Origin of the sequence: Streptacidiphilus sp. MAP12-20, from assembly GCF_041262525.1 — a bacterium.
Classification (GTDB): domain Bacteria; phylum Actinomycetota; class Actinomycetes; order Streptomycetales; family Streptomycetaceae; genus Streptacidiphilus.
Genome location: NZ_JBGCCK010000024.1, coordinates 1 through 55692 on the forward strand (window position 1 = coordinate 1; position 55692 = coordinate 55692).

The following is a 55692-nucleotide window of genomic DNA, read 5'->3' on the forward strand; positions in this document are numbered from 1 at the left end:
CCGGGTCAGGGTCTCGATGGCTCCCTTGGTGGAGCTGTAGAGGGCGCCGATCGGAATGCCGAGGCGCGCGATCCAGGAGCCCAGGTTGATGATCGCTCCGCTGCCGGCCTCCGCCATGGCGGGTGCGACGGCTGCGGTGAGGAAGAACGGGGCTTTCACGTTGACCGCGTAAACCTGGTCGAAGGTCGTCTCATCGGTGGCCGCCGTGGCGTCTCCGGGGAAGATGCCAGCGTTGTTGACCAAGACGTCGATGCGGCCGCCGAGGACCCGCGTCGCCTCCCGGGCCAGTGCCTGCGAGGCGGCGGCGCTGCCGTCCAGGTCGGCCTGCACGAAGTCGGCGCGGCCGCCTCGGGTGCGGATGCCGTCGACGACCTCCTTCCCGCGTCCGGCGCTGCGGCCCGAGACGACGACGTGCGCCCCCTCGGCGGCGAACGCCTCCGCGATCGCCCGTCCGATGTTGCTGGTTGCTCCGGTCACCAGGGCGCTCTTGCCCTCAAGGCGCATCGACATGGTCCACTCCGCTGCTTCGGTCTCCGCTACGAACCGCACGGCCGAACCACACGGCGTTCGACCGGCCGGGGCCCTGGAAAGGCAGGGCCGAGCGCCATCCTGTGACGAACAAATTGGACCTGCAAGTCCAAAAAGTGCTCCCCCTCTTGCAGCCGAGCTACCCGTAGGTGATCACGCGGATCGGGCCGCCACGAGGGCCATCGCCGCCGCGCGGTCGGCGGTGCGCTCGTCGACCGGTTCGCCGGTGATCAGGACACGGAAGTACACGGGCGCGGCGAGGTCCTTGATGAGCTCGGCGGCGTCTGTGCCCGGTGGCAGCTCGCCGCGCTCGACGGCGCGGGTGACGACCGGCCGCGCCCGTTCGATGCGGTCGTGGAAGATGCGACGCCGCCCTTCGGCGAGCTCCGGGATCCGACCCCCGGCGTCGGAGAGCATGACCGCGAGCACGGCGCGACCGCTCGGGCTGTTGATCCAGGCGACCAGGCCGCGTGCGAGTAGGCGCAGGTCCTCGGCGATGTCGCCGGTGTCGGGGATGGGGATGTCCGGGGCGATGTGGCCGGTCAACGCGTCGACGACGAGGGTGTCGAGGTCGCTCCAGCGCCGGTAGACGGTGGTCTTGTGCACGCCTGCCCGCTGCGCGATCTGGTCGATCGTCAAGGTGGCGTAGCCGCGCTCGAGGAGTTCGTCCACGGTCGCAGCGAGCACGGCCGCGCGCACCTTGGCCCCACGTCCGATCGTGGGGCGGCGCGTCGGGTCGTGCTGCATCGCAACTCCTAGTTGCATTAGAGGCAGGGGCGTGGCACGCTCAAGCTATCGCAACTCAGAGTCGCAATGCGGCTTCCGGCCCCAGGAAACGGGGACTTTCATGCCGACGCCCTATCGCTTCGCACCCGCCGTCCGCAAGGATGCCGCCACCGGCCTGGTCGCCGACGTCTACCGCCGGATGCGCGCCGAGTTCCTGCTCGCCGACGGCCCGCTGATGAGCCTGTCGCCCGCGCCCGAACTACTCGCCGCCACCTGGGCGTTGCTGCGCGAGGCCGAACTGGCGGGCAGCACCCCGCGCGCAGCGAAGGAGGCGGCGGCGGGCGCCGTCGCCTACGCCAACCGCTGCCCCTTCTGCGCGGAGGCGCACGCCCTTCTCATCCACGGGACCGGCGCCCATGACCTCGCCGAGGCGGCCCGGCGTGGCGCGGTCCCGGCGGACACCGGAGGCGCCGCGGTTCTCGCCTGGGCCGGAGCCACCCGCACCCCCGGTGACACGGCCCTCGCCGAGCCGCCCTACCCGGCCGAGCAGGCCGCCGAGTTCCTCGGCACCGTCCTGGTCAGCCATTTCATCAACCGCATGGTCACCTCGTTGCTCGACGAGGAGGCCCTCGTCCCACAACCGCTGCGCCGCTCGGCGCTGCTGCGCCGCGTCGCCGGCCTGGCCGTACGGCGCACCGCACGCCGCGCCCTGCGGCCGGGGCCGGGACTGGAGGTACTGACCGGACTCCCCACCTCGACGCCGCCCGCCTGGGCCGGCGACTCCCCCATCGGCGTCGCCTACGCCACGCTGCGCTCGATCGCCGGGGCGGGCAGCGAACTGCTCTCGCCGGAGGCCCTGGCCCGCGTCTCGGCGACGATCGGCGCGTGGGACGGCGCCCACGCGCCGCTCGCGGCCACAGCCTGGCTGGACGCACCACTGTCCGATCTGCCGACGGCGGAGCGTCCCGCCGCGCGGCTGGCGCTCCTGGCCGCGCTCGCGCCCTACCGCCTGACCGACGCGGACGTCGCGTCCTGGCGCGCGGCGGATCCGACGGCCCCCGGCTCGGACGCGGACCTGCTCCGGCTGCTCGCCTACGGTGCGATGGCCGCCGTCGAACAGATCGAGGGCTGGATCGCCCCGGCCCCGACCGCCACGACCGCCGGGAATCACGCATGAACGCGACGCCCGCCGAGGATCTCGCCGGCTACCTGCGCGACTACCCCACCGAGGCTGTCTTCGGCGAGGAACCCGCCGAACTCGCCTTCGACCGCTACCACGTGCCGGCGTTCGAGCAGCTCAACGACGGGATCCTGCTCGACCGGGAGAGGCTGATCGCGCACACCGGCCCCGCGCGAAAGAACGTCACCGCATTGACCCTGGACATCCACGACACCCTCGTCCAGGGAAACCACGTCGCCGCCCGGTACACGCTGCGCACGACAATGCGGAAGGGCCCGGTCCTGGTCTCCACGATCTGGATGTTCGGCGAGCTCGCACCCGACGGCCGACTGCGCCGGATCGTGTCGACCAGCCGGACGGAACCGGTCCAGGAGCCGGCAACCGCCCAGGCGGCTGCCGACCGAATCACTCCTTCCACCGCCGGCTGACCGCCGTCGCCGAGATCCGCGCGCACACGAGCCCAGAGGAGCACCCTGACCCACTGGGACGAGCAACCCGCTTCTTCTACCTCGTCCGGCGCGGCGATGCTCCATCTCGACGACTGACTGCACGGCCGATCCGCGCACCTCGGGCGGGGGTGGGCGGGCCCGCCCGATCCCTTCAGAGCGCGGAGGTCGCCGCCCATGCGGCGGCCAGCCGCGCGACGCCTTCGGCCAGCTGACTGCTGCTCACCGCCGCCACATGACTCAGCCGCAGGTGCGGTTCCGGCGGCTCGGCCGCGAAGTAGGGCGCGCCGGGGGTGACGCCCACGCCGGCGCGCAGAGCCGCCGAGACCAGGGCGCTCTCGTCCGATCCGTGCGGGAGGCGGAGCCAGGCCAGATATCCGCCGGCGGCGAGAGGCGCGGGTGGCAGTGCGGGGAGGTGCTGAGCCAGGGCCGTGGCGAGCGTCTGGCGGCGGTCACGGAGGCCGACGCCGAGTGTGCGCAGGTGACGGGACCAGGCCGGGGAGGAGACGAGTTCGAGGGTCGCCTCCTGCAGGGGTCTGGAGACGAAGAAGCTGTCGACCGCCTGGGTCGCACGCAGCCGCTCGTAGGCCGGTCCACGCGCGATCACGGCGGCGATACGCAGGCTCGGCGAGGCGGCCTTGGTGAGCGAGCGGACGTGCACGACCACGCCGTCCGGATCGTCGGCGGCGAGCGGGCGCGGCAGGGCGGGTGCGTCGGCGTGGGCGAGCAGCCGGGCGTAGTCGTCCTCCACGACGAACGCGCCTGCCGCGCGGGCGAGTTCGAGCACCTCGGCGCGGCGGCGGTCGGAGAGCGTGACCCCGGTCGGGTTCTGGAAGAGCGGTTGGCAGACGAGCAGCCGCGCGCCGGTCGTGGTGAACGCGTGGGCGAGCAAGTCGGTGCGGAGCCCCTCCCCGTCGACCGGTACCGGCACCGGGCGCAGGCCCGCCGCCCGCGCCACGGCGAGAATGCCGGGGTACGTCGGCGACTCCACCAGCACGGGCGCTCCGGGCGGGGCCAGCGAGCGCAGTGCGACGGTGAGCGCGCTCTGGCCTCCTGCCGCGATCAGCACGTCGGAGGCGGCCAGACCACCCTCGGGGCCGCCGATCTCGCGGGCGAACCAGGCCCGCAGCTCGGCCAGTCCCTCGACCGGCGGCCTGCTCCACGCGCCAGGACGGCGTCCGGCTCGTGCGAGCGCGTCGGCGAGCCCGCGCTCGGGCAGCAGTGAGGCGTGCGGGTAGCCGCTGTTGAGGTCGATCACATCGACCGGCGGCACGGTCAGTGTGGCGAGGACGCCGGTAGCTTCGGCGAGCGGCGCTCCACTCGCGCCGTGGGCGCTGAGTGTCACCTCCTGCCAGGACACGTCCCCCGCCGCCGCGCGTGTGCGCGGCCGCTCCGCCCGGAAAACGCCGGCACCCGGGCGGGCGATCACCAGCCCCTCGGCGGCGAGGAGCGCGATCGCGCGGGAGACGGTCACCGGGCTGACGCGGTGCTGTTCCATCAGCAGTCGGCTCGACGGCAGCTTCTCACCACTCGGGTAGCGATCCCACTGAAGCCGCAGGGTTTCGGCGAGCTCAGCCACACTGCTACCGTTGTTCATGAAGGCACACGATAGCGCTATTGCTAGCAGGCCGATAGCGGTCAACACAGCCGGCACCCTCCAGGCATTCGGCGCGGTCGCCCTGTTCTCCCTCTCCTTCCCGGCCACGAACTGGGCCCTGCGCGGTTTCGGCCCGTGGAGCACGGTCGGCCTGCGCGGCGTGCTGGCCGCGCTGCTCGCGGGCGTCTGCCTGGCTCTGAGTGGCGCCCGGCTGCCTGCGCGGCGGCTCTGGCCCGGACTGCTTGTCGTGGGCGCGGGCTGCGTGGTGGGCTTCCCCGTGCTGACGACGCTGGCGCTGCAGACCTCCACCACCGCCCACTCCGCCGTCGTCATCGGCCTGTTGCCGCTGGCCACCGCCGCGTGCGCGGCGCTGCGGGGCCGCAACGGGCAGCCACGACGCTTCTGGGCGGCGGCGGGCGCGGGCGCAAGCGTCGTGGTCGCCTTCGCCCTCCTCCAACACGGCGGCGCGCCGAGCAGGGCCGACCTCTACCTCTTCGGTGCGCTGCTGCTCTGCGCGGCGGGCTACGCGGAGGGAGGCCGCCTGGCCCGCGAACTCCCCGGCTGGCAGGTCATCGCCTGGGCCGTCCTCGCCGCGCTCCCGGCGACCGCGCTCACCACCGCGCTCACCCTCCCCCGCGAGCCTGTGCACGTCACCGGCCACGCGGTGGTCGGCGTCCTGTACCTGGCGGGCATCTCGCAGTTCGGCGGCTTCGTGCTCTGGTACCGGGGCATGGCCGCGATCGGCGTCCCGCGCGCCAGCCAACTCCAGCTGGCACAGCCCTTGCTGACCCTCGTCTGGGCAGCCCTCCTGCTCGACGAACCGATCCCTGCAGCGGCCCCTGTGGCGGCCCTCCTGGTCCTCGCCTCCATCGCGGCCACCCAACGCACCGCTCGCCGCGCGCCGACGGCCGCGCCGGAGACCGCCCTCGAGCGCAGCTCCCTCGGGGTTGGCCGGCCGGGCGATCAGCGGGTGCTGCGCTGATCGGGCGTCTCCTCGCAACGTGTGGCCGGCGCCCGAGCATGATGCGGCCGGCGTCCGGGGCGCGGGTGGCGGCGACGGTCCGTGACCCACCCGAACGGACGCGACGACGCGCATCTGCCGTCCACCGCTGCTGAGCTGGGCGCGCACCCAATCCCCGATCCGCGAGACAAGGGAGCGCATCATGCCGCAGAACGGCATCACCCCGCAAAACCCCGACGCCGAGGACGACCTCGACCTCTTCGAGGAGCACGACGATCAGGGCGGCACTCAGTCTCTCTCCGATGACGAGTTCGACGATCTCGTCGACGCGCTGGCGGATGAGTGGCCGTAGGCAGGCGACGCAGAGGCGACGATGCCCCCGATGCCGATGGGGCGGATTCTTGGGGTCCTCGCACCACCTGATGACCTACGTGGTCGTCAGTAGATCACGCAGGCGCTCGGCTGGAGTTCTCCAGCCGAGCTCCTGCCGGTTCAGCCAGCGATCAGGATGAGAAAGACGATCACCGCGACCACGATCAGGAACAGGCCAGCGCCGGAACCCCCGCCACTGGACCCCGAGGAGCGCGACACCGCCCGGTCAATCTCTCCAGCGCACCTGCCGCAGCACCCCTGGTGGTGGAAGATCTCCACCTCTGGAACCGTGCGCTTGCAGCGCCAGCACTGCTTCCACTCATCCACCCGGCCACTATCGCACCGGCTCCCGATCGAGCGGGAGACCGCGTCGGCCAGAACGGCCGGGAAGTCGAACGCCTCATCACAGTCCGGGCATTGCTGCACGATCACCGTCTTGCCGCTGGCACAGTCCGGGCATGCGTCGAACCGTCACCTTCACCACGGCCGCTACGCTGCTCGCCGTCGCAGGCTGCGCCAACTTGCCCGATCCGACGCCTACGGACCGATCGCGGGCAGGCTGCTCGCCGCAACCAATTCCCGCAGCTCCCGCACGGCCCGGGCTGCGCGTGGTGGAACAGCGGCGACTGGATGATCGATTCCAAGGGGTTCAGAGGTAGAGGGCCAGCATGGCGATGTGCCGCATGGCTGGGAAATGGGTCGCGGCGGCGTTGATGGGTCCGTACCGTCACCCGCCATGAAGCTGCTCTCCGTCAATGTTGGCAGGCCCCGGCCGAACCCGTGGAAGGGCCTGAGCGCGACGGGCATCGACAAGCAGCCTGTCGACGGCCCAGTCGCCGTCAGCGCGCCTGGCCCCAAGGGCACCGGTGAGGTCGGTCTCCTTGGCGATCGGGTGTACGACGTGAAGCACCACGGCGGCGTCGACCAGGCCGTCTACGCCTACGCGCGCGAGGACCTCGACGGCTGGGAGGGCGAGTTGGGCAGGCCGCTTCACAACGGCGTCTTCGGGGAGAACCTCACGACTGTGGGCGTGGACGTCAACGGCGCCCTGATCGGGGAGCGTTGGCGGATCGGGTCGGATGTCGTCCTGGAGGTGTCGTGCGCGCGGATCCCGTGTGCCACCTTCCAGGGCTGGCTGGAGCGCGACGGCTGGATCAGGCGGTTCACGCAGGCCGCACGGCCCGGCGCATATCTGCGCGTGATCGAGCCCGGCGATATCCGCGCAGCTGACCCGATCGAGATCGTGCACCGGCCCGACCACGACGTGACCGTCGCGCTCGTCTTCCGCGCGATGACCCTGGAACCAGACCTGCTGCCGCGACCGCTGGTCGCCGAGGCACTGCCCCTGGAGGGGAAGGAACTGGCCCGCAAGCGCTCCGCATAGACATGAGCTACGGGGGGATCGCCTGCGCGAGCGAGGCGAGGGAGCCCAACGTCGGTGCGCAGCTCCAGGAGCCGAGCCCCGAAGGCGGTCCTCGCCCGCTGGAAGTCGGTGGTCACGCCTCCGGCGGTAGTGTCGCCGCGAACTCACGCGCTGGAACGGTGAAATGCTGGGCGGCGTCCCGGATCTGGCAGATACGGATCACTTCTGCGGGATCCGCGGCGACCTCCACGCTGAGCGTGTGGTCCTGGTCGTCGAAGACCATGCGGGCGATGGTCTTAGAGTCGAGGAGCCACACGTCCTCGTCCAGCGGCTTCAGCTCCCTTGGCCTTGCCTCTGGGCAGGACGCGGATGTCCTCCGCGCTCTCCAGTACACCGGCGAGCAGGAACCGCTGGCTGTGGGTCAGCGGCTGGTCCACGATCCGCACCCGGCCGAAGGTCTTACCTAAGGCGAGCTGTCGCCGGACGTTCTCAACCCAGGCGTGACCGGGACGCTCAGGCAGTCGGTCGGTCTCCTGGAAGGCCACGAAGCAGGGAGGACCGGTTACGTTCGCCGGGTTGTGTCGTACCTGGGTTTTATGGTGTCGGAGTGTCTCGTTGTCGTGATCTGACCGATGTTCGGGTGATGCATCGCACCGCCAGGATCGGTCTGTGTCTGACCCAAGCGCAGGTCCAGCGAGGTTCGGGGCGCAGCGAGTCCTCCGCAGTAGGCAACTCGGGAAGGTAGGCACATGAGAGCACTCCTCACGTCGTCCGGGATCAAGAACGGCAGCATCCACGACGCGCTGGTCGACCTGCTGGGCAAACCCATCGCCGAGTCCAACGCCCTGTTCATCCCCACCGCCATCTACCCCTTCCCCGGCGGGCCCGGCATGGCGTGGCGGGCGATCTCCGGTGAGGGTCCATCGCCGTTGTGCGGGCTGGGTTGGAAATCGTTGGGGATCCTGGAGCTGACGGCGCTGCCGAGCATCGAGGAGGCTGCTTGGGTGCCGACGGTCCAGGCCGCCGACGCACTGCTGGTATGGGGCGGCGACCCCCTGTTTCTCGCCAACTGGATGCGGCGCTCCGGTTTGACCGGCCTGCTGCCGACGCTGCGCTCCGAGGCGGTCTACGTGGGAGTGAGCGCCGGGAGCATGGCTGTTGCCTCCACCTTTGTCGAGACCTACCCCGAACCGCCCCGCGGGACCGATGGACCGTTGAGGTCGGAGGACATCGTCTTCGCCACGCCTCAGGGTGACATCGACAGAATCCTGGTCACGGGACAGGGAGCAGGACTCGTCGACTTCGCGGTGATCCCCCACCTGGAGAATCCGAACCACCCCGACGCCTCCTTGGCCAACGCGGAGAGGTGGGCGGCACGGATTCCCGCGCCGACGTATGCGATCGACGACGAGACCGCCATCAAGGTGGTCGACGGCGCCGCCCAGGTCGTCTCCGAGGGGCAGTGGAAACTGTTCCAGCCCTAGCAGCACCGGGCAGTTCCTGAAGGGAACGTCGGTCGGGTCGTTCCCTCGTTGACCTGTCCGCCAAGTCACGCCGCAGTCGAGAGGGGCCGTCCGCCCCAGCGGATGCCTTTCTCGCTGCGGATACGGGCGCGCTCGCGGCGCTGGGCGGCCAGGACGTCGCGGTGGCGGGCGTTGGCGTTGCGCCGGCGGAGGCAGGCGTGCAGCGCGCGGGCCCGGACCGTGTGGTTGGGGGCGTGGTGGGTCACTCCACCCGCCTGCCATAGAGGGTTGTGCTTTCAGACTCACTACCGCTAGCGTTCCGCAACGTGGAGATAGTTGGAATATCAAACCCAGTGTCCGTGTCCGATCCTGCCGACCAGGCCCGGCCGCGCCGTCGGGCCGCGCTCCTCGTGGTAGCCGCCGCGGTGTTCGTCTCGAACCTCGACCTGTTCATCGTCAACGTCGCCCTTCCGGCGATGCAGCGGCACTTCCATGGCAGCAGCCTGGCCACCCTCTCCTGGGTGCTGAACGGCTACGCCATCGTCTTCGCCGCCCTGCTGGTGGCCGCCGGACGGCTGGCGGACCGGATCGGACACCGGCGGGTGTTCCTCGCCGGGCTGGCCGTCTTCACCCTTGCCTCCGCACTCTGCGCGCTCGCCCCGGCCGTCGGCTGGCTCGACGCCGCCCGGGTGGTCCAGGCGGCGGGCGCCGCCGCACTGATGCCGACCTCCCTCGCGCTGCTGCTGGACGCCACTCCCCCGGCCGAGCGCCCCGGCGCCATTCGGGCCTGGGCCTCGATCGGCGGAATCGCCGCCGGGCTCGGACCGGTCCTCGGCGGACTGCTGGTCCAGGCCGACTGGCGGTGGGTGTTCATCACGAACGTCCCGGTCGGCGCAGCCGCCATCGCCGTCGGCGCCCGCGTGCTGCCCATGCTGCGCGGCAAGGAGGACGGACCGCTGCCGGACCTGTTCGGCGCGGGACTCCTCACCGCCGCGATCGCCGCTCTCGCCGTGGCCCTGGTCAAGGGCGACGACTGGGGCTGGGGCTCAGCCCGGGTCCTGGGTGGCCTGCTCGCGGCCGTCCTGCTGACCGGCTGGTTCCTGCGCCGCTCGGCACGCCACCCCGCTCCCATCGTCGAACTGCCGCTGCTGCGGGTGCCCAGCTTCGCTGCGGCCAACACCGCCGCCCTGCTGTTCACCGTCGCCTTCGCCGGGATGCTGCTGACCTCGGTCCTGTGGTGCCAGCAGGCATGGGGGTACTCGGCGCTGCGCACCGGGCTGGCCATCGCCCCGGGCCCGCTGCTGGTGCCGCCGGTCGCGCTGGGCAGCGCCGCGCTGGTGCGCAGGCTCGGCCCCGGGCGGCTGGCCGCGCTCGGTACCCTGCTGTTCGCTGCGGGCATCGGCTGGTGGGCGGTCACCATCGACGTCCGGCCCGGCTACGCCACCGAACTGCTGCCCGGGATGCTGCTCACCGGCCTGGGCGTGGGACTGACGCTGCCCACGCTGATCGGGTCCGCCGCAGCGGCGCTGCCGCCCACCCGCTTCGCCACGGGCTCGGCGGTCACCACGATGGCCCGGCAGATCGGCGCGGTGGTGGGAGTGGCGCTGACGATCAGTCTGATCGGCGCCCCGCACGGACCGCAGGCCGCACTGGACGCCTTCCGACGCGGCTGGACGGCGGTGATCGTGGCGGCGCTGCTGGCCTCCGCGGCCTCCCTGGTGCTCGCCGCCGCCCAGCGCCGGGCAGCGGCGAGGCCGGCACTCAACTGACGGGGCGCTCGAGTGCCCGACGGGTCCGACTCCGCTGATCCCTACTGAATCTCTGTCATGAGTATTTACCCTTCGCGCGGTTCGGAGTAACACCGTTACAGACGCACGGACGCAGCCCTGCAGCATCCGTCGAACGGACCACACCCCGCACCGAGCGAAGGGACGGCACCGCCATGGCACGCGTACGCTACGGACCCCGCACCGAGGCCGAGATCCAGGCAGCGAGGGACGCCCGATCGGTCCTGCCCGACATCTGGTCCACCGGCGTGGTGGCCGTCTGGGAGAGTGACCCGGACGCGGTCGCGCAGGTGCTGCCCGCGCCGCTGAAGCCGGCCGAGCGGCCGCTGGTGCGGGTGAACATCAGTCAGGTCGACATCTTCGGCACGCCGCTCGGCGCCGGGTCGTTCGCGGTCGCCGCCCAGCACGGGGCGCAGAGCGGGTGGTATCCGCTGGTGATGCCGATGACCACCGAGCGGGCGCTGATCGGCGGGCGCGAGGTGTTCGGCGAGCCGAAGAAGCTCGGCGAGGTCTCCGTCACGCGCGAGGGTGAGGATGTCGTGGCGCGGCTGGGGCGGCACGGGGTCGACTTCGTCGAGGTGCGCGGGCGCGTCAGCGGTGAGCTGGCGATCCCGGAGCCGGTCGAGAAGGTGGACTTCTACTTCAAGTTCCTGCCGGCCGTCGACGGCGAGGGCTTCGATCTGGACCCGGTGCTGGTCTACTGCACCCGCAACGAGCGCATGCGCAAACTGGAGGCCATCGCCGGTGAAGTGATCCTGCGCGAGTCCGCGTTCGACCCGGTCGCGGACCTGCCGGTCAGGAAGCTGTTGGAGATCACCATCGGGGAGAAGACCTCCGACCAGCGCGGCCGCGTCGTCGAGCGGGTCAGTGCCCAGGCGCTGCTCCCCTACATCCACCAGCGCTACGACGACCCGGCCCAGGTGCTGGACTCCGTCCCCGCACCCGCACCCGCACCCGTCCCCGCACCTGCGGGCGCCGCGCAGCAGTCGGAGGCCTGAGTGGAGCTCGCACCGGGACAGGTCGCCGTCGTCACCGGCGCGGCCGGCGGCATCGGGCTCGCGATGGCCCAGCGCTTCGCCGCCGAGGGCCTGCGCGTCGTCCTCGCCGACGTCGAGCAGGGGGCGCTGGACAAGGCTGTGGCCGGCCTGCGTGAGCAGGGCGCGGAGGCGATCGGGCAGCTCACGGACGTCTCCGAGCGCGACAGCGTGGACGCGCTCGCCGACGCGGCCTACCGCGCTTTCGGCGCCGTGCACGTGCTCTGCAACAACGCGGGCGTCGGCTCCGGCGCCGAGGGCCGGATGTGGGAGCACGAGCCCAACGACTGGAAATGGGCCTTCGCGGTCAACATCTGGGGCGTCTTCCACGGCATCCAGGCCTTCGTGCCGCGCATGCTCGCGGGCGGCGAGCCCGGACACATCGTCAACACCTCCTCCGGGGACGGCGGCATCGCGCCGCTGCCGACGGCGTCCGTCTACGCGGTGACGAAGTCGGCGGTGGTCACCATGACCGAGTCGCTCTACGCGCACCTGCGTGCCGAGGGCGTGCCGATCGGCGCGTCCGTGCTCTTCCCCGGCCCGCACATGCTCCGCACCGGCCTGTGGGAGTCGCACCGCAACCGCCCCGAGCGCTTCGCCAAGCAACGGCCCCGCAAGACCCCCTACCGCAGCCTCGCCCAGTGGGAGGCGGCGATGGAGCAGGCCGGGCAGAAGATCGACTTCACCCCGGTCGAGGACGTGGCCGGCGTCGTCGTGGACGGCATCCGCGCGGACCAGTTCTGGATGCTGCCGCCCAGCGAGCACAGCGACCGTCAGATCCGGGCCCGTTCGCAGTCGATGCTCGACCGAAGCAACCCGGCGTACCTGGAGAAGTTCATCCTCGGAGACGACTGATCCCCTCCCCGCTCGGCCGCCTGCCGCCGCCCGTCCTCGCGGACGACGAGCGGGCGGGCGGCCGGGACTCCTCCCGAGAAAGGAGTACCCGCAGATGTCCTACGAAGACCCGTATCTGGTCATCTCGTCCGACTGCCACGCCGGGCTGCCGACCGAGCAGTACCGCCCCTACCTCGAACAGGCCCACCACCGCGCCTTCGACGAGTTCCTGGCCCAGGCCGAGGCCCGCCGCGAGGAGTCGACGCGCCTCGGCGTCCGCAACGAGGCCTTCGCCCAGAAGTGGTTCCACGACCACGAGGAGGGTCTGCGCGGCGGCTGGGACGCGGCGCAGCGCGACAAGGAGCTGGACGGCGACGGCGTCGCCGGCGAGGTCGTCTTTCCCGACGCCGACGCCGTCGACTCGACCACCGCCGCGCCCTTCGGCGTCGGCCTCGGGCTCAGCGGCGACCAGGACCCGGTGCTCGGCATGGCCGGGGCCCGCGCACACAACCGCTGGCTCGCGGAGTTCATCCGCGACGGCGGCAGCCCCGAACGCCGCTGCGGCGTCGCGCTGCTGCCGGTCACCGGCGACACCGACATCGTCGTCGCCGAGGTGCGCCGCGCGCACGCGGACGGGCTGCGCGCGGTGATGATCCCGTCGATGTGGGTGGACAAGGAGCCCTACCACGACCGTCGTTACGACCCGGTCTGGGCCGTGCTCGAGGAGCTGCGGATGCCCGTGGTCACCCACTCCGGCGCCGCGCCGCGTCACGAGTACGGCGACCACCTGGGCATCTACGTCACCGAGGTGACGTTCTGGCCCTCCCGGCCGCTCTGGTTCCTGCTCTGGTCCGGGGTGTTCGAGCGCTTTCCCGGGCTGCGCTTCGGGGTCGCGGAGTCGGGCTGCTGGTGGCTGCCGAACCTGCTCTGGTTCATGGACCGGCTCTACCTCGGCGCGCACGGCGGCAAGAAGCTCTCGCCCTTCTCGGAACTGACGATGGCGCCGAGCAGCTACGTCGACCGCAACTGCTTCATCGCGGCGACCAACACCAAGCGCCGCGAGCTGGCCCACCGGTACGAGATCGGTGTCGGCAACATCTGCTGGGGCAGCGACTTCCCGCACCCCGAGGGCACCTGGCCGAACACCCGGCAGTGGATGAAGACCACGTTCCACGACATCCCCATTGCCGAGGCCCGGCAGATGCTGGGACTCTCCTGCGCGGAGGTCTTCGGTTTCGACACCGCCGCGCTGGCCCCGATCGCGCAGCGGATCGGCCCGAAGCCGGCCGACCTCGGCCAGCCCGAGGACCAGTCGGCCGTCGAGGCGGCCTGGGCCCCGGCGCGGGAGGTCGGCCGCCACTGGCTGACGGGCCATGACTTCCCGTTCCTTGGCACCGCCGCACCGACGGAGGGAAGAACGTTGTGAGCAAGCACCAAAGCGAGCAAGAGGAGCCGAGACACCATCCCGAGCGCTACACCGTCGTCTCCGCCGACTGCCACGCCGGCGCGGACCTGCTCGACTACCGCCCCTACCTGTCGGCCGCCCACCACGAGGCCTTCGACGCCTGGGCCGCCGACTACGTCAACCCCTTCACCGATCTGATGGCCCCCGAGGCCACCCGCAACTGGGACTCCGACCGGCGACTCGCCGAGCTGGAGCAGGACGGCATCGTCGCCGAGGTCGTCTTCCCCAACACCGTTCCGCCGTTCTTCCCCAGCGCCTCGCTGACAGCCGTGCAGCCGACCGCCGACGAGTTCGAGCTGCGCTGGGCCGGGCTGCAGGCCCACAACCGCTGGATGGCGGACTTCTGCGCGCAGGCGCCGGGCCGCCGGGCCGGGACGTTCCAGATCCTGCTGAACGACATGGACGTGGCCGTGGCCGAGGTGCGTCGCTGCCACGCGGCCGGGCTGACCGGCGGTCTTGTGCTGCCGGGCGTGCCGCCGGGGTCGCCGGTGCCGCAGCTGTGGTCGCAGGTCTACGACCCGCTCTGGGCGGTCTGCGCCGAGCTGGGCGTTCCGGTCAACCACCATGCGGGCTCGGGCAGCCCGACGCTTGGTGAGGAGCCGGCTGCGCGCGCGGTCTTCATGGTGGAGACGACCTGGTTCTCCCACCGGGCGCTGTGGCATCTCATCTTCGGCGGCGCGTTCCGTCGCCACCCGGACCTGCGGCTGGTCCTCACGGAGCAGGGCTCGGGCTGGATCCCGGGCGTGCTGGACATGCTGGACTACTACCACCGGCGGCTGGTCGGCGCGGCGACGCGCGCGGCGACGGCGGAGTCCAAGTTCGGCGCGGGGCTGGCGGACCTGATGGGCGACGGCCCGCGTGCCGCCTGGGAGCGCAACTGCTTCGTGGGCGCGAGCTTCATGCGCGCGCACGAGGTGCCGCTGCGCGACCGGATCGGCCTGGACAAGATCATGTGGGGCAGCGACTTCCCGCACGACGAGGGAACCTTCCCGTTCACCACGGAGGCGCTGCGCACCGCGTTCGCGGGCGTGCCGTACCCGGAGGTCGCGGCGATGATCGGCGGCAACGCGGCCAAGGTCTACGACTTCGACCTCGACGCGCTGGACGCGATCGCGGCGAAGGTCGGGCCGCTCGTGGAGGAGGTCGCGCAGCCGCTGACCGAGGTGCCTGCGGGCGCCACCAGCCCGGCGTTCGCCAAGGGGTCTTCCGTGCGGGTCTGGTGAAGGTCCCTCACGGGTCCTTCCTAAGTGGACCTTAACGCCATCACAAGGCCGGACGGACAGACTCGGACAAGTCCGATCTGGCCGTTGCCGGACCGCTTCGCCCCCGGAAAGCATGGAGTCCTTCCCGTTCATGCCTTCCGGGGTGGGTCCAACGGCGGCACGACCGGCGGCGGGCTGGCGCACACCGGTGGCGGCGACGACACCTCACTGCTGCTCGGCGCGGGCGCCGGAGTGCTCGCCCTCGGCGCGGGCCTCGTCGCACTGACGCGTCGCAAGCGACAGCCCTCTACCAACCGGTAACGAACTCTAGCCAGCGCGGACCCCCACCCCTACGCTGCCGCTATGCCGAACCTGCCCGACCCCGTGCTCTGGTCCATACCCGCGTTCGTCCTGCTCACGGTGGTGGAGCTGATCTCCTTTCTCGTCCGTCCCGACGAGGACGAGGTCGGCTACGCCACCAAGGACACCGCGACCAGCCTGAGCATGGGGCTGGGCAGTCTGCTCACCAATCTGGGCTGGAAGATCCCCGCCTTCGCCCTCTACAACCTCGCCTACGCGCTCACCCCGCTGCGGATCGGCGTCCACTGGGCGACGGTGCCGCTGATGCTGCTGGCCCAGGACTTCTGTTACTACTGGTCGCACCGGAGCAACCACCGGGTCCGCCTGCTGTGGGCGCAACACGTCGTGCACCACTCAAGCCGGCACTACAACCTCTCCACAGCCCTGCGGCAGCCGTGGACCGACCTCAGCTTCGGCGTCTTCTACCTGCCGCTCGTGCTGCTCGGCGTCTCCCCCGCGGCGGTGGCCTTCTGTTCCGCCGTGAGCCTGGTCTACCAGTTCTGGATCCACACGGAGCGGATCGGCCGACTACCTCACCCGATCGAGCTAGTCTTCAACACGCCCTCGCACCACCGCGTGCACCACGCCTCGCAGGGCGGCTACCTGGACCGCAACTTCGGCGGCATTCTGATCGTCTGGGACCGGCTGTTCCGCAGCTTCACCCCGGAGACCGGCAAGCCCGTCTACGGGCTCACCAAGAACATCTCCACCTACAACCCGCTGCGCGTGGCCACCCACGAGTACGTCTCGATCGGGCACGACCTGGCGTCGGCGCGCGGCTGGCGCGACCGCCTGGGCTACCTCTTCCGCGGTCCCGGCTGGCTCCCGGCCGAGGCGGAATCAGCGCCAGCCGCCCCCGCGCTCACGACCGAGGCCGCCGCGTGAACGACCCCCGGATCAGGCGCGGCCTGCTCGGCTACCTGCTCCTCTGCTCGCTCTACCTCGGCTCCACCCTGCTCGGCCTCGGCCTGGCCAAGGATCTGACCAAGCCGCTGCTGATGCCCGCGCTCGCCCTCGCCGTCGCTCCGCGCGCGCCCCGGCTGCTGATCGGTGCGGTGCTCGCCTCCTGCCTGGGCGACACGATGCTGCTGTTCGGCGGCGCCTGGTTCCTGGTCGGCATGGGCGGCTTCGCCGCGGCGCACGTCTGCTACATCACCCTCTTCGTGCGCGGGGGCGCCGTCCGAACGGGCGGGCTGCGCGGGAAGCTCGCGCTCGGTGGGTACGCCATCGTCTGGGCCGTGCTGATCACGCTGCTCTGGCCGGACCTGGACGCCGGCCTGCGCATTCCCGTGGCGGGCTACAGCCTGCTGCTGGCCGGGACGGCCGCGACCTCGATGGCGGCGGGCCTGCGGACCGGGCTCGGCGGCGGGCTCTTCCTGCTCTCGGACTCGCTCATCGCCACCGGCCTGGCCCACTGGCCGCAGCTGCCCGCCGCCGACTTCTGCATCATGGTGACCTACCTGGCCGGCCAGTACCTGCTGGTGACCGGCGCACTGACGCGGCCCGCGCCGCCCAGCGGCACCCCGGCCACCGGCCCGCACCGCCAGCCGCAGTCGTCTGCGACTGCGGCTGCGACATAGCGGCACGCCTCCGCAGGGCGGGACGGAGCGTCAGAGGTCGAGGTCGACCACGACCGGCGCGTGGTCGGAGGTGCCCTTGCCCTTGCGGGCCTCGCGGTCGACGTACGCGTCGCTGACGGCCGCGAAGAAGGGCTTGTTCCCGTAGGCGAGGTCGATCCGCATGCCCTGGTTCTTGGGGAAGCCGAGCGCCCGGTAGTCCCAGAAGGTGAACGGCACGTCGTACTTGAGCGCGCGCGGGTAGACGTCGCTCAGGCCCGTCTCGCGCAGGTCCGCCAGCGCGGCGCGCTCCGCGTCCGTGACGTGCGTGGCGCCCTGGAACTTGTTGATGTCCCAGACGTCCGCGTCCACCGGAGCCACGTTGAAGTCGCCGAGCACCGCGAACGGGCGCGGGCCCGCCGCGTCCGCGACGACCGCGTCGCGCAGCGTGGAGAGCCAGCGCAGCTTGTAGGCGTAGTGCGGGTGGTCGACCTCGCGGCCGTTGGGGACGTAGACCGACCAGACGCGGACCGGTCCGCAGGTCGCCGCGATGGCGCGCGCCTCGATCTCGGGCTCGGCCGGGAGCAGCGAATCCTCGGCGGCCGTGGCCGGGTCGAGGTATCCCGGCTGGCCGGGGAGGTCGCGGACGACGTCGTCGATGCCGATCTTGGAGAGGATCGCCACGCCGTTCCACCGGCCGTTGCCGTGGGCGGCGGCCTCGTAGCCGAGCTCGCGTACGGCGTCGTAGGGGAAGGCGTCGGTGGCGCACTTCAGCTCCTGGAGGCAGACCACGTCCGGCTGCGCCGAACCGAGCCATTCCAGCAGCTTGTCCAGCCGGGCGTTCACCGAGTTGATGTTCCAGGTGGCGATGCGAACGGTCATACGCCCAACCTACCGTCGGCCACCGACAAGCATCCCGACCAGCACGCCGAACGGCGTCCGAACGCGGGCCGCGTCGGGGGGTCGGTGCGTCCGGTTCGTCCGGCGTCCGCCATGATGGACCCCGCCGACAGCACGTGCGGCAAGACATGCGGCAGGACAGAGCAGTGGCGGGAAGCAGGCGAGGACGATGACCGGAACGACGCTCGCGTCGGGCTACAGCGGCCCGCCCGCCTGGCAGTGGTCGGACCTGGTGGCCAGCTGGCAGCTCGAGCCCGTCGTCCTCATCGCCTCCCTGCTGCTCGGAGCGCTCTACGCGCTGGGCCTCACCCGCGTGCGGCGGACCGGCGGCAGCTGGCCGCTGGGGCGCACCGCCGCCTGGTACGGCGGGCTGGCGCTCTGGGTCTGGTCGACGATGTCGGGCGTCGGGGTCTACGAACGGATCCTGTTCACCGACCGAGCGGCCCAGGTCATCGTGCTGCTGATGCTGGTCCCGCTGCTGCTGGGCATGGGCGGTCCGGTTTCACTGCTCGCCGAGTCGGTGAACGAGCGCAGCCGCGAGCGGTTGATGCGGGTGCTGCGCAGTTGGCCGTCGAAGGTGCTGATGTTCCCTGCCGTGTCGACGGCGCTGCTGATGCTGCCGCCGTGGCTGCTCTACTACACGTCCTGGTACGAGCACACGATGACCAGTCAGTCCTGGAACATCGGGCTGCACGTCATCCTGGTGGTCCTGGGTCTGGCGTACTTCTGGCCGCGCCTGCAGATCGACCCGGTCGCGCACGAATACCCGCAGCTGGTGGGCCTCTTCATCACCATGGCGGAGGTGGTCTTCGACGCCGGCCTCGGCATGCTGCTGGTCTACGGTCACACCACGATCGCCGAGCACTACTACACGGCGCTGGGGCGTCCGTGGGGCCCGTCGATCCACCAGGACCAGATCTGGGGCGGCTCCACGCTGTGGGCACTGGGCGACATGGCCGGTCTCCCCTTCCTTGCCGCGCTGGTGCGCCGCTGGATGGTGAAGGGCCGTGCCGAGACGGCGGCCGTCGACGCGGCGATCGACGCCCAGATCGCCCGCCAGCGCGAGGCCCAGCGCGAGGCAGCGGGCTCGACCCCCGCACCCGCCGGCTCCGTGGCGGCGCCCGCCGAAGACCCCGAGATGATGCGCCCCTGGTGGCTCGACGACCCGAACCTGGCCCACCGCTACGGCAAGGATCAGACCTAGAAACCCACCCTGACGCGGTCTCAGCCCCGCCCGTACTGGTCCTCCGCGCGCCAGAAGTAGACGTAGCCGAACGCACCGGCCACGGCCGTCCACACCACCGCCGTCGCCCACACGTGCGGGACGAGGCTGCTCGCCTGGACGGTGTCCATCAGCGAGTAACGCATCAGGTCGTTGAAGACCAGGGCGGGGTTGAGGTAGAGCAGCGTCTGGACCGGCTTGGGGACGTGCGCGGCGAGGGTCTGGACGCTCCAGAAGACCCCCGACATGTACATCCAGGTGCGGATGACGAAGGGCATCAGCTGCGACAGGTCGGTCGTCCTCGCGCCCCAGCGCGCGAGCAGCAGGGCCAGGCCGGTGTTGAAGACCGTCTGCAGCAGCAACGTCGGCACGACCAGCAGCCATTTGGCCGTCAACGGCTCGCCGGTGACCAGGATGATCACCCCGAGCACGCCCATCGAGATCATGAGCTGCTGCAGCTGCATGATCGTCAGCGAGATCGGCAGGCAGGCGCGCGGGAAGTGCAGGGCCCGGATCAGGCCCAGGTTGCCCGAGATGGCCCGGGTCCCGGACAGCACCGCCGACTGGGTGAACTGGAAAGTGAAGATGCCGGTGCACAGATAGGCGATGTAGTTGGGGATGCCACGGTCGGTGCCGAGCAGCAGGCCGAAGACGAGGTAGTAGACGGCCGCGTTGAGCAGCGGCGTCACTACCTGCCAGAGCTGGCCGAGCTTGGCCGACGTGTAGGAGGCGGTCGTCCGCGCGGTGGCGAAGGCCACGATGAAGTGGCGGCGCGCCCACAGCTCGCGCGTGTACGTCGTCAGTGAGGGGCGGCGCCCGCTCACGTCGAGCCCGTACTTCGCCGCGAGTTCGGCCGGCGTCAGACCGTCGACTCCCGCCGTCGCGACGGCGACTCCTTCGCTCACCCCCCGACGTTCTCACGCGACCGCAACGGACGCGCGTCGTCAGAGCCTGACGGCGGCCAGGTCGAACGAGGCCACCGAGGGCTCGCTCAGCGAGCCGAGGTAGAGCCGGCCGCCGTGTTCGGCCACCCCGGTGACCGCGCGGAACGCGGCGCTCGGGCCCTGGAGGTCGTGCACGACGCGGCCCGCGGTGTCGACAGCGATCACCCAGACGGTGGCCTTCGGACCCGGCATGATCGCGTCCGGGATCCGCCAGACGAGTTGCCGCGCGGCGGGGTGCACGCGGTGCAGCGCGTCGAGGAGGGGGTCGCGCGGCGCGACCATGGCGATCCAGAGCAGGCCGTGCGTGCCGGCGCCGAGATTGTCGGGGAAACCGGGCAGGTCAACGAAGGGCTCGTACTCGCCGGCCTGCTCGCCGGTCAGCCGGTAGCGGGTGACGCGGTAGTCGCCGGTCTCGGCGATGGCGAGGTAGGACTCGTCCGGCCCGAAGGCGAGTCCGTTGGCGAACTGCAGCCCGTCCAGCAGCACCTCCGGCTCGCCGCCTTCGGGCCCGACGCGGAGCAGCCGGCCGGTGCCGGAGTGCTCCAGGATGTCGGCGCGCCAGTCGTCGATGCCGAAGCGGCGGCTGGACTCGGTGAAGTAGATCGTCCCGTCGGTGGCGGCCACGACGTTGCTGACGAGCCGCAGCGGCTCCCCGCCCTGGCGGTCCGCGAGCGTCTCGGCGCTCCCCTTGTCCGGGTCGACCCGGAGCAGCCGCCCGCGGCGGGCGTCGCAGACCAGCACCCGGCCGTCGGGCAGCGCCTCCAGCCCGGCGGGGCGGCCGGGCGCGATGTCGGCGAGGGTGATCGCCTCGCGCCCGTCGGCGCTGAGCCGCAGGACCCTGCCGTCGGCGACTCCGCACAGGATCCGCCCGAGCGCGTCGACGACGACGTCCTCCGGCCCCAGTCCGGAGAGCGGGACGAGGTCGAGCGGCGGCAGCGAGCGATGCTTGCGCCAGGCCCGCGCGCGGCCGCTGCGCGGCGGCGGGGTCCAGACCTGCGGACGGATGGGCGGGCGGGCCATAGCGGTGTACCCCCTGCTGGGGAGGCGGGAATCCTGCTGAATCCCCATCATGCCGCCTGTTCGCCCGCTGTGGAACCGTCCTCGCGGGGGGTGCCGATGACCTGCGACGGCAGCGACGGCGAGGCGGAAGCGCACGGCGCAGCCGCCCACCGCAGACGCGCGCCGAGGATGTCCGGGTGGAACCGCCCAGTGGAGTTCCACCCGTCCGCGGGCGCGATGGGTCGAGTCGGGTCGGGTCGGGTCGGGTCGGGTCGCGTCCGCTCAGCCGACCGCAGACGCGCGCCCAGGAAGGCCCGGCGGAGGCGCACCCGCCCGCGGGTCTGCCGCCAGGTCCGCGCGGCGGGACGGGTCGGCCCCCGCGGTGGGTCGGGTCGGAGCGCGCGGTTGGTCGGGTCGGAGCGCGCGGTGGGTCGGGTCGGCCCACGGGTCTGCCGCCCGGCCCGCGCGGCGCGGCGGGTCGGGTCGGGTCGGGTCAGCCGAGGTGCTCGCGGACGCGGGCGCGGGCGGTCGCGGCGTCCGGCGCGTCCAGGGCGAGGGCGGCGAGTTCGCGGCAGTGTGCCATCGGCAGCGCGGCGAGCGCGGCGCGGACCTCGGGTAGGCAGGCCGGGGCGGCCGAGAGGCTGGTCATGCCGAGTCCGGCCAGGATGACGGCCAGCTCCGGGTCGGCGGCAGCCTCGCCGCAGACGCCGACCGGTTTGCCGAGCGCGGCGCCGGCCCGGGCCGTGGCGGCGACGAGCTGGAGCAGCGCGGGCTGCCAGGGGTCGAGCAGCTCGGCGAGGGCGCCGAGGGCACGGTCGGCCGCGAAGGTGTACTGGGCCAGGTCGTTGGTGCCGATGCTGAGGAAGTCGCAGGCGGCCGCAAACCGCTCGGCGCGGAGCGCGGCGGCGGGGACCTCGACCATCGCGCCGGCCAACGGGAGCCCGTGGGCCCGGGCGCGCTCGGCGAACCAGGCGGCCTCCCCCGGCAACGAGACCATCGGCGCCATCACCCGCACCTGCGCCCCGCTGCCTGCGGCGGCCGCGGCGATGGCGGCGAGCTGGGTCTCCAGCAGCTCCGGCGCGCGGGCCGCGGTGCGGAGCCCGCGCACGCCGAGGGCCGGGTTCTCCTCCGGGCCTGAGGTGACGAAGGGCAGCGGCTTGTCCGCGCCCGCGTCCAGGGTGCGGACGATGACCCGGCGGCCCGCGAAAGCGGTGAACACCCGTCGGTAGGAATCCTGTTGCTCGTCCAGGGCGGGCGCCTCGGTCCGGTCGAGGAAGAGGCACTCGGTGCGGAAGAGGCCGACACCCTCGGAGTCGGCGGCGGCCGCGGACTCCAGCTCGGCCAGGCCGCCGAGGTTGACGAGCAGGGCGACCGGGTGACCGTCCGAGGTGCGGCCGGGGCCCGCGCCCTGGGCGCGGGCCCGGCGACGGCGTTCCCGGTCGCGGGCGCGCTGCACTGCGGCGGGGTCCGGGTCGATCTCGACGGCGGCCTCGGCGGCGTCGACCAGCACGGTCTGACCGTCCGTCAGCGTCGCGGCCGCCGTGCAGCCGACCACGGCGGGCAGGCCGAGCGCTTTGGCCAGGATCGCGGTGTGGCCGGTCGGGCCGCCGCGCTCGGTGACCAGGGCGAGGACCTGGGCGGGGTCGAGCCGGGCCGTGTCGGCCGGGGCGAGTTCCTCGGCGACCAGGACATAGGGGTGGCCGGGGTCGGGCAGGCCCGGACGGGGTCGGCCGAGCAGCCGGCACAGCGCGCGGTCACGGACGTCGTCCAGGTCGGCGGCGCGTTCGGCGAAGTAGCCGCCGGCCGCCAGTAGACCGCTGCGGAAGTCGGCCAGGGCCCGGTCGACGGCGTGCGGGGCGTCGAGGGCGTTATCGCTGATCAGTGCCGCCGCCATATCGGCGAGCGCGGGGTCGGCGGCCATCATCGCCTGCGCCGAGAGCACGTCGGCGGCGGTGCCGTCGGCGGCTGCGGCGTGTTCGCTGAGCTCAGCCGCGACGGCGGCGAGAGCCTCGCGCAGTGCCCTGGCCTCGGCCGGGGCGTCGGCCACCGCGCGGGCGGCCGGGAGCGTGGGCGGGGGCGCCATCCGAGCCACCGGCCCGCAGGCCGTGCCGGAGCCGACCCCGATGCCCGAGAGAGCTCGGCTCATCGACCGGCCTGCACGACCGCGTCGAGGTCGGTGGCGAGCAGAGCGGCAAGCTCGTCGAGCACGGTCCGCGCCACCTGCCGGTCCTGGGCGCCCTGGGCGTCCTCGCTGTCCGTCTCCGTCCCGATGACCGAGAGCTCCAGGGTCTCGCCGTGGCCCGCCCCCAGCGACATCACGGAGAGCAGGCTGCGCGCGTCCACTGACGCCTGGCCGGGACGGGCGACGCGGACGGGCAGCGGCTGCCGCGCGGCAGCCTGGACGAAGAGCGAAGCCGGGCGGGCGTGCAGCCCGGAGGCGGCACCGACGGTCGTCGTCACGGTCAGGGGCAGGCTCACGGGGGACTCCTTGATCGTCCTCGGGCGCGCCCGGGCAGCGAATCGGTGCACCGGGGTGGAGACCCGGACCCTGTGCCCGGGGGCGTGCACAGAGTCCGGGAGCTTGTTGTTTCGCGCCCGTTTCGCAGTGGGTTGGCTTGGTTCTACGCCCGTTCACTCGGAGCTGTCAACATATTCGGGCACTTGGACCCCTTGATTCCTGGCCTGGAGGGCGTACTCTCGGACGAAACCAGGCGTAAACAAACGTGAAACGGAAGCGTTCCCACATGTATGCCCCAGAGCGCCAGCAGCAGATCCTGGCCCTTGCCCAGGAGCAGGGTCGGGTCGACGTCCCGACCCTCGCCGAGGAGTTCGGCGTCACGCAGGAGACCATCCGGCGCGACCTGAGCTCCCTCGACCGGGCCGGCCTGCTGCGCAGAGTCCACGGCGGGGCGCTGCCCGCCGGGAGTCTGCACCTGGAGCCGGGGCTGGCCGAGCGCGACTCCACCGCCGCGGCCGAGAAGGAGCGGATCGCCCGCGCCGCCCTCGACCTGCTGCCCCGTCTGCTGCCCGCCGAGGGGAGCCTGCTGCTCGACGCGGGGACCACCGTCTCCCGGCTGGCCGGGCTGCTGCCGCAGGACAGCAGCTACACCGTGGCTACCAACGCGCTGCCGGTCGCGGCGCGGCTGGCCGACCATCCTGCGCTCACGCTGCACCTGATCGGCGGTCGGCTGCGCCACCGTACCCACGCGGCCGTCGACGCCTGGGCCCTGCGCGATCTGGCGGACATGCACGCCGACCTCGCCGTGGTCGCCACCAACGGCTTCTCCCCCGAGGGCGGACTGAGCACTCCCGACCTGGCCGAGGCCGCCGTCAAGCGGGCGATGGTCTCCGGCGCCCGCCGGGTGCTGCTGCTGGCCGACTCCGGCAAGTACGGCGCCCGCCACTTCGCCCGCTTCGCCGACCTGCGCCAGGTGGACATCCTGGTCACGGACACCGGACTGACCGACGCCCAGACCACCGAGATCGAGAACCTGGGACCTGAGGTGATCCGCGCATGATCGTCACGATCACGCCCAACCCGAGCCTGGACCGCACCTACGAGCTGTCCGAGCTGCAGCACGGCGAGGTCAACCGCGCGCTCACCGACCGCGTCGACCCGGGTGGCAAGGGCGTCAACGTCTCCCGCGCGCTGACCGCCGCGGGGCACAGGACCACGGCCGTGCTGCCACTCGGCGGGCTCTCCGGTGAGTTGCTCGCCCGGCTGCTGCGGAACCAGGGCATCGATGTGGCAACCGTCCCGGTCGGTGGCGAGACCCGGATCAATGTGAGCGTGGTGACCGGCGACGGCGCGCTCACCAAGATCAACGCACCCGGGCCCGAGCTGAGCGCCGAGGAGTCGGCCGCCCTACTGGCCACCGTCCGCCGCGACTTCACCGGCCCCGGCGTCGACTGGCTGGCCTGCTGCGGCAGTCTGCCGCGCGGGCTGACGCCTCAGTGGTACGCCGAACTGGTCGGCCAGGTGCACTCGGGTGGGGCGATGATCGCGCTGGACACCTCTGGCCCGGCGCTGCTGGCCGCCCTCGCCGCCCGGCCGGACGTGGTCAAGCCCAACGTGGACGAGCTCGCGGAGGCGACCGGTCGCAGACTGGTCACCGTCGGCGACGCGCTCGACGCCGCCGGAGAGCTGCGCAAGCGCGGGGCCCGCCAGGTGCTGGCCAGCCTCGGCGCGGACGGCATGCTGCTCGCCGCCGAGGAGGGCAACTGGTTCGGCACCGCGCCGGTCGCCGTCGTCCGCAGCGACGTCGGCGCGGGCGACGCCTCGCTCGCCGGCTTCCTCGGCGCGGGCGGAGCGGGCCCGAAAGCCCTGGCCGCGGCGCTCGCCCATGGCGCGGCGGCGGTGCAGCTGCCTGGCAGCGTCATGCCCTCCCCGTCGGACCTGCGGCCGTCGGCCGTGCAGGTCACCGCCGACCTCCCCGTGGAGCGGCCACTGGGACGGTGACGCCTGAGGACCGACGCAGAACGGGCGCGCGGGACGCGCGCCAAGGAACCCGGGGGCAAAGGGATCCGAACGAGCCACAACGAAGTGAGTGAAGGACACATCGAGCCATGAGTGACAACCAGCGCCTGACCACGCCACCTCTGGTGGATCTCTACCTTGCCCCCAGCGACAAGTCCGACGCCCTGCGCGCGATGGCCCAGCGGCTGGTCGCCGAGGCACGGGTGACCGACCTCGACGGTTTCCTCGCCGACATCGCCGCCCGCGAGGCCCAGGCCCCGACCGGTCTCGGCGACGGCATCGGCATTCCGCACTGCCGCTCCGCGCACGTCACCGCGCCCAGCGTGGTCTTCGGCCGCAGCGCCCACGGGATCGACTTCGACGCGCCGGACGGCCGCCCGGCCGACCTGGTCTTCATGATCGCCGCTCCGGACGGTGCGGACGACGCGCATCTGACCATCCTCGCCTCGCTGGCCCGTCGGCTGATGGACCCTCAGTTCACCGAGGCGTTGCGCTCGGCCACCGACCCGACCGCGGTCGCCGCACTCGTCAACGGCGAGGAGGCTCCCCCCGCGGCCGCGCCGACGACCGCGCCCGTGGTGCAGGACGCACTCCGGCTGGTCGCGGTGACCTCCTGTCCGACGGGTATCGCGCACACCTACATGGCCGCCAAGGCGCTCGAGCTCGCCGCCGAGCGGGCCGGGGCACAGATCCAGGTCGAGACGCAGGGCTCGGCCGGCTTCGAGCCGCTGCCGCCCGAGGTGATCGCCGCGGCCGACGCGGTGATCTTCGCCCACGACGTGGAGGTCCGCGACCGCGACCGGTTCGCCGGCAAGCCGCTGGTCGAGACGGGCGTGAAGGCGGGCGTCAACAAGGCCGACGAGCTCGTGGCCCGCGCGGCCGCGGCCGCCGCCGCCTCCGGAAGCGAGCGCTCGTCCGCCGCGCCGGTCGCGGCGAGCCCCGCGAAGCGGGACGACGAGCACTGGGCCAAGCGGCTGCGCACCTACCTGATGTCAGGTGTCAGCTACATGATCCCGTTCGTCGCGGCCGGCGGTCTCCTCATCGCGCTCGGCTTCGCGATCGGCGGCTACGAGATCAAGTCCGCCCCGTCCGTCGTCGGCCACTTCGACTGGACGTCCACGCAGAGCTGGGCCGCGCTGCTGTTCCAGACCGGTGCCGCCTCCTTCGGCTTCCTGGTGCCGATCCTGGCCGGGTTCATCGCCTACGCCATCGCCGACCGCGCGGCGCTCGCCGCGGGCATCGTCGGCGGCGCGGTGTCGGTCACGGTCGGGGCGGGCTTCCTCGGCGGCATCGCCGCCGGTCTGCTGGCCGGCCTGCTGGTGCGCTGGATGGGACGCTGGAAGGTTCCCAGCGCGATCGCCGGCATCATGCCGGTGGTGGTGATCCCGCTGCTCTCGGTGACGGCGATCGGCCTGCTGATGTTCGTGGTGCTGGGCTCCCCCATCGCTTCGCTGATGCACGCGCTGACCACCTGGTTGAACAGCCTCAGCGGCACCAACGCGATCCTGCTCGGCCTGCTGGTCGGCGGCATGATGGCGGTCGACATGGGCGGCCCGGTCAACAAGGTCGCCTACACCTTCGCGGCGGGCGCGCTGACGACGGCCGGCACGGTCCCGGACGCGGGCAGCCTGAAGGTCATGGCGGCGGTCATGGCGGGCGGCATGACGCCGCCGCTCGGCCTGGCCCTGGCCACGACGCTGCGCGGCAAGCTCTTCACTCGCGAGGAGCGGGAGAACGGCAAGGCCGCCTGGGTGCTTGGGCGCGTCCTTCATCACCGAGGGCGCGATCCCCTTCGCCGCAGCCGACCCGCTGCGCGTCATCCCGGCGGGCATCCTCGGCAGCATGACCGCCGGTGGCCTCTCCATGGCCTTCGGCTCCACGCTCCGCGCCCCCCATGGCGGCATCTGGGTCCTCCCGCTGATCGGTTCGCCGTTCCTCTACCTGATCTCCATCGCCGCGGGAACCGCGGTCACGGCGGTGACCGTCGTCGGCCTCAAGTCCCGCCGCCGTCTCCCGGCTGAGGCGCAGACCCCGGCCCCGACCGCCGCTCCCGCCCTTCAGGAACCCGCCACCCTGGCAGCCTGACACCACAACAGCACCGGTGCCCCGGCGTGCGACAGGCGCCGGTCGACGAGGCCGTGCAGACCCAGCGGGTCACCTGCCCGCGCCGCATCGACGGTCGCGATGATCGCGGGGCGCGCCGCGGAAGATATGGCATCAGAGTTCGTGACCGGGTCACCTGCAGTCTTGGACGAAGCCACGCCCCCCAGCGGCCGCTGGGGGCGTGGCTTCGGTGTGCGCGCCCCTCGTGGTCGAGACGCACCCCGGCCGGATCCCGTCTATCGGCCGGTCGCGCCCCGCATTCGCAGCGAAGCAGAGGGAAGCGGCTGTGCACAACCGTGCGAAGGCGAGAGGAATTCACCGGCGCGGGTGAGTTTCCGGAGGAAAGTGGGGTGGGGCGAGCGGCGGTGACGCGCCGCCCCGCTGGCGATCACTAGCGTCCGGTATGCCCCAATGCCTGGATTCGCCAGGGCTGGTTCGTCGGCGCACGACGAAGGAATGGCGGCGAACCGTCTCCACAGAAGGTATGTGCATGTCGCTCCTCGACACACGGCCCCTCACGGCCGGCTCACTGCCGTTGCCGCCCGCGGTGCAGTCCCACACCTGGAACGGCTTTCCCTGCGAGTCCCGGCTGGTGCGCACGACCGCCCCGGAGCTCCCTCCCCTGCTCATGATCGGAGGCGCGTTCCAGAGCAAGGAGAGCTGGGGACGGTTCGAGCGCCTGTTCCTGCGGCGTATGGACGTGGTCACGGTCGATCCGCCGGGCTGGGGCGCCGGGGGCGTGCTGCCGGAGCAGCACGGGGCGGATCTGCTCGCGGACGCGATCTGTCACATGCTCAGCAGGATCGGGCTGGACCGGGTCAACATCATGAGCGGGTCCTACGGCACCGCGCTCGCCTACCGGATCGCGCAGCTCCACCCTCACCGTGTCGGGCGGATGGTGCTCGTCGGGACGATGACCTCGATCCCCGAACACGCCCGGGTGGCCATGCGCCGCACCCTCGATCATCTGCGCCAGGGGCGGATGGAGGAGTTCGCCGACGAGTCGCTCGGCATCCTGATGAACGCGGAACGCCAGGACCAGGTAGTGGCGAGCACGCGCGTGCGCCGGTTCCTCCGGCGGCGGATGATCAACCTCTCCGGGACGGAACGCGCGCAGAGTCTGGCCAACACCGAGCGCCTGCTCACCCACGACATGCTGGACCCCACGCTGCCCCCGGCCGCACCGGTGCTGGCCGTGACCGGCGAGCACGACACGTTCACCACGCCCGACCGCTGCCGTCAGCTGGCGGAGACCTGCCTGGACAGCCACTTCGCCGTCGTTTCCGAGGCCGACCACATGCTGTTCCTCGAACGCATGGAGGAGACAGCGGACTTGACGACCCGCTTCCTGATGGGCAAGCCGCTGGACGGACTCGGTTACACCAAGCACGTCGAGCGGGTCCGCACTCCGCTCCGCGCACCGCTCCGCCCACCGGGCGAAGGCAGCTGAGGGCATGCGTTCAGTCCTCGACAGGAGCGCTGACGAATCCGGCGGCCTCCAGCCTGCGCCGGACTCACCGGATCGAAAGGTCCGGCCCTGGTGTGCGGCCCTCGCCGTCTGCCTCGGACTGTTCCTCCTCGGAATGGACCTCACCGTCCTCAACGTCGCCATCCCGAGCCTGCAGGCAGACCTGCGGCCCAGCATGACCCAGGTCCAGTGGATCGTCGACGCCTACGCCCTCGCCCTGGGCTCGACGGTGCTGGCCACCGGCCCGCTCGGCGACCGGTACGGCAACCGGAGGTTCTTCGTCACCGGCGTGGCCGTCTGTGCTGCGGGCTCGCTGGCCGGCGCCCTGGGGACCACTCCGGACCAGGTGATCGCGGCACGGTGTCTCATGGGTGTGGGCGCCGCGTTGCTGATGCCCGCCACCCTCTCCGTCGTCACCCAGGTCTTCACCGACCCGCTGGAACGGCGCAAGGGCATCTCCCTGTGGGCCGCGGCAGCGGGCCTTGGCGGGCTCACGGGTCCGGTGATCGGCGGCTGGCTGGTCGAGCACCACTCCTGGCGGGCCGGATTCTGGGTCAACCTTCCGATCGCCGCCGCCGCAGTGATCCTGGCCCTGCTGCTGGTGCCCCCGTCGCGGCGCGTTCCCGCAAAGGAGCCGTTCGACTTTCCCGGCATGGCGCTATCGGCAGCCGGACTGTTCGCGCTGGTATGGGCAGTCGTCGAAGCCCCCGGGCGTGGGTGGACCAGCGTGCCCGTCCTCGCGGCGACCGGCCTCTCGACGCTGCTGCTGGCCGCGTTCGTGCTGCGGGAGCGCAGCGCCCGATCCCCCATGGTGCCGCTGCGGTTCGTCGCGGATCGGGCTGTCGCCACGGCGTCGGCGTCGCTGGCGCTCACCTCGTTCGGGCTCTTCGGTTCCCTGTTCGTCCTCGCCCTCTACTTGCAGGGCAGCCTCGGCATGTCCCCGTGGGCGGCGGGAGTTCACCTGCTCCCGCTGGCGGGTGCGCTCACCGTCGGGGCCGTGCTGGCCACGCGCCTGGTCGACTGGACGAGCACCAGGGTCACGGTGACCGCCGGGCTGCTGGCGGTCACCGCCGCGTTCGTCATCGCCTCCCGCACCGGCGTGGCTTCGGGCTACCCGCGGGTCCTGGCCTTCGAGTGCGTCGTCGGAGTCGGCGCCGGCCTGGTCGCCACGGCGGCGACAGAGACGGTCATGACCGCGATCCCGGCCACCCACGCCGGACTGGCCTCGTCCCTCAACGACGCCACCCGGCAGGTCGGTTCGGCCCTCGGGGTCGCCGTCCAGGGGTCCGTCCTCGCGTCGGTCTTCACCGATCACCTCAACCGGGACCTGGCCGATCTGCCCTCCGTGATCGGCGCGGCCGTCCGCTCCGGCTCCCCCATCGCGCGCACCCTCGGCCGGGGCGCCGAGGCAGTGCCCGAAGCGCTCCGGCACCGCATCGCTGACGCAGTCCACGCCGCCTTCGTCTCGGGCTTGACCGCGGCAGCGACGCTCGCGGCGGCGACCACGGCCCTGGCCGCGGCCGTCGCCTGGTGGGGCCTCACCCGGAGCGGTGGTGTCGGCGTCCAGCCGGAGGCCGGACGCCGACACGGGTCAGGTCAGGTCACTGGCGTGACTACGTCCGGTACCGGAAAAGGATCCGGCCGCGGGTGAGGTCGTACGGGCTGATCTCCACAAGCACCCGGTCGAACGGAAGGATCTTGATGTAGTTCTTCCGGATCTTCCCGCTGATGTGCGCGAGCACCTTGTGCCCGTTCTGGAGCTCCACCTTGAAGGTGGCGTTCCGCAGGCACTCGACGACCGTGCCCTCGACTTCGATGCCTCCTGCTGTCTTTGTCATGTTCTCTCACTGCCCCGGTCGGCGACTGTGACGTCGGAGCACCAGCTCCAGGTTGCTGCTCACACGCCGGGCGCCGACGCCCTCGAACAACGCGGTCGCCGACTTGTTGGATTCGTCCACTTCGGCCGCTGCCGCTTCGACGCCGGAGTGATGCAGCGAACCCAGCACCTGGGCCAGCAGCGCCCGGGCGATGCCGCCGCGCTGCTCGTCAGCCCGGACCGCGATCAGTCCGATCCGTGGCAGCCGCGTCACCGGCGCCACCCTGACCAGGCCCACGTAGCGACCGGACCGTGCTGCCACCGCGTACTTCGACGCGTCCACCACGGTGGTCCCGTGCGGGCGGGGCAACACCTCGGCAGGCATCGTCTGCCACCCGACGGCGGCCTCGATCTCCTCGCGGATGACGCGATCCAGCGCGCGCAGAGGACCTTCCTCCGCCTCGCCGACGGGCACGATCGTCACGCCCGACGGCGGTAGCCCGGCGTCGAGCCCCGTGACCCGCGGGTCGGTGGGCACGAGGTACACCCACTCGCGGCGCCCGACCGTGAAGCCGACGCGCTCCCACCCGGCCGTCACGTCGCGGTCGGTCTCGTCGACCAGCGTGTAGAGCGGCGTCGGGAGGTCGGCCAGCATCGCCTCGGCGAGTCGGTCGAAGACCGCGCCGTGCCAGGAGTCGATGCTGAGGAAGGTCCGCCCGTCGGGCCTGCGCGAAACGTCGCCGCGGCCGACCACCTCGTCGTCGGCCAGCGCGTGCCACTGCTGTTCCGCGACCCGCGTGACCACGACCGGTTGGTCGCCCGTGCCTTCAGTGAATTTCTCAGTATTCATAGGTGTCTGCCTCTCAGGAGAGCCTTGTACTCAGGCGCTCCCGGCGACACCTACGTCAATCGCCCGACCATGAAGGGCAGGGGGGAGCACCCATGGGACACAGCGTTCACGGGTCTCACCTCCTGAAGACAGCTTCACGGTCGCCCGCGACGCTAGCAGCCGGAAGCCGTCCCGCCCAACCGCTTTTCCCACGTGCGGGTAGGGTGACCGATCGTGCTCCACGATTGGCAGAGGGACAGGATCGGCAGCGCGTTGGCGGGCAGGAACCCCACGGTGCTCCGGAGGCTCGACGCCGGCTTCGCGGTGATCGGCGACGTCCAGTTCCTGCCGGGATACTCGGTTCTCCTGGTGGACGAGCCCCATGTCGAGCGGCTGTCGGAGCTCCCTCAGGCGAAGCGGACGGCTTTCCTGGCGGACATGGATAGGCTGGGTGAGGCCGTGGAACGGGCCTGTCGCGCGCTGGATCCAGAGTTCCGGCGGGTGAATCTCGAGATTCTCGGCAACACCGACGGCTTCCTCCACGCCCATGTGTGGCCGCGATTCGAATGGGAGCATCCGGATCTGGTCGGTCGCCCGGTATGGCTCTATCCACCCGCCAACTGGCGCGATCCCGCCTGCGCGCTGGGGCAGGAGCACGACGGGTTGCGCGAGACGATCGGCCGCGAGCTCGATCTGCTGTCCGCGCGGAACGCACGTCGTCACGGCGAGACCTGACACGCGGCAGGGCCCGGCGACGATCGGTCGCCGGGCCCTGCTGTTCGGCGAGGGTCAGGCCGGTGATCCCCCACGGTTCACGCGGACGCCCACGGCCTGTCTCAGCTGACGGCGTCGATCAGGAGTTTGGCGGCCACGGACGCCCCGTCGGCGCGGAACGTGCCCGCCACGGCGGTTGCTCGGGCGCGGGTCTCGGGGCTCAGCGCCGTCCTGAGCGCGGCCGAGAGGGACTCGACGGTCGGAATGGGACCGTCATGCGCCGCGCCGATGCCCAAGTCGGCCACCCGCCCGGCGAAGTAGGGCTGATCCCCGCCCTGGGGCACCACCACCTGAGGCGCGCCCGCCCAGGTGGCCGCCGTCGTCGTGCCCGCCCCGCCGTGGTGCACGACGGCGGCCGCCCGGCGGAACAGCGCCTGATGGTTGACCTCTCCGACGACGAAGCAGTCGTCCTGATCGTCGATCAGGGCCAGATCGGCCCAGCCGCGCGAGACGACTGCGCGGCAGCCCTGCGCCCGGATCGCCTCGATGGCGACCCGGGCGACGTCCTCCGGATCGCGCATGGGAATGCTGCCGAAGCCCACGTACACCGGCGCCGTGCCCGCGTCCAGGAACGCCACCAACTCGGCGGGGAGCGGGCGTTCGTCCGGCAGGACCCAGGCGCCGGTCTGCACCACGTCGAGCTCGGCCGGCTGCTGCCACGGGGCCAGGACCGGGTCCGAGGCCAGCCACGGACGGTCGGTGAAGACGTGGTCGCGGACGTTGTCCACCGGCGGCAGGCCGATCGACTCCCGATGGGAGTTGATCGCCTCGCCGAACACCGCCTGCGCGTCCTTGGCGTCCTGCTCCCACAGCGCCCGATTGTCGGTCACGTCCGGAGGGAGCGGCTTGCCAGGCCGCGCGATCGGCGGGTGGTGCGGCGACGGCAGGGTGACCGGCTGGTAGCTCGCGTACACGTAGCGGATGCCCAGCTTCTCGGCCACCGCCTTGACACCGGCCACGGCCGGCACGACGCCGGTCGCCACCAGCACATCGGCCCCCTCGGCCGCCACGGAAACCTTGTCGTAGAACGCGGCGACCAATTCCGCCGCGCGCCGAGGCACGCCACCCGGCGTCGCCGGCGTCTTCCCGGTCACCAATTCACGCACCGACTTGCCGGTCGGCACCATTTGCACGCCGACCACGGCCAGCCGCTTCTCGAACTCCTCATCCGGAGGCGCGCACACCCGCACCTCCGCGCCAAGTTCCCGCAACCGCACAGCGAGTCCCACCAGCGGCTCGACGCCCCCGCGCGAATCATAGGCCGACAACAACACGCGCAATTCGGGCTCTCCTGTCGCTTCCGTGGGTGGGGTTATGCGGGGTGACGGCCTGGTAGGTGGGGTCGGTGGCCGCCGAGGCTGAGCATGGCGAGGGCGATCAGGGCGGTGGGGTCCTTGAAGCCGAAGGCCGTGCGGGTGATCAGGCGGATCTTGGTGTTCATGCTCTCGACGAGCCCGTTGCTCAGCCTGTGGTCGGCGGCCGCGGTGATGGCGTCCCAGTGCTTGACGATCGAGCGTTGCAGCTTGACGAAGGGCTCCAGGCGGCAGCGGCGGGCCCACGACACCCAGTTCTGGAGGGCCTCGGCGGTGCCGGGGCCAGACTTCAATGCCAGGCGGAGGGCTTCCTTGAGCAGGTAGGCGCGGTGTAGGACCGGGTGGGCCTTCGCGATGAACTCCAGTTGTGCGCGCTGGCGTTCGGTCAGGTCCTCGGGGTTCTTCCACAGCGCCCAGCGGGCCTTCTTCAGCGATTTCGAGCCCGGGGTGGTACGCCCCTTGCCGCCGCGCTCGGCGTTCCAGACCTCGCGGCGCACGCTGTCGAGGGCGTCGGTGGCCCACTGGACGACGTGGAACGGATCCATGACGCGCACCGCCTGGGGGCAGCGCTCGGCCACTACCGCCGCGATCCAGTCGGCCGCATCCGCGCTGACGTGCGTGATCCGTGCCGAACGTTCCTCGCCGAGCAGGTCGAAGAAGCCGCGCAGGGTCTGCTTGTCGCGTCCGGCCGCCGCCCACACGAGCCGGCCGCTGTCGTGATCGACGACCACGGTCAGGTACTTGTGGTGCCGCTTGTAGGAGATCTCGTCGATACCGATCCGGGCAAGGCCGGCCAGCAGATCCACACGCTGCTCGACGTCGGCCCAGACGCGGGCGCAGATGCCGCCGACCGTGCGCCAGCCGATCCTCATGAGCTGGACGACGGTGGTCTTGGAGCAGTGGGTGGCGAGCCAGGCCACGGTGTCGTCGAAGGCGAGGGTGTGGCCGGCGCCGTGGCGGGCCCAGGGCACGTGGGCGACGACGACGCCGTGCTCGGGGCAGGACACCCGTGGCGCGTCGGCCTCGATCACCGCACGTATCGTGCCCAGGTCGAGTGCCCGCCAGCGGCGGCGGCCCTCGCCGTTGTCGAACCGGGCGCACCGGCGTCGGCAGATCCCGCACCGCCGGCGGCGGCCCTTCGCCGGGCGGGCGATCACCACGATCACCACACCGGCGCCGTCGCCCCCGTCCGGGCCGGCCTCCTCGGCCTCGACCGACTCGACCACGGTCTTTTCGACTCCGAGCAGTCGAGTCCATATGCTTGCAGATCGCACGCCGTATCCAGGTTCTTCCGTTTCGTACTGTCGCAGGTCGAAACGTAGCCGGGATACGGCGTGTTCTGTGTATCAGCCCTGGTCAGCGACCCACGGAAGCGACAGGAGAGCCGCAATTCGTACTCCCCTGTTCCGCGGATATCTGACCTCAGCCGGAGATTCTGCCGCATAACCGGGGCCTTGCCGCAAGCCCGTTGGTGCGCTATATGTTGGGAGTGGAAAGGGTGATGACGCCCCGTTTTCCTTCCGCGGTGGCTTCGGTGGTGGTGTCGGCCGAGGTTGATCTGCGCGAGCTGATGCCTTGTCAGGGCTCAGTCGCAGTGGTCGAGCTGGGCGCTGGGCGGTGCCGGCGACTCTGGCCCGGCTCAGTCCCCTGGGTCGGTGAGACCGGCCTCCCAGCCCGGCACGTTCCACCGGTCGCAGGCGATCCTGTCCGCCGAGGTGTCGCAGCGGCAACTCTCCCCCGCTCGCCCGAGCAGGCAGACGGGACGAAGGCCGCGCCCCGACGGGGGCGCGGCCTTCGCGTTTCAGTTCGCTCAGATGACCGGCGGGCGGCCGAGCTTGGTCATCCGCCAGACCGTGGACCAGCGGATCGGGCGGCGCGGGCCGGCCGGTTCGCGCCAGCCGGCGGCAAAGCCGTCGAACCAGGCGCGGAGCGCCTCGCCGGAGGGGCGGCGGGCGATGGTCAGCAGCATCCAGACGCCGAGGTAGACCGGAACCAGCACGGCGGGCAGGTTGCGCCGGGCCAGCCAGACGCGGTTGCGCGCGATGTTGTGGTTGTACGTCGCGTGCCGGGACGGAAGCGTGCGCGGGTGGCGCAGCACCACGTCCGGGCGGTAGGCGATGTCCCAGCCCGCGTCGAGCGCGCGCCAGGCCAGGTCGGTCTCCTCGTGTCCGTAGAAGAACTCGCCCGGCAGCTGACCCGCCGTCGAGAACACCGCGGAGCGCACCGCGCTCGCGCCGCCCAGGAAGGTGGTCACCTTGCCGCCCCGCATCGGGTCCGAGGCGCGCAGCCGCGGCACGTGGCGACGCTGCGTCAGGCCCTCCTCGTCGGCGATGCGGAAGCTGACGATGCCGAGCTTCGGGTCCGCCGCGAACGCCTCGCGCAGCAGCAGCGCCGAGTCGTCCAGCGGCAGCAGCCCGTCGTCGTCGAGGAAGAGCACCACGTCCACGTCGCGCCCGTCCTGGCCGAAGGCGTCGATGCCGACGTTGCGGCCCCCCGGAATGCCCAGGTTCTCCGGCACCGCGACACCGCGCACGCCCTCCGGCAGCTCGGGCAGCGGCGCGCCGTTGGCGACGACGACGACCTCGACCGCCGGGCCTCGCTGCGCGGCCACCGAGTCCAGCAGCGCCTTCAGTTCGACCGGCCGGGTGCCCTGGGTGATGACGACCGCGCCGAGCTTGAGCTCGGCCGCCTCGCTCATCGCAGCCTGCTGGAGAGCACGATGCTGAGCAGGTGCAGCACCGTCTGCAGCAGCGCGATCGCGGCCAGGACGACCACCGCGAGGCGGCTGAAGAAGAGCCCGCCATGGACCGCGTCCGCGATGCCCGCCGCCAGGATGAACAGCGAGGCCTCGACGCCGCCGATCAGCCGGTGGAAATTGAGCGTCGAGGCGAGCTTGCGCGCCTTCGCGACGCCCGCCGCACGCGGCACCGACGCCGCGTCGTCCACGGCGGTGAGGCCGCGGCGGATCCGGGCGACGTCGACCAGGTCGGTCTCGGCCTTGATCAGGATCGCGCCGAGCGCGGCCAGCGTGCCGAGGAAGGCCCACAGCCAGGCGCGCGAACCGACCTGCTGGAAGACGTCGGTGGCACGCAGGCCGAAGCCGGTCAGCAGCGCCGCCTCGGAGAGGTAGTGGCCGACCCGGTCCAGGTAGACGCCGGTCGTGGAGGTCTGCTTGCGCCAGCGCGCGAGCTCGCCGTCGACGCAGTCGAGGCCGAGGTAGACCTGGATCAGCAGGGCGCCGAGCACCGCGCCCCAGATGCCGGGGATCAGCAGCGCCGCGCCGCCGAGGATGCCGGTCAGCATCATCAGCCAGGTGAGCTGGTTCGGCGTCACCGGCGCGTAGACGAGGTGTCGGGTGACCCGCGAGGAGATCCTGCGCATGTAGATGCGGCCGGCCCAGTGCTCACCGGAGCGGCGGTCCAGCAGGCCCTCCGGGTGCGCGACGGCGCGGAACTCGGCGAGCGTGGGCAGGGGGCCCTTGGCAGTCTTCACAGCGGAACCTGTCGGACGATCAGGAGCAGACGTCTTTGACATAGGAGATGTACGCGTCCCGGATGGCGGAGGGGTCGAGATCGAGGTGTTCCAGGATGGTGTAGCGGCCTGGACGGGTCTGCGGAGCATAGTGCACAGCGGCCACGAACTCGTCCTCGGTGAAGCCGATCTGTCCGGCCGTCACCGGCAGCCCGTGGTGGCGCAGCGCCTGCACCATCTGCCCCGCGACCGGGAGGTCGCCGCGCAGGTAGGTGGCGAAGGCCGCACCCAGGCCGCACTGCTCGCCGTGCTGGGCCTTGCGGGTGGGGTAGAGGATGTCGAGCGCGTGGTTGATCTCGTGGCAGGCCCCGCTGGCGGGGCGGCTGCTGCCGGCCACGCTCATCGAGATGCCGCACATGACCAGCGTCTCCGCCAGCGTGACGAGGAAGTCGTTGTCGGCGATCGTGCCCGGGTGTCGCAGCAGCGTCTCCCCCGAGGTCCGCGCCATCGCGGCGGCCAGGCCGTCCACCGACTCGCCGTTCACGCGCTGGGACAGCTCCCAGTCGGCGATCGCCGAGATCTTCGACAGCACGTCCCCGATGCCCGCGGCGACGTAGCGGGCAGGGGCCTGCCGGATGACGTCGAGATCGACGATCATGCCGATCGGGCTGGGCACGCCGTAGGAGCCGCGCCCGGCGTCGTTGTCCAGGGTGGAGACCGGCGAGCAGAGGCCGTCGTGGGCGAGGTTGGTCGCGACCGCGACGACCGGCAGGCCGACCCGGGCCGCGGAGTACTTCGCCACGTCGATGATCTTGCCGCCGCCCAGGCCCACCAGCGCGTCGTAGTGACCGCCGCCCACCTGATCGGCCAGGGTCACCGCCGCGTCGAGCGTGCCGTCCGCGACCGAGAACCAGGACGCGTCCGGCAGCTGCGGCGCGAGGCGCTGCTGCATGGCGGCCCCGGAGCCGTTGCTGACGGCGACCGCGATGCGGCCGGACGCGGCGATGCCGGGGTTGGCCAGGACCTCGCCGAGGTGGTCGAGCGCTCCGGAGCGGATGTCGACCACCAACGGCGTGGGGACCAGTCGGGTCAGTACCGGCACGCGATCTCCCTGCCCTTGGCGAGGTCCTCGTGGTTGTCGACCTCGACCCAGGACACCTCGCCGATCGGCTGGACGTCGATCCGCAGGCCGCGGTCGATCATCTCCTGGTAGCCGTCCTCGTAGTAGAGCTGCGGATCGCGCTCGTAGGTGGCCTGGAGCGCGGAGGCCAGGTCGTCGGCGGCGGAGGGGTTGATCAGCGTGACGCCGATGTACTCGCCGGTCGCGTCGGCCGGGTCCATCAGCTTGGTGATGCGGCGGGCGCCCTTGTCGGGGTCGACCGTGACCTTCATCTCCTCGTCGGCCAGCTTCTTGACCGTGTCCAGCGCGAGCAGCACGCCCGGCTGCTGACCGGCGGCGGTCATCCGCGCGTTGGCGTCGAGCAGGGTGCGCTCGACGGACGAGGGGTGGATGGTGTCGCTGTTGGCGAGGATCACGCCCTCGCGGAAGAGCTCGCGCGCGCACCAGACGGTGTAGGCGTTGTTCCAGCGCTCGGCCTTGGGGTTCTCGATCAGGTGCAGCTTGACGCCGTGGCGCTGCTCGAGCGCGGTCTTGCGCTCGCGGATCGCGTCGGCGCAGTAGCCCACGATGATCGCCACGTCGCGCATCTCGACCTCGGCGAAGTTGCGCAGGGTGATGTCGAGGATGGTGCGGTCGTCGTCCAGCGGCACCAGTGCCTTGGGCAGGGTGTCGGTGTAGGGACGAAGGCGGCTGCCCGCGCCTGCGGCCGGAACAAGGCCGATCATGTGAAATCTCCAGTGCTTGCCAGTGCTCGGTGTCCTGCGCGTTCACGGGGTCCGCCCCACCCCGCATGCAGATCATCATTGCGGACCGTGACGCCACGGGACAAGCCGCAGCCTGTTCGGGGGCCTTTTGGGGCAGACTGTACCGGGCCAGACATGGCGCGACTTACGCGAAAGGTGATTCATGACCACCACCACCGTGACGACGACGACCGAGATCCTGCTCGAACTGGTGGACGAGCAGGGCCGGACGATCGGCACGGCCGAGAAGCTCTCCGCGCACCAGGCCCCGGGCCGACTGCACCGGGCCTTCTCCGTGTTCCTCTTCGACGCGCAGGGGCGGATGCTGCTGCAGCAGCGTGCGCTCGGCAAGTACCACTCCCCCGGCGTGTGGTCGAACACCTGCTGCGGCCACCCCTACCCGGACGAGCCCCCCTTCGTCGCGGCCGCGCGCCGCACCGCGGAGGAGCTGGGCGCGGCCCCGGCCCGCCTGGAGCAGGCCGGTACGGTGACCTACGACCTGCCGGACGAGGCCTCGGGCCTGGTGGAGAAGGAGTACAACCACCTCTTCGTCGGCGTGGCCGCGTCCGAGTTCACCCCGGACCCCGACGAGGTAGCGGCGACGGCGTTCGTCACCCCGCAGGAGCTGGCCGCGCTGCGCGCGGAGAAGGCGTTCTCGGTGTGGTTCCAGACGGTTCTGGACGCGGCGCTGCCGACGGTCCGGGCCGCGTTCCCCAGCGCGGGGTGGTAGCGGGACCGGCTCTGCCGGCCAGAAGCCTGCCGGCGAGGAGCCCCGGCCGTCGTAACGGCCGGGGCTCCTCGCTACGCGGCGGCGCGGCCTGACGCCGACGGCCTTCGCGCGCCGGCGGAAGCAGCCACCTTCGCCGCCGCAGGGACCGGGACTCAGACCGACCGGCACATGGTGGGCGGAGGAAGAAGGGGGTTCCCCCGGACGGAGGCTGGGCGAGACAGCCTCCCCCAGCCTTCGGCCGGGAGGCGCCCCCTCCCCGCGACGCCGCCCAATGTGCCGATCCGTCTCAGACCAGCGGATCCGGCGGGCGGGCGTCCATCATCGAGCGCCGGTCGGCACCCCGATCCGGGTCCGGCCGACGCGCCGCTCGGCTTCAGCGGGGGCTCGGCCCTCGGCATCAGCAGGAGCGCTCTGCCCCAGAGCCTGTGTCTGAACCCGGGCCGGGCTCGGCTCTCCCCCGGCCTTCGGCCGGGAGGTGCCCCGCGGTACCGCCGCTCGCCTCCCGGCCTAAGGCAGGGGGAGGCACCAGACGACCCGAGCTATCCGGCCCGGGTACAGGCACAGGCTCTCAGCCCCCGCTTCGGTGGCTTCGGCGCTCGCCACCTCAAGGGATCACCGCGAGCACCAGGTACGCCCCCAGAATCGACAGGTGCACACCGCCCTGCAGCGGCGTGGACCGGCCCGGAACGACCGTGAGCGTACCGACGATCATCGTCAGCGCCAGCAGGACCATGTACGTCGAGTCCAGGCCGAGGACGAGCGGGCCGCTCATCCAGACAGAGGCCACCGCGACCGCGGGCACAGTCAGCCCGATGCTGGCCATCGCCGAGCCGAGGGCGAGGTTCAGGCTGGTCTGGACGCGGTCGCGACGCGCCGCGCGGACCGCCGCGATCGTCTCCGGCAGCAGCACCAGCAGCGCGATCACGACACCGACGACGGAGGCCGGCAGCCCGGCGGCCGCGACGCCCTTCTCGATCGTCGGAGACTCCACCTTCGCCAGCCCGACGACGGCGACGAGTGCCAGAGCGAGCAGTCCGAGGCTGGTCAGCGCCTCCCGGCTGGTGGGCGCTTCGGCGTGGTCGTCGGTGTCGATGACCTCCCCGGCCCGGGTCAGCGGCAGGAAGTAGTCGCGATGGCGGACGGTCTGGGTCAGTACGAAGAGGCCGTAGAGCGTCACGGACGCCACCGCGGCGAAGGCGAGCTGGCCGGCGGCGAAGCGCGGCCCCGGCGTGCTGGTGGTGAAGCGCGGCAGCACCAGGCTGAGCGTGGCCAGCGTGGCGACGGTGGCGAGCGCGGCGCCGGTGCCCTCGCTGTTGTAGACGGCGACGCGGTGGCGCAGCGCGCCGACGAGCAGGCAGACGCCCATGATGCCGTTGCAGGTGATCATCACGGCCGCGAAGACGGTGTCGCGGGCCAGCGTGGCGTTCTTCTCGCCGGCGTCGGCCATCAACGTGAGGATCAGGGCGACCTCGATCGCCGTGACGGCGACGGCCAGCACCAGCGAGCCGAAGGGCTCGCCGACCCTGTGGGCGATCACCTCGGCGTGGTGGACGGCGGCGAGCACCGCCGCCGCGAGGAAGCAGGCCACGACGGCCACCAGCACCCCGGGCAGTGAGCGCCCCCAGGTCGCGAACAGGGCGAGCAACGCCAGCACCGGTACGTAGATGGTCCATTGACGGGCAAACCGGTACAAACGATCACTCATGGCTATGAGCTTGCCACAGCCGAACACCCGGCCCCGTCATGGCGGGGCCGCGGACAGCGGGAACCCAACAGGCGAACTCGACAGGCAAACTTGCCATACCGGCTGCCCATTCCTATCGTTGCACTATGCCACCGACCGAGACCGCCGCCCTCGCCTCCGAACTGCACGCCGTGCTGGGGCTGCTCGTCCGACGCACCCGTGCCGCCTCGGGCGAGAGCGGGCTGACCGCCTCGCAGCGCTCGGTAGCAGGCCGCCTGCTCCGCGAGGGCCCGGCCACGACGGCGGATCTGGCCCGGGCGGAGTTCGTCCGCCCGCAGTCGATGCGGATCACCGTGGCCGCGCTGGAGGAGCGCGGGCTCCTCCTGCGCAGCCCTCACCCGACCGATGGCCGCCAGGTACTGGTGGAGCTCTCGGACGCGGGCCGCGCCACGATCACCGGCATCCTGCGCGCCAAGCAGGACTGGCTCACCGCAGCCCTCGACGGCACGCTCGACGCGGACCAGCGGGCGACGCTCGCCGCCGCTCTGCCCGTCCTGCGCGCGCTCGCGGGTGCGGCGGAGTGACCGCGGGCGGAATGAACGCCGGTGGAACGAGCACGGGCGGAACGAGCGCCGCCGGCCTCGCCCCCAGCCGGAACGAACAGGCCGACGGCCGCAAGCCCTTCGGTGCGGCGATGATGGCCCCGCTGCTGCTCGGCGTGGCGCTCAACCCGGTCAACTCGACGATGATCGCCACCGCACTGGTCGCGATAGGCGACGCCTTCGGCGTCGGCGCAGCGCAGACGGCGTGGCTGGTCGCGATCCTCTACCTCGCGAGCGCCGTGGGCCAGCCGACCATGGGGCGACTCGCGGACCTGATAGGTCCGCGCAAGGTGTTCCTGACCGGCCTCTCCATCGTGATCGCGGCCGGCGTGGTCGGCGCCCTGGCCCCCGCCTTCGGATGGCTGATCGCCTCGCGCGTGCTGCTCGGGATCGGCACCTCGGCGGCCTACCCTGCCGCGATGGCCATGCTGCGCGCCGAAACCCGGCGCACCGGCGTCGAGGCTCCGCGCACGGTCCTCGGCCGGCTCTCCCTCGCCTCGCTGGCGAGCGCCGCCGTCGGCCCGGTCCTGGGCGGCGCGCTCGCGGCGACGCTGGGGTGGCGGGCGGTCTTCGCGGTCAACATCCCGGTGGCCGCGGTGGCGCTGGTGCTCGCCCTGCGGTGGGTACCGGCTGACGACAGGTCACGGGGCCGCGCGTTCGCCTCGGCGGGCGGTGTCCGTTCGCGGCTCGATCCTCCCGGCCTGGTTCTCTTCGCGGCGACCATCGCGACGACCATGCTCTTCCTGATGAACCTGACCCACCCCCAGTGGCTGCTGCTCGGCCTCGCGCTGCTGCTGGGCGCGGCGCTGGTGCGCTGGGAGCTGCGTGCCGCGCACCCCTTCCTCGATCTCCGCCTGCTCGGCCGCCATCCCGGCCTCACCCGTAGTTTCGCGCGGAGCGGGCTGACCTATCTGGTCCTGTACTGCGTGCTCTACGGCTTCTCGCAGTGGCTGGAGCAGGCCCACGGCTTCAACTCCTTCCACGCGGGCCTGATCGCGCTGCCGATGTCGGGCACGGCCGCCGGCTTCGCGCTCCTCGGAGCGCGGACGAAGACGCTGCGCGCTCCGCTGATCGCGCTGACGCTGCTGCTCCTGACCGGGTCGGGGCTGCTGCTGGTGGTCGGGGACGGCTCGCCCGTCGCTCTGCTGATACTGGTCAGCGCGCTCTTCGGGGTGGGCCAGGGACTGGCGTCCAGCTGCAACCAGGCCGCCGTCTACGCGCAGGCCCCCGCCGACGGCATCGGCTCGGCGGCCGGGCTGCAGCGCACCTCGATCTATCTGGGCGCGATCCTCTCCTCCTCCGTCATCGCGCTGCTCTACGGCAGCCGCGCGACCGCGGCCGGACTGCACGGCGTCGCCGTCGTGATGGCGGTGCTCAGCGCCGTCCTCGTCCTGTTCACCACTGCGGACCGCGCGCTGCGCGCCCGCGCCTGACGCACCACCCGGCTACCGGCACGACCAGGGCGTCGTGGCCAGCGGCACCCATCCGATCGCCGCCGTCGCTTCGTTCCGTGCGCCGGTCCAGCGGTCCATCCACTCGTAGGGCCGCCCGGCGGCGGTGAAGACGGTGCGCGGCTGGCCGGTGCAGTAGGCGGGCGACCGGGGGCCGCGCGGCGTCCACGGCCCCATCATGGTCGGTGCGACGGCGTGGCCGGTCCGGACCTGCCGGGCGCCGCCTGCCGTGAGCAGGGCGGGGGGTCCGGAGCAGTATGCGCACCCCGGTAGCGAGTAGGTCATCTCCCAGCTCTTGTCCGGTCGCCGGTAGGCGCCCTCGCCCTCCCCGATGGGAATCATGGGGTCCGCTGCTGTCGCAGCACTGGGGCGGATGCCGAGGGCGGCCCCGCTCACCACTCTGGTGCCCATCCCGGTCCCGTCGGCCCACCAGTTGTTCAGCCGCTCCTCGGAGATGCCGCCCATGGAGCAGATGATGGCCGCGGACCGGCCCGAGGTGAGGATGGAGAAGTCCCCGTCGTAGCCACAGATGCGGAGCCTCGGTTTGCTCGTGCTGCCGTGGGGGGCACCGGCCTGGTAGCCGCACGGGCCGGCGGGCCCGTTGCAGCCCATGACGTAGTACGCATTGGCGTGATACGAGAAGGAGTCACGGGGGGCGTTGAACCACAGCATCCACACGCCGTCCGGTCGGTGGATCATGCGAGGGTTGAAGCAGCCCGCTCCCGTGCTGCCGCAGACCCAGTTCCAGGTGCGGCCCTTGTCCGGGCCCCAGTTGTCGAGGTCACTCGGACGGAACAGCGGACGGGGCGCGGACCATGGGCCACTGAGCGATGCGGCGGTGCGCGCGGCGAAGCCGCAGAACGGGGTGCCGGCCACGCCCCAGGTGAACCCGCAGGCGTACTGGGTGCCGTACATGTAGTACGTCGAGCCGTCCTGGACCACGGTCCCGTCGTGCATGTCCAGGCCGCGGAGGGTCACTGAGACCGGTGGCGGCGGGACCCTCGCGCCCGCCGGGGTCAGCGCGAGGCAGCAGAAGGCAAGAACCGCGAGCGCGTACGTCCTCGCGGCCCCGCGTCGATGCTCAGAACCATGGGCCGGCTGCGAGGAGGTGATGGCATTCACCTTTCCGAGGGGCGTCGGCGCGCGGGCATCCGGCGCTTCCACACTGTTCCCCAACGGAGAGGGCTCGGTCATCGACCGAACGGGTCGAACTGATCGGCCGTGCTTCGCCCGCGCGGGCCCTAACCTCGGCCGAGGTACGGCATACCGGTGGCCATGATGGTCATGAACGGCACGTTCACCTCCAGCGGCAGCGACGCGATGTGCACCACCGTCGAGGCGACGTGGGCGGCGTCCATCACCGGTTCGACGGCGATACGGCCGTCTGCCTGCAGGATTCCCTGCGTCATCCGCTCCGTCATCTCCGTGGCCGCGTTGCCGATGTCGAGCTGACCCACGGCGATCCGGTGCGCGCGGCCCTCCAGGCCGAGGGACTTGGTCAGGCCGGTCATCGCGTGCTTGGTCGCCGTGTAGGCGACGCTGTTGGGGCGTGGCACGTGGGCCGAGATCGAGCCGTTGTTGATGATGCGGCCGCCGGACGGCTGCTGGACGCGCATCAGCGCGAAGGCGGCCTGGGCGACGAGGAAGGCGCCGGTCAGATTGACGTCGACGATCGCGCGCCACTGCGCCGGGGCCAGCTCCGCCGCCGGGGCGGGCGTGCCGAACGCGCCGGCGTTGTTGAAGAGCAGGTCGAGGCGCCCGTAGCGGGCCGTCAGCTGCGCGAAGAGGTCCGCGACCGCCATCTCGTCGGTCACGTCGGCGGGCAGCACCCAGGGCTCGGCGATCTCCGCGGCCGTCTCCTTGAGCGCGTCCTCGCGGCGGCCGGTGAGGACGACCGTCCACCCCGCGCGTCCCAGCGCCCGCGCGGTGATCCGGCCGATGCCCGATCCCGCGCCCGTCACCAGCGCGATCCGGCTGGGCGACTGCTGACCCTCTGCTTGCGCTGCTTGCGCTGCTTGCCCTGCTTCCGATGCTTGCGACATGTGACTCCTCCCGTTGATCACAACGTACCGCGCGCCCGCCCGCAGGGACGCGATGGGCCTCGCGTGGCGGCGCGATACCGGAGGCCATAGGCTGTGCGAGCTTCGAACAGTGATGCCCCTTCAGTCGCCGCCTGCCACCCCATCACAGGAGCCACCGCCACCATGCCGCACGCGTCCCACGGCCGTCACGCCAAACCCCGCACCCCCCTCCTGCGCTCCGTCGCCGCAACCGCGGCGCTCGGGACCGCCGCCGCCGCGATCTCGGTTCTCGCCGCCGGCACCGCACAGGCCGCGAGCGGCGACCACGCCGCCGGCGCGGTCATGGCGGCGCAGTCGGCCACCCCGCACTTCCCGGTGCCCGTCCGGATCGGGAACGCGCATCAGATCCTCACCGTGCAGGCTCACGGCAGCTACGCCACTGTCACGGCCTGGCAGTTCGGCCCGACCGGATGGCACCGGGTCTTCTGGACGACCGCTGCCCGCGTCGGCGCGCACGGCATCACCAACGGCGCGACGCGCCACCAGAACACCTACACCACGCCGACCGGCACCTACTCGATCACCCAGGGCTTCGGCAACGGCGCGAACCCGGGCACGCGAATGCCGTACCACCCCGTGACCAGGCACGACTGGTGGGTCGAGGACCCGAGCTCGGCGTACTACAACCAGCTGCGGACGGACACCCAGGGCGGCTTCCACCTGACCGAGGCCGGGTACTACGGCAGCGAGCACCTGATCAACTACCCGACGCAGTACCACAACGCGCTGGTCATCAACTTCAACATGAACCCCGCCGTGCGCGGCCGCGGCGCGGGCATCTTCCTGCACGACCTCAGCGCCTCGGGCGGTCCGACGGCGGGCTGCGTGGCGGTTCCGGCCGGTGTGATGACCCGGATCATGCAGTGGATCAACCCCGCCGCGCACCCGGTCATCGCCATCGGCTGAGCCCGACACGCCCAGCGCGGCGAGCCGAGCGCGGCGAGCAGGGCGCGCTCGCCCGGCTCCTCCGCGCCCGCTCGGTGAACCCGCCGCCGTGCCGGGTCTGCGCGGTGACGACCTACCGCCCGGGCGCGCGCCGCGGGCGGGCGTCCAGGACGCGGAACGCGATCCCGGCGGCCTGGAGCCGGTCGATCAGCGCGGTGCCGCAGGCGGCGGCCGTGGTGAGCTGGCCGGCGGTCTTCGGGAGCTCGTCGAAGGCGAGGCAGAGGGCGGTCTCGGCAAGCATCTTCGAGGTCTCGCCGTAGCCGGGGTCGCCGCCGGAGACCTCCGTCCAGACCTGCCGTCCGCCGGACTCGCCGCTGAACCTGACGGTGAACCAGCTCCGGGCGCGCTGCGCCGCGTCCGGTCCGGAGCCGGAGGGACGCAGCGGCGCCAGCGCCCGGCGCAGCGGCGGCACCATGACGGCGACGGAGAGCGCCACGATCCCGCCGATCCCGGCGAGGGCGATGGGCAGGCGCTTGACAGCGGCGTAGTGGCCGTACCGGAAGTCGGGGCCGTACTCGGGCAGGGCGGCGGCCGAACGGAGCACGATCTGCGGGTCGATCGCGGGCATCGGGACCACCCACGCGTGCGCCTCCTTGGACCAGCGCGGGCCCACCATCCGGCCGCTCACCCGGCGTCCGGCCGGGCGGCCCTCCATCGCCCGGCGCGCCTTCGCCGCCTTCGCCATCTGGACCGGGCGGGAGAACGCCGCGAGCACGGAGGCGAAGGTGCCGCCGGAGAAGGTGGCCATGGCGCGCACGTACCCCTCGACCGCGACCGGCCCGTCGAGCGGACCCGCCTTGGCCAACTCCCCCACGGTGAACAGCACGCCGAGGTCGTGCGGGACGGAGTCAAAGCCGCAGGCGTGCAGCATCCGCGCCCCGCTCGCGACGGCGCGGGCGTGGTAGCGCGTGTACATCAGGTCGACGAACTCCGGCTCGCCGGTGAGGTCGACATAGTCCGTGCCGGCCTCCGCGCAGGCCGCGACCAGCGGCTCGCCGAAGGTGAGGTAGGGACCGACGGTGCTGATGACGACGCGGGTCGTACGGGCGATCCCGGCCAGCGCGTCGGCGTCCGCGCTGTCCGCGACGAGCACGGGCAGTTCGGGCAGGTCGAGCCGGGTGCGCAGCGCCTCCAGCTTCTCGCGGCTGCGCCCGGCGACCGCCCAGCGGCAGCCCTCCGGCGCGTGCCTGGCCAGGTACTCGGCGGTCAGGCCCCCGGTGAACCCGGTGGCGCCGAACAGGACGACGTCGTACGTGCGCTCGCGCTCCATGCGCAGCACCTTAGCGCTACGCGCGGGTAACCATCAGGGGATCAGGCCGCCTGGTCACGCCGACCTGCGGGACCGGAGCCCGAGTTGTGCCTCCGCGCCGTCCGGGATCGCCCGCGGACCGAAGCGAAGTACCAACCAGCCCGGAGGGACCCGGGCACAACGCAGTGTGGCCCCCGGCCGAAGCCGGGAGCCACACTGTAGAAACCTGCGTGCGCGAGGGGGGACTTGAACCCCCACGCCCCGAAGGGCACTAGCACCTCAAGCTAGCGCGTCTGCCATTCCGCCACCCGCGCAGGTTATCGGCGCGGTGACCCGCGCTGACGTGCTCAACAATACCAAGAAAACAGAGTGCTCCCGACCGCCCCTCGGCGCGATCGGAAGTGATCCATTCCAGTCCCGCTGGATGACCGAACGTATAAAAGCAGTCACTTTGTGCGCTCATGCCGCCTCTTGGGCATCACAAAGCTGTGATAGGACGACCTGTCTGCCCAGGAGCCTCTACTTCAGTACTCCAGCGACCCGAGGATGGCGGAACGAAAGATGCATGTCCGCGGAGACCAGCCCGGCGAACCCCCGCTCGGCACAGGAACGGGTCCGGGATCGGGATCGGGCGTGGCGGCCGGGACGCCGCCGCCCGGCGTCGAAGGGGTGTGGCGGTTCGCCGCGCCGGCCGTGGACGTGACCGTGTCGCACGCGCGGCACGCCGTGCGGGACCTATTGGTCGCGCAGGGGGTCACCGGGCCCGGCTACGAGGAGCTGCTGGACGGGATCCTGCTGATCGTCTCCGAGCTGGTGACCAACTCCGTCCGGCACGCTGCGCTGCTCTCCCCCGAGCTGGTCGTGGAGATCGTCATCGCCTCCGGCTGGGTGCGGCTCTCCGTCGAGGACAGCCACCCCTACCGGCCGAAGGCGCTCTCCGAGGACTTCAACCGGCTCGGCGGACGCGGGCTGCTGCTGGTGAAGGCGATCACCGCCGAGGCGGGCGGGGCCTGCGACGTCGACCGGACCTCCGGCGGGGGCAAGGTCGTCTGGGTGGAGCTTCCGCTGCCCCGCCCCCGCCAGGGCGGCTGACACCGGCACCGCCTGCATCACCTACACCACCGCGCGCCACCAGTGGTCGAGCTTCGGCGGGGCCTCGGCGAGCACCCGCTCGCCCGGACGCGGGACGGCCAGCCGCACGCCCGCCGCGTCCGCGGCCTCGCACAGCCGCTCCACCGGCTCGGACCAGTCGTGCAGCCCCAGCACGAAGGTGCACCAGTGAACCGGCACGAGCAGGCCGCCGCGCACGTCGAGGTGGGTGCGCAGACCCTCCTCCGGGGTCATGTGGATGTCCGGCCAGTGGTCGCTGTACGCGCCGATCTGGATCAGTGTCAGGTCGAACGGGCCGTACTCCTCGCCGGTGCGGGAGAAGCCGTCGAAGTAGCCGGAGTCGCCGCTGTAGAAGACCTTCTTCTCCCGCCCCAGGATCGCCCAGGAGCTCCACAGCGTGCCGTTGTTCGCGAAGCCGCGCCCGGAGAAGTGATACGCCGAGGTGCAGACCAGCCGCAGGCCGCCGACCTCCGCCGTCTCGTCCCAGTCCAGCTCGATGACGCGGGAGCGCGGCACGCCCCAGCGCTCCAGGTGCGCGCCGACGCCGAGCGGGACGACGAAGGGCGCGCTCTGGAGCCGGGCCAGTGCCTGGATGGTGTGCATGTCCAGGTGGTCGTAGTGGTCGTGCGAGATCAGCACCGCGTCGACCTCGGGCAGCTGCTCGAGGTCGACCGGCGGGTTGTGCAGGCGGCGCGGGCCGGCCGACTGGGAGGGCGAGCAGCGCTCGCTCCAGACCGGGTCCAGCAGCACTCGCTGACCCTCGATCTCGACGAGCGCGCTGGAGTGGCCGAACCAGGTCACCGCGATGTCCGCGCTGGCCGTCTCGGCGAGGTCCCGTACCAGCGGGACCGGGCGCGAGGGCTTGCGCTGCTGCTTGCCGAAAAACATCTCCCTGGCCACGCCGCGCGCGTCCGGACGCCCCATCTCGCCGGAGCGGTCGGGGCCCGGCGGGTTGTGGAAGACGCCGTCGCGGTAGCGGGGCGAGGCGTTGAGCCGGTCGCCTCGGCTGCCCTTCTTCGGGTCGCCCCCGAAGGCGGCGGGGATCTCACGTGCCGCCCAGGCCAGGGCCGCCGCGCCCGCCGCGCCCACCCCCGTGGCGATCTTCCCTGCCCGGTTCAGTCCCATGCCTGGCCCTCTTCTCGTTCGCGCTTCGTGTTCGCGCTTGGTGCACGCTTCATGCCGTCTTCCCATGGCCGCGCTGGGCCCCCGCTGTGCGAGCACCCGCACAGCGGCCAACGGTCGACCGGAAGCCGCTGTTCCCGCCCGCTCGGCCGACCGCGGCCGCGCAGCTGTGACCTGCACGGACATGGGGGCGAGCGGTGGACGAGCGGTCGACGAGCGGTGGACGAACCGGGACGCACCCCACGTGACCAGGGCCACGCGTGACAGGCTGAGGCGAGTCGGGCACTCTGCTTGCATGGATCACCACCCTCATCCTCTCGGCGGTGGCTCCCCGGCCCTGACGACGGCGACCCCGTCCACGGCACCGGACCTGGAGCTGCTCGACGAGATCCAGCAGCGCGTGCTCTGGCTCGCGACCCGGATCGTCGACTCCGCCAACCACGACCGCGCCACCGGCGACGGCGTCAAGGTCGGCGGCCACCAGGCGTCCAGCGCCAGCCTGGTCAGCGCGATGACCGCGCTCTACTTCGCGCATCTGGACGCGCCGGACCGGGTCAGCGTGAAGCCGCACGCCTCGCCCGTCTTCCACGCCATCCAGTACCTGCTCGGCAGCCTCGACCGTTCCTATCTCACCACTCTCCGCGCCCGCGGCGGCCTGCAGTCCTACCCGAGCCGCACCAAGGACCCGGACCCGGTCGACTTCTCCACCGGCTCAGTCGGCCTCGGCCCCGCCGCCCCGCTCTTCGCGGCCGCGACCCGCCGCTACGTCGACGCGCACTTCGGTGAGCGGCCCGCCTCGCGCTTCGTCGCGCTGATGGGCGACGCCGAGCTGGACGAGGGCAACGTGTGGGAGGCCATCGCCGACGACGCGACGCACGGCCTCGGCAAGGCGATGTGGATCGTCGACTTCAACCGCCAGTCACTTGACCGGGTGGTCCCCGGCGTGCGGATCGCGCAGTGGACGCAGCACTTCGCCGCCGCCGGCTGGCACGTGGTCGAGGTGAAGTACGGGCGCCGGCTGCGCGCCGCGTTCGCTCGCCCGGGCGGGGAGGCCTTGCGCGCCTGGATCGACGGGATGCCCAACGAGCACTACCAGTCGCTCTTCGGCCTGCCCGAGCGGGATCTGCGCAAGCAGTTCCTGGACGGCGCGCCGCAGGAGGTCGCGGACTTCTGCGACTCAGTGAACGACGCCGAGCTCGCCGCGCTGGTGACCGACCTGGGCGGGCACGACCTCGGCTCGCTGCTGGAGGCCTTCGCCGAGTGCGACGCGGTCGCCGACCGGCCGAGCGTGGTCTTCGCCTACACCGTCAAGGGCTGGGGCCTGCCGACGGCGGGCAACCCGCGCAACCACTCCGCGCTGCTGACCACCCCTCAGGTCGACGCGCTGCGCACCGCGCACGGGCTCACCGCCGAGACGGAGTGGGACCGCCTCGACCCGGCGACGGCAGCGGGCCGCCTCGTCGCGGAGCGGGCCCGGCTGCTGGCCCGTCCGGCCGCGCCGGCGTTCACGGCCCCGGCCGTCCCGGCGTCGAGCGGCGTGCGGACCGGCAAGCCGCTCTCCACCCAGGAGGCCTTCGGCCGGGTGCTGGCCGAGCTGTCGCGGCAGCCTGAGCTGGCGCCCCTGTTGGTGACCACCGCGCCGGACGTGGCGACCTCGACGAACCTGGCCGGCTTCATCAACCGCACCGGCGTCTTCGCGCCGCAGGAGCGCCGCGCCTGGAACAGCGACCCGGTGCTGCGCTGGGCCGAGGGCCCCACCGGGCAGCACATCGAGCTGGGCATCAGCGAGATGAACCTGTTCCTGCTGCTGGGTCAGCTGGGCCTGTCCTGGGACCTGTCCGGCCAACCGCTGGTGCCGGTCGGCACGGTCTACGACCCGTTCGTGCTGCGCGGCCTGGACGCGTTCATCTACGCGGTCTACTCGGGCTCGCGCTTCATCGTGGCCGGCACGCCGTCGGGCGTGACGCTGGCTCCTGAAGGCGGCGCGCACCAGTCGACGATCACGCCGTCGGTGGGCCTGGAGCTGCCGAACGTCGTGACGCTGGAGCCGGCCTTCGCGGGCGCGCTGGACTGGCTGCTGTGCGACGCGGTCGGGCAGGTCGCCCGGGGCGAGGGCGGGGCGCACTACTTCCGCCTCACCACGCGCCCGCTGGAGCAGTCGCCGTTCGACGCGGCGCGGGAGCGGCTGGGCGAGACGGTGCTGCGCCGTCAGGTCCTGGCGGGCGCCTACCGGCTGGTGGACGCCTCCGGCCTGGGCCCGGCCGCCCCGACGGTGCGGCTCGCCACGTCGGGCGCGGTGCTGCCGGAGGTGCTGGCCGCCGCGGCGGAGCTGGCGGACGAGGGCATCGCGGCACACGTCATCGACGTGACCTCGCAGGACCTCCTCTACGCGGAGTGGCAGCGCACCCTGCGCTCCGGCGTCCGCGCGGCCCGCACCCCGGACAGCCCGGGCGCGCTCCGCGCCGCGTTCGGCTCGGACCGCCGCGCCCCGCTGGTCACCGTCCACGACGCGGCCTCCCACTCGATGGCTTGGCTGGGCGGCGCGCTCGGGGTCCCGACGGTCCCGCTGGGCGTGGACTCCTTCGGCCAGTCGGGCACCGTGGGCGACCTCTACGAGCTGCACGACCTGACGTCCGGCTCGATCGTCAACGCGGCGCTTGCCGCGCTGAGCCTGGCGGAGTAGCCGCGCAGTCCGGAGGCGGGCCTCAGTCTGCGGCCCGCCTCCGGACCTGCAGCACCGGACAATGGCTCGCCTCCGGCGACGAGATCATCGCCTGGCTGCCGATCCGCGCCACCTCGGTAGCCACAGGTAGCCCGGCGGCCAAGTCGGCGACTGGGGCGTCCGACAGCGACGTGCCGTGCGACCGGGACGAGAGCGCGGCGACCTGCTGCTTACCGGGCCGACTCCACGTCCCCGAGGCCTGCGTCCGGTCGCCGCGCTCGGGACCGGCCCCGCTCTGCCCGGGGAAATCGGCTTGCGCGCGGCCGGTAGGATTTCTGACCTGATGACTGCCACTCTCGTCGCCAAAGATCTCGCCGCCGGACACGGTGAGCGCTCCCTCTTCACCGGCCTGGACCTGGTCGTCGCCCCCGGCGACGTGATCGGTCTTGTCGGCGTGAACGGGGCAGGGAAGTCCACGCTGCTGAAGCTGCTCGCTTCGGTGGGCACGCCCGAGCAGGGCGAGGTGCGGCTCAGCCCGCCCAGCGCCACTGTCGGGTATCTGCCGCAGGAGCCCGAGCGCCGGCCCGGCGAGACCGTGCAGGCGTTCCTCGCCCGGCGCACTGGCGTCGCCGCCGCGCAGGCTGCGCTCGACGCGGCGACGCAGGGGCTGGTCGACGGCGCGCCCGGCGCGGACGACGCGTACTCGGAGGCGCTGGACCGCTGGCTGGACCTCGGTGGCGCCGATCTGGAGGAGCGGGCCGAGGAGGTCGCCGCGAGCCTCGGGCTGACCGTCGGGCTGCAGCAGGAGATGGCCTCCCTCTCGGGCGGCCAGGCCGCCCGCGCCGGGCTGGCCTCGCTGCTGCTGAGCCGCTACGACGTCTTCCTGCTCGACGAGCCGACCAACGATCTCGATCTCGACGGCCTGGAGCGCCTGGAGGCCTTCGTCTCCGGCCTGCGCGCCGGCACAGTTGTCGTCAGCCACGACCGCGAGTTCCTCACCCGCACCGTCACCAGCGTGCTGGAGCTGGACCTGGCCCAGCAGCAGGTGAACCTCTTCGGCGGCGGCTACGCCTCCTACCTGGAGGAGCGTGAGCGCGCCCGGCGGCACGCCCGCGACGAGTACGAGGAGTACGCCGACACCGTCTCCGGCCTGGAGGCGCGGGCGCGGATGCAGCGCTCGTGGATGGAGAAGGGCGTCAAGAACGCCCGCCGCAAGCAGAGCGACAACGACAAGATCGGCAAGGCCTTCCGTAGCGAGTCCACCGAGAAGCAGGCCGCCAAGGCACGCCAGACGCAGCGCCTGATCGAGCGGCTCGACGTGGTCGACGAGCCGCGCAAGGAGTGGGACCTGCGGATGGAGATCGCCGCCGCGCCGCGCTCGGGCGCGGTCGTGGCGACGATGCGCGGGGCCGAGGTCGCGCGCGGCGACTTCCGCTTCGGGCCGGTGGACCTGCAGATCGACTGGGCGGACCGGGTGGCCGTCACCGGCGCGAACGGCTCCGGCAAGTCGACGCTGCTGGCGGCGCTGCTCGGTCGGCTGCCGCTGGACGCGGGCCACGCCGCGCTCGGTCCCGGCGTCGTGGTCGGCGAGGTCGACCAGGCCCGGGGTCTCTTCTACGGCGATGTGCCGCTGTTGGAGGCGTTCGGCGCGGCGGTACCCGAGCTGTCCCCCGCGGACGTGCGGACGCTGCTGGCCAAGTTCGGCCTGAAGGCGGCGCACGTGCTGCGCCCGGCCGCGACGCTCTCCCCCGGCGAGCGCACCCGCGCCGCGCTGGCGCTGCTCCAAGGCCGCGGCGTGAACCTGCTGGTGCTCGACGAGCCGACGAACCATCTGGACCTGGCCGCGATCGAGCAGTTGGAGTCCGCGCTGGACTCCTACACGGGCACGCTGCTGCTGGTGACCCACGACCGGCGGATGCTGGACGCGGTCGCCACGACCCGCCGCATCTCCGTCGCGGACGGGCGGATCAGCGAGAGCTGACCCGCCCGCCGGGACCCTCGGCGCGCCGTCAGCGCGCGACCGGCGGCACGTACTTGTAGCCGACCCGACGCACCGTCACGATGCTGTTGCGGTAGCCGTTTCCGAGCTTGCGGCGCAGCCGGGCGACGTGGACGTCGACCGTGCGGCCGTCGCCGACGTGGCCGTAGCCCCAGACGGCTTCGACCAGGCGGTCGCGGGTGTGCACGTGGTGCGGGTGCGCGGTGAGGTGCGCGAGCAGCTCGAACTCCAGGTAGGTGAGCTCCAGCGGCTCCCCGTCCACCCGGGCCGTGCGCAACTCCGGGTCCAGCGCGAGCCCATGAGCCGGGAGCGGAGCGGGCGCGGGCGTCGGGGCGGGCGTGGGCGTGAGCGTTGGCGTTGGCGTCAGCACTGGCGCGCTGCCTGCGGGCACCAGCACGAGGTAGCCGACCAGCGGCGTGTCCGCCGCGCCGAGCTGCAGTCCGGCCACGACGTGTTCGGGCAGCCGGTAGACGCCCGGACGGGCCGGCGGCGCGGACTCGTGGGGGCGGACCGACCGCAGCCGGGGCAGCGGAAGGGCGGTGGACAGGGCGGAGTTCAGAACGGAAACAGACATGTCAGGACTCGATTCGCGCGGGTGAGTGAGCAGAGCGGCGAAATCCAGCTGAGGTGCTTGCATCTGCGCGCGCGAAAAGCCTGAACAGGCTGGTCAGATCCAGGCCGGCGCGCCGGTACAGCGGCGACAGGTCTGGTCGAAGTGGAACTGCTGGCGCGAGGGCCAGAACGGCTCGAGGACGGGCAGAGCCGCCTCCGCGCGCTGCGCGCCGCCGTCAGTGATCAGGTCCATGCACCCATTGAAGCAGATGCGCGCCGCGCTCGCCCTTCCCTTCTTTCTGACGGTCTGTTAGATACACACCCTGCGGACGACCCGTCCGGGGCCATCCGCACCCCTGGACCACTAGAGGAGCCGCCTCGTGACCTCCGCACCGGATCACGTCCAGTCCCCGCCGTCCCCGGAACCCGAGCCCGAGTCCACCAACCGCCTC

General features: G+C 72.1%; 54 protein-coding genes, 1 tRNA gene and 2 pseudogenes (1 of these 57 only partly in view). 29 read left to right on the top strand and 28 right to left on the bottom strand.

The features are described 5' to 3' along the window. Both ABIA32_RS27045 and ABIA32_RS27050 read right to left on the bottom strand, forming a co-directional pair. A partial coding sequence (locus tag ABIA32_RS27045; protein ID WP_370100743.1) for an SDR family NAD(P)-dependent oxidoreductase occupies positions 1–510 on the bottom strand: 510 nt, incomplete at its 3' end. A gap of 171 nt (positions 511–681) precedes the next feature. After that, a complete protein-coding gene (locus ABIA32_RS27050) occupies positions 682–1275 on the bottom strand; it encodes a TetR/AcrR family transcriptional regulator (RefSeq protein WP_370100745.1) in 594 nt (197 codons plus the stop codon). A 100-nt stretch (positions 1276–1375) separates the two neighbouring features. Between ABIA32_RS27050 and ABIA32_RS27055 the strand changes: the two genes are divergently transcribed. Both ABIA32_RS27055 and ABIA32_RS27060 read left to right on the top strand, forming a co-directional pair. Further along, a complete protein-coding gene (locus ABIA32_RS27055; protein ID WP_370100748.1) occupies positions 1376–2431 on the top strand; it encodes a DNA-binding protein in 1056 nt (351 codons plus the stop codon). After that, positions 2428–2862, top strand: a complete 435-nt coding sequence (locus ABIA32_RS27060) for a hypothetical protein (RefSeq protein WP_370100751.1) — start codon at positions 2428–2430, stop codon at positions 2860–2862. The genes ABIA32_RS27055 and ABIA32_RS27060 overlap by 4 nt, the downstream gene beginning before the upstream one ends. Positions 2863–3034: 172 nt before the next feature. On the opposite strand, the gene ABIA32_RS27065 is transcribed toward ABIA32_RS27060, so the two are convergent. Further along, positions 3035–4477, bottom strand: a complete 1443-nt coding sequence (locus tag ABIA32_RS27065) for a PLP-dependent aminotransferase family protein (RefSeq protein ID WP_370100754.1) — start codon at positions 4475–4477, stop codon at positions 3035–3037. On the opposite strand from ABIA32_RS27065, the gene ABIA32_RS27070 reads away from it, so the two are divergent. Both ABIA32_RS27070 and ABIA32_RS27075 read left to right on the top strand, forming a co-directional pair. After that, positions 4476–5459: a DMT family transporter gene (locus tag ABIA32_RS27070; protein WP_370100757.1), complete on the top strand. Its 984-nt coding sequence runs from the start codon at positions 4476–4478 to the stop codon at positions 5457–5459. The two genes, ABIA32_RS27065 and ABIA32_RS27070, sit on opposite strands and share 2 nt — an antisense overlap. Before the next feature lie 181 nt (positions 5460–5640). Continuing rightward, complete coding sequence (locus tag ABIA32_RS27075) at positions 5641–5790, top strand: hypothetical protein (RefSeq protein WP_370100760.1); 150 nt, start codon at positions 5641–5643, stop codon at positions 5788–5790. 140 nt (positions 5791–5930) lie between these two features. On the opposite strand, the gene ABIA32_RS27080 is transcribed toward ABIA32_RS27075, so the two are convergent. Beyond that, positions 5931–6242, bottom strand: a complete 312-nt coding sequence (locus ABIA32_RS27080; protein WP_370100762.1) for a hypothetical protein — start codon at positions 6240–6242, stop codon at positions 5931–5933. Between the two features lie 304 nt (positions 6243–6546). On the opposite strand from ABIA32_RS27080, the gene ABIA32_RS27085 reads away from it, so the two are divergent. Next, on the top strand, positions 6547–7194 hold the full coding sequence (locus tag ABIA32_RS27085; RefSeq protein ID WP_370100765.1) for an MOSC domain-containing protein: 648 nt from the start codon (positions 6547–6549) through the stop codon (positions 7192–7194). 112 nt (positions 7195–7306) lie between these two features. On the opposite strand, the gene ABIA32_RS27090 is transcribed toward ABIA32_RS27085, so the two are convergent. After that, positions 7307–7456 (bottom strand): hypothetical protein, encoded by a 150-nt coding sequence (locus ABIA32_RS27090; protein ID WP_370100768.1) that lies wholly within the window; start codon positions 7454–7456, stop codon positions 7307–7309. Between the two features lie 13 nt (positions 7457–7469). Next, positions 7470–7718: a DUF6879 family protein gene (locus ABIA32_RS27095; RefSeq protein ID WP_370100771.1), complete on the bottom strand. Its 249-nt coding sequence runs from the start codon at positions 7716–7718 to the stop codon at positions 7470–7472. Between the two features lie 204 nt (positions 7719–7922). Between ABIA32_RS27095 and ABIA32_RS27100 the strand changes: the two genes are divergently transcribed. Then, on the top strand, positions 7923–8657 hold the full coding sequence (locus tag ABIA32_RS27100) for a Type 1 glutamine amidotransferase-like domain-containing protein (protein ID WP_370100773.1): 735 nt from the start codon (positions 7923–7925) through the stop codon (positions 8655–8657). Positions 8658–8722: 65 nt separating this feature from the next. On the opposite strand, the pseudogene ABIA32_RS27105 reads toward ABIA32_RS27100, so the two are convergent. Beyond that, positions 8723–8890 (bottom strand): annotated as a pseudogene (locus tag ABIA32_RS27105) (IS630 family transposase); the annotation flags it as partial. A 105-nt stretch (positions 8891–8995) separates the two neighbouring features. On the opposite strand from ABIA32_RS27105, the gene ABIA32_RS27110 reads away from it, so the two are divergent. From ABIA32_RS27110 to ABIA32_RS27145, 8 genes are all read left to right on the top strand, one after another. Further along, positions 8996–10405, top strand: a complete 1410-nt coding sequence (locus ABIA32_RS27110; RefSeq protein ID WP_370100776.1) for an MFS transporter — start codon at positions 8996–8998, stop codon at positions 10403–10405. A gap of 173 nt (positions 10406–10578) precedes the next feature. Further along, positions 10579–11421 (top strand): acetoacetate decarboxylase family protein, encoded by an 843-nt coding sequence (locus tag ABIA32_RS27115; protein WP_370100779.1) that lies wholly within the window; start codon positions 10579–10581, stop codon positions 11419–11421. After that, entirely contained in the window at positions 11422–12312 is an 891-nt protein-coding gene (locus ABIA32_RS27120) for an SDR family NAD(P)-dependent oxidoreductase (RefSeq protein WP_370100782.1), read from the top strand. It begins immediately after the preceding gene. A 94-nt stretch (positions 12313–12406) separates the two neighbouring features. Further along, a complete protein-coding gene (locus ABIA32_RS27125) occupies positions 12407–13717 on the top strand; it encodes an amidohydrolase family protein (protein WP_370100785.1) in 1311 nt (436 codons plus the stop codon). Beyond that, the gene (locus tag ABIA32_RS27130; RefSeq protein WP_370100788.1) at positions 13714–14979 is read left to right on the top strand and encodes an amidohydrolase family protein; all 1266 of its coding nucleotides are present in this window, start codon (positions 13714–13716) and stop codon (positions 14977–14979) included. The genes ABIA32_RS27125 and ABIA32_RS27130 overlap by 4 nt, the downstream gene beginning before the upstream one ends. A gap of 84 nt (positions 14980–15063) precedes the next feature. Beyond that, positions 15064–15279, top strand: a complete 216-nt coding sequence (locus ABIA32_RS27135; RefSeq protein WP_370100790.1) for an LPXTG cell wall anchor domain-containing protein — start codon at positions 15064–15066, stop codon at positions 15277–15279. Positions 15280–15321: 42 nt separating this feature from the next. Continuing rightward, positions 15322–16203 carry a sterol desaturase family protein gene (locus ABIA32_RS27140; RefSeq protein ID WP_370100792.1) on the top strand — a complete coding sequence of 294 codons (882 nt, stop codon included), beginning with the start codon at positions 15322–15324 and terminating at the stop codon, positions 16201–16203. Next, positions 16200–16898: a lysoplasmalogenase gene (locus ABIA32_RS27145; RefSeq protein ID WP_370100795.1), complete on the top strand. Its 699-nt coding sequence runs from the start codon at positions 16200–16202 to the stop codon at positions 16896–16898. Before ABIA32_RS27140 ends, ABIA32_RS27145 begins: the two co-directional genes overlap by 4 nt. A 30-nt stretch (positions 16899–16928) precedes the next feature. Here the strand turns inward: ABIA32_RS27145 and ABIA32_RS27150 are convergent, their stop codons facing one another. Beyond that, complete coding sequence (locus ABIA32_RS27150) at positions 16929–17756, bottom strand: exodeoxyribonuclease III (protein ID WP_370100798.1); 828 nt, start codon at positions 17754–17756, stop codon at positions 16929–16931. Between the two features lie 187 nt (positions 17757–17943). On the opposite strand from ABIA32_RS27150, the gene ABIA32_RS27155 reads away from it, so the two are divergent. Further along, positions 17944–18978: a cytochrome c oxidase assembly protein gene (locus ABIA32_RS27155; protein ID WP_370100800.1), complete on the top strand. Its 1035-nt coding sequence runs from the start codon at positions 17944–17946 to the stop codon at positions 18976–18978. 20 nt (positions 18979–18998) lie between these two features. Here the strand turns inward: ABIA32_RS27155 and ABIA32_RS27160 are convergent, their stop codons facing one another. The 4 genes from ABIA32_RS27160 to ABIA32_RS27175 all read right to left on the bottom strand — a co-directional run bounded on the left by ABIA32_RS27160 (position 18999) and on the right by ABIA32_RS27175 (position 23417). Beyond that, positions 18999–19901, bottom strand: coding sequence for an ABC transporter permease (locus ABIA32_RS27160; protein WP_370100802.1), 903 nt, complete (start codon positions 19899–19901; stop codon positions 18999–19001). A 39-nt stretch (positions 19902–19940) separates the two neighbouring features. Further along, positions 19941–20960 (bottom strand): SMP-30/gluconolactonase/LRE family protein, encoded by a 1020-nt coding sequence (locus ABIA32_RS27165; RefSeq protein WP_370100805.1) that lies wholly within the window; start codon positions 20958–20960, stop codon positions 19941–19943. A 472-nt stretch (positions 20961–21432) separates the two neighbouring features. Beyond that, positions 21433–23085, bottom strand: coding sequence for a phosphoenolpyruvate--protein phosphotransferase (gene ptsP / locus ABIA32_RS27170; protein ID WP_370100808.1), 1653 nt, complete (start codon positions 23083–23085; stop codon positions 21433–21435). After that, positions 23082–23417, bottom strand: a complete 336-nt coding sequence (locus ABIA32_RS27175; protein ID WP_370100811.1) for an HPr family phosphocarrier protein — start codon at positions 23415–23417, stop codon at positions 23082–23084. The genes ptsP and ABIA32_RS27175 overlap by 4 nt, the downstream gene beginning before the upstream one ends. Before the next feature lie 266 nt (positions 23418–23683). Between ABIA32_RS27175 and ABIA32_RS27180 the strand changes: the two genes are divergently transcribed. From ABIA32_RS27180 to ABIA32_RS27200, 5 genes and pseudogenes are all read left to right on the top strand, one after another. Then, positions 23684–24457 (top strand): DeoR/GlpR family DNA-binding transcription regulator, encoded by a 774-nt coding sequence (locus tag ABIA32_RS27180; RefSeq protein WP_370100814.1) that lies wholly within the window; start codon positions 23684–23686, stop codon positions 24455–24457. Next, positions 24454–25398 carry a 1-phosphofructokinase gene (gene pfkB / locus ABIA32_RS27185; protein ID WP_370100816.1) on the top strand — a complete coding sequence of 315 codons (945 nt, stop codon included), beginning with the start codon at positions 24454–24456 and terminating at the stop codon, positions 25396–25398. The genes ABIA32_RS27180 and pfkB overlap by 4 nt, the downstream gene beginning before the upstream one ends. 107 nt (positions 25399–25505) lie before the next feature. Next, positions 25506–27501, top strand: a pseudogene (locus ABIA32_RS27190) (fructose-specific PTS transporter subunit EIIC). Positions 27502–28009: 508 nt separating this feature from the next. Further along, the gene (locus ABIA32_RS27195; RefSeq protein WP_370100818.1) at positions 28010–28969 is read left to right on the top strand and encodes an alpha/beta fold hydrolase; all 960 of its coding nucleotides are present in this window, start codon (positions 28010–28012) and stop codon (positions 28967–28969) included. A gap of 4 nt (positions 28970–28973) precedes the next feature. Beyond that, complete coding sequence (locus ABIA32_RS27200) at positions 28974–30638, top strand: MFS transporter (RefSeq protein WP_370100821.1); 1665 nt, start codon at positions 28974–28976, stop codon at positions 30636–30638. On the opposite strand, the gene infA is transcribed toward ABIA32_RS27200, so the two are convergent. Together infA and ABIA32_RS27210 are read right to left on the bottom strand one after the other, a co-directional pair. Continuing rightward, positions 30601–30825, bottom strand: a complete 225-nt coding sequence (gene infA, locus ABIA32_RS27205) for a translation initiation factor IF-1 (RefSeq protein WP_370100824.1) — start codon at positions 30823–30825, stop codon at positions 30601–30603. The genes ABIA32_RS27200 and infA overlap by 38 nt on opposite strands. A gap of 6 nt (positions 30826–30831) precedes the next feature. Next, positions 30832–31653: a GNAT family N-acetyltransferase gene (locus ABIA32_RS27210; RefSeq protein WP_370100826.1), complete on the bottom strand. Its 822-nt coding sequence runs from the start codon at positions 31651–31653 to the stop codon at positions 30832–30834. 213 nt (positions 31654–31866) lie between these two features. On the opposite strand from ABIA32_RS27210, the gene ABIA32_RS27215 reads away from it, so the two are divergent. After that, positions 31867–32367 carry an HIT family protein gene (locus ABIA32_RS27215; protein WP_370100829.1) on the top strand — a complete coding sequence of 167 codons (501 nt, stop codon included), beginning with the start codon at positions 31867–31869 and terminating at the stop codon, positions 32365–32367. Positions 32368–32468: 101 nt separating this feature from the next. Here ABIA32_RS27215 and ABIA32_RS27220 read toward each other — a convergent pair whose 3' ends face one another. The 6 genes from ABIA32_RS27220 to ABIA32_RS27245 form a co-directional block, all read right to left on the bottom strand. Continuing rightward, entirely contained in the window at positions 32469–33686 is a 1218-nt protein-coding gene (locus tag ABIA32_RS27220) for a glycosyltransferase (protein WP_370100832.1), read from the bottom strand. Between the two features lie 32 nt (positions 33687–33718). After that, complete coding sequence (locus ABIA32_RS27225) at positions 33719–34993, bottom strand: ISL3 family transposase (protein ID WP_370100834.1); 1275 nt, start codon at positions 34991–34993, stop codon at positions 33719–33721. A gap of 536 nt (positions 34994–35529) precedes the next feature. Beyond that, a complete protein-coding gene (locus ABIA32_RS27230; RefSeq protein ID WP_370100837.1) occupies positions 35530–36417 on the bottom strand; it encodes a glycosyltransferase family 2 protein in 888 nt (295 codons plus the stop codon). Further along, entirely contained in the window at positions 36414–37211 is a 798-nt protein-coding gene (locus tag ABIA32_RS27235) for a CDP-alcohol phosphatidyltransferase family protein (protein ID WP_370100839.1), read from the bottom strand. Before ABIA32_RS27235 ends, ABIA32_RS27230 begins: the two co-directional genes overlap by 4 nt. A 19-nt stretch (positions 37212–37230) precedes the next feature. After that, a complete protein-coding gene (locus ABIA32_RS27240) occupies positions 37231–38292 on the bottom strand; it encodes an iron-containing alcohol dehydrogenase family protein (protein WP_370100842.1) in 1062 nt (353 codons plus the stop codon). Continuing rightward, entirely contained in the window at positions 38280–39035 is a 756-nt protein-coding gene (locus ABIA32_RS27245; protein ID WP_370100845.1) for a sugar phosphate nucleotidyltransferase, read from the bottom strand. Before ABIA32_RS27245 ends, ABIA32_RS27240 begins: the two co-directional genes overlap by 13 nt. Before the next feature lie 181 nt (positions 39036–39216). Here ABIA32_RS27245 and idi point away from each other — a divergent pair, with 181 nt between their 5' ends. Then, positions 39217–39783: an isopentenyl-diphosphate Delta-isomerase gene (idi, locus tag ABIA32_RS27250; RefSeq protein WP_370100848.1), complete on the top strand. Its 567-nt coding sequence runs from the start codon at positions 39217–39219 to the stop codon at positions 39781–39783. Between the two features lie 604 nt (positions 39784–40387). On the opposite strand, the gene ABIA32_RS27255 is transcribed toward idi, so the two are convergent. Continuing rightward, complete coding sequence (locus ABIA32_RS27255; protein WP_370100851.1) at positions 40388–41488, bottom strand: calcium:proton antiporter; 1101 nt, start codon at positions 41486–41488, stop codon at positions 40388–40390. Between the two features lie 125 nt (positions 41489–41613). Between ABIA32_RS27255 and ABIA32_RS27260 the strand changes: the two genes are divergently transcribed. Both ABIA32_RS27260 and ABIA32_RS27265 read left to right on the top strand, forming a co-directional pair. Next, positions 41614–42051 carry a MarR family winged helix-turn-helix transcriptional regulator gene (locus tag ABIA32_RS27260; RefSeq protein ID WP_370100854.1) on the top strand — a complete coding sequence of 146 codons (438 nt, stop codon included), beginning with the start codon at positions 41614–41616 and terminating at the stop codon, positions 42049–42051. Then, positions 42048–43502 carry an MFS transporter gene (locus ABIA32_RS27265; protein WP_370100857.1) on the top strand — a complete coding sequence of 485 codons (1455 nt, stop codon included), beginning with the start codon at positions 42048–42050 and terminating at the stop codon, positions 43500–43502. Before ABIA32_RS27260 ends, ABIA32_RS27265 begins: the two co-directional genes overlap by 4 nt. A gap of 12 nt (positions 43503–43514) precedes the next feature. Here the strand turns inward: ABIA32_RS27265 and ABIA32_RS27270 are convergent, their stop codons facing one another. Both ABIA32_RS27270 and ABIA32_RS27275 read right to left on the bottom strand, forming a co-directional pair. Next, positions 43515–44477 (bottom strand): hypothetical protein, encoded by a 963-nt coding sequence (locus tag ABIA32_RS27270; RefSeq protein ID WP_370100859.1) that lies wholly within the window; start codon positions 44475–44477, stop codon positions 43515–43517. A gap of 284 nt (positions 44478–44761) precedes the next feature. Next, the gene (locus ABIA32_RS27275; protein ID WP_370100862.1) at positions 44762–45562 is read right to left on the bottom strand and encodes an SDR family oxidoreductase; all 801 of its coding nucleotides are present in this window, start codon (positions 45560–45562) and stop codon (positions 44762–44764) included. Positions 45563–45724: 162 nt separating this feature from the next. Here ABIA32_RS27275 and ABIA32_RS27280 point away from each other — a divergent pair, with 162 nt between their 5' ends. Then, positions 45725–46507, top strand: coding sequence for a L,D-transpeptidase (locus tag ABIA32_RS27280; RefSeq protein ID WP_370100865.1), 783 nt, complete (start codon positions 45725–45727; stop codon positions 46505–46507). A 112-nt stretch (positions 46508–46619) separates the two neighbouring features. Here the strand turns inward: ABIA32_RS27280 and ABIA32_RS27285 are convergent, their stop codons facing one another. Further along, entirely contained in the window at positions 46620–47816 is a 1197-nt protein-coding gene (locus tag ABIA32_RS27285; protein WP_370100867.1) for a trans-acting enoyl reductase family protein, read from the bottom strand. A 210-nt stretch (positions 47817–48026) separates the two neighbouring features. Further along, a tRNA-Leu gene (locus ABIA32_RS27290) sits at positions 48027–48109 on the bottom strand. A 247-nt stretch (positions 48110–48356) separates the two neighbouring features. Here ABIA32_RS27290 and ABIA32_RS27295 point away from each other — a divergent pair. Continuing rightward, complete coding sequence (locus ABIA32_RS27295; protein ID WP_370100870.1) at positions 48357–48887, top strand: ATP-binding protein; 531 nt, start codon at positions 48357–48359, stop codon at positions 48885–48887. Between the two features lie 21 nt (positions 48888–48908). On the opposite strand, the gene ABIA32_RS27300 is transcribed toward ABIA32_RS27295, so the two are convergent. Continuing rightward, the gene (locus ABIA32_RS27300; RefSeq protein ID WP_370100872.1) at positions 48909–50030 is read right to left on the bottom strand and encodes an MBL fold metallo-hydrolase; all 1122 of its coding nucleotides are present in this window, start codon (positions 50028–50030) and stop codon (positions 48909–48911) included. 292 nt (positions 50031–50322) lie between these two features. On the opposite strand from ABIA32_RS27300, the gene ABIA32_RS27305 reads away from it, so the two are divergent. Next, on the top strand, positions 50323–52710 hold the full coding sequence (locus ABIA32_RS27305) for a pyruvate dehydrogenase (protein WP_370100875.1): 2388 nt from the start codon (positions 50323–50325) through the stop codon (positions 52708–52710). A 322-nt stretch (positions 52711–53032) separates the two neighbouring features. Then, on the top strand, positions 53033–54670 hold the full coding sequence (locus ABIA32_RS27310) for an ABC-F family ATP-binding cassette domain-containing protein (RefSeq protein ID WP_370100877.1): 1638 nt from the start codon (positions 53033–53035) through the stop codon (positions 54668–54670). Between the two features lie 28 nt (positions 54671–54698). On the opposite strand, the gene ABIA32_RS27315 is transcribed toward ABIA32_RS27310, so the two are convergent. Both ABIA32_RS27315 and ABIA32_RS27320 read right to left on the bottom strand, forming a co-directional pair. Further along, a complete protein-coding gene (locus ABIA32_RS27315; RefSeq protein WP_370100880.1) occupies positions 54699–55262 on the bottom strand; it encodes a winged helix-turn-helix domain-containing protein in 564 nt (187 codons plus the stop codon). Between the two features lie 93 nt (positions 55263–55355). Then, entirely contained in the window at positions 55356–55493 is a 138-nt protein-coding gene (locus tag ABIA32_RS27320; protein WP_370100883.1) for a hypothetical protein, read from the bottom strand. Between the two features lie 127 nt (positions 55494–55620). On the opposite strand from ABIA32_RS27320, the gene ABIA32_RS27325 reads away from it, so the two are divergent. After that, positions 55621–55692: the beginning of an MFS transporter gene (locus ABIA32_RS27325; RefSeq protein ID WP_370100885.1), read on the top strand. It continues 1569 nt past the right edge of the window; only the first 72 of its 1641 coding nucleotides appear in the window; its start codon is at positions 55621–55623; its stop codon lies off the right edge, out of view.

Coding starts and splice junctions, on each gene's coding strand:
- ABIA32_RS27320 (WP_370100883.1), bottom strand. CDS start 55,493: ATGGACCTGATCACTGACGGCGGCGCGCAGCGCGCGGAGGCGGCTCTG.
- ABIA32_RS27305 (WP_370100875.1), top strand. CDS start 50,323: ATGGATCACCACCCTCATCCTCTCGGCGGTGGCTCCCCGGCCCTGACG.
- ABIA32_RS27200 (WP_370100821.1), top strand. CDS start 28,974: ATGCGTTCAGTCCTCGACAGGAGCGCTGACGAATCCGGCGGCCTCCAG.
- ABIA32_RS27195 (WP_370100818.1), top strand. CDS start 28,010: ATGTCGCTCCTCGACACACGGCCCCTCACGGCCGGCTCACTGCCGTTG.
- ABIA32_RS27315 (WP_370100880.1), bottom strand. CDS start 55,262: ATGTCTGTTTCCGTTCTGAACTCCGCCCTGTCCACCGCCCTTCCGCTG.
- ABIA32_RS27275 (WP_370100862.1), bottom strand. CDS start 45,562: ATGTCGCAAGCATCGGAAGCAGGGCAAGCAGCGCAAGCAGCGCAAGCA.
- ABIA32_RS27285 (WP_370100867.1), bottom strand. CDS start 47,816: ATGGAGCGCGAGCGCACGTACGACGTCGTCCTGTTCGGCGCCACCGGG.
- ABIA32_RS27090 (WP_370100768.1), bottom strand. CDS start 7,456: ATGGTCTTCGACGACCAGGACCACACGCTCAGCGTGGAGGTCGCCGCG.
- ABIA32_RS27075 (WP_370100760.1), top strand. CDS start 5,641: ATGCCGCAGAACGGCATCACCCCGCAAAACCCCGACGCCGAGGACGAC.
- infA (WP_370100824.1), bottom strand. CDS start 30,825: ATGACAAAGACAGCAGGAGGCATCGAAGTCGAGGGCACGGTCGTCGAG.
- ABIA32_RS27125 (WP_370100785.1), top strand. CDS start 12,407: ATGTCCTACGAAGACCCGTATCTGGTCATCTCGTCCGACTGCCACGCC.
- ABIA32_RS27310 (WP_370100877.1), top strand. CDS start 53,033: ATGACTGCCACTCTCGTCGCCAAAGATCTCGCCGCCGGACACGGTGAG.
- ABIA32_RS27085 (WP_370100765.1), top strand. CDS start 6,547: ATGAAGCTGCTCTCCGTCAATGTTGGCAGGCCCCGGCCGAACCCGTGG.
- ABIA32_RS27055 (WP_370100748.1), top strand. CDS start 1,376: ATGCCGACGCCCTATCGCTTCGCACCCGCCGTCCGCAAGGATGCCGCC.
- ABIA32_RS27070 (WP_370100757.1), top strand. CDS start 4,476: ATGAAGGCACACGATAGCGCTATTGCTAGCAGGCCGATAGCGGTCAAC.
- ABIA32_RS27210 (WP_370100826.1), bottom strand. CDS start 31,653: ATGAATACTGAGAAATTCACTGAAGGCACGGGCGACCAACCGGTCGTG.
- pfkB (WP_370100816.1), top strand. CDS start 24,454: ATGATCGTCACGATCACGCCCAACCCGAGCCTGGACCGCACCTACGAG.
- ABIA32_RS27050 (WP_370100745.1), bottom strand. CDS start 1,275: ATGCAGCACGACCCGACGCGCCGCCCCACGATCGGACGTGGGGCCAAG.
- ABIA32_RS27065 (WP_370100754.1), bottom strand. CDS start 4,477: ATGAACAACGGTAGCAGTGTGGCTGAGCTCGCCGAAACCCTGCGGCTT.
- ABIA32_RS27255 (WP_370100851.1), bottom strand. CDS start 41,488: ATGAGTGATCGTTTGTACCGGTTTGCCCGTCAATGGACCATCTACGTA.
- ABIA32_RS27165 (WP_370100805.1), bottom strand. CDS start 20,960: ATGGCCCGCCCGCCCATCCGTCCGCAGGTCTGGACCCCGCCGCCGCGC.
- ABIA32_RS27180 (WP_370100814.1), top strand. CDS start 23,684: ATGTATGCCCCAGAGCGCCAGCAGCAGATCCTGGCCCTTGCCCAGGAG.
- ABIA32_RS27115 (WP_370100779.1), top strand. CDS start 10,579: ATGGCACGCGTACGCTACGGACCCCGCACCGAGGCCGAGATCCAGGCA.
- ABIA32_RS27280 (WP_370100865.1), top strand. CDS start 45,725: ATGCCGCACGCGTCCCACGGCCGTCACGCCAAACCCCGCACCCCCCTC.
- ABIA32_RS27245 (WP_370100845.1), bottom strand. CDS start 39,035: ATGATCGGCCTTGTTCCGGCCGCAGGCGCGGGCAGCCGCCTTCGTCCC.
- ABIA32_RS27260 (WP_370100854.1), top strand. CDS start 41,614: ATGCCACCGACCGAGACCGCCGCCCTCGCCTCCGAACTGCACGCCGTG.
- ABIA32_RS27155 (WP_370100800.1), top strand. CDS start 17,944: ATGACCGGAACGACGCTCGCGTCGGGCTACAGCGGCCCGCCCGCCTGG.
- ABIA32_RS27300 (WP_370100872.1), bottom strand. CDS start 50,030: ATGGGACTGAACCGGGCAGGGAAGATCGCCACGGGGGTGGGCGCGGCG.
- ABIA32_RS27140 (WP_370100792.1), top strand. CDS start 15,322: ATGCCGAACCTGCCCGACCCCGTGCTCTGGTCCATACCCGCGTTCGTC.
- ABIA32_RS27060 (WP_370100751.1), top strand. CDS start 2,428: ATGAACGCGACGCCCGCCGAGGATCTCGCCGGCTACCTGCGCGACTAC.
- ABIA32_RS27150 (WP_370100798.1), bottom strand. CDS start 17,756: ATGACCGTTCGCATCGCCACCTGGAACATCAACTCGGTGAACGCCCGG.
- ptsP (WP_370100808.1), bottom strand. CDS start 23,085: ATGAGCCGAGCTCTCTCGGGCATCGGGGTCGGCTCCGGCACGGCCTGC.
- idi (WP_370100848.1), top strand. CDS start 39,217: ATGACCACCACCACCGTGACGACGACGACCGAGATCCTGCTCGAACTG.
- ABIA32_RS27295 (WP_370100870.1), top strand. CDS start 48,357: ATGCATGTCCGCGGAGACCAGCCCGGCGAACCCCCGCTCGGCACAGGA.
- ABIA32_RS27230 (WP_370100837.1), bottom strand. CDS start 36,417: ATGAGCGAGGCGGCCGAGCTCAAGCTCGGCGCGGTCGTCATCACCCAG.
- ABIA32_RS27100 (WP_370100773.1), top strand. CDS start 7,923: ATGAGAGCACTCCTCACGTCGTCCGGGATCAAGAACGGCAGCATCCAC.
- ABIA32_RS27270 (WP_370100859.1), bottom strand. CDS start 44,477: ATGCACGACGGGACCGTGGTCCAGGACGGCTCGACGTACTACATGTAC.